Below are 51,469 nucleotides of genomic sequence, written 5' to 3'. Positions count from 1 at the left end.
TTATAACATCAAAAGCCGTCTTAGAAGGACAGGGCTTTAAACCCAGTTTTCGGCAATTAATGTAGAGCATAAGTTTACAGCCCTATTTTATTTGTTGAAGGCTAAATTATATGTAATTAAAATAACTACAAAAACAAAAAATACTAGAAGATTTACTATTAGTATAGAATGGTGGCTTAGTTATTTTTGTCACTACAACGACTTATTTCCAGTATTTTATGAATAAAAAGGCTGATTCTAAATACTCGCATCTTCCATCTCTGTTATTTGTCGCTGTAATTTTTAGTTTCAGTACCCTAGCGGCTAATACTCAACAAGTTGCCGCGCAACCCAAAGGGCAATTAATCCAACAGCAAATCCAACAGTTGAAACAATCAAAGCAACGCTGGATTCAAGTTAATCTTTCCAAGCAGAGATTAATTGCTTGGGAAGGAAGAAACCCTGTATATACAGTGCTGGTATCTACTGGCAAAAAAGCAACTCCGACATTGACTGGTGTTTTTAACGTGCAAACTAAGCTGAAGAAAACACGGATGCAGGGTGAAGGTTACAATATTCCTAACGTGCCCCATGTGATGTATTACGATCGCGGTTATGGTATTCATGGTGCTTATTGGCACCGAAAGTTTGGGACTCCGGTTAGTCGAGGTTGCGTAAATCTTGCCCCCAATCATGCAAAATGGTTATATGAGTGGTCTAGGGTAGGTACACCAATAATTGTGCAGCGATAAGCTGTATCATTAATTTCGTCTAAATATTTACGAACTAGCCGAAGTATTCTCAAATCATCCTCCAACCACGTTCTATTTTGTATTGATTTATTGCAAATACAAGATAGTTTCCGTAATTGCATACAGAGTTAAGGATGTATTTATTTGAATCCTAGATATTGCAACTCTTGATTTTACCTAGTAAAGCACGGCGCTATTTCCAGAGCAATACAGAAGTCTACCAAAATAATTATGACTACAAATTTAGAACTCTCTGCAACTCCTACTAGCGAACAAATTTCCCGCACTAAAGCAAAGATTGATGCTTATATTCAAAGTGTGGAAGCTAACCCCAATTTCCGTTCCGGTTCGACTCCTTACTACGGTTTTCACGAAGCTGGAAAAGCTATACACGGTACAGTGGTGATATTTCACGGCTTTAGTGGCAAACCGAAGCAAATGTCCAAACTTTCTGATTACTTATTTGCTAATGGTTTCAATTATTACCAAACAAATTTAGCTGGACATGCTCTGCAACCACCCAGCAAGTTTTGGTGTCAGGTTGACTTAAAACCGGAAATATACAAGCCTTTGCGAGAGAAAGTCCAAAAAGACAGCGTTTTATCTAACTATATTGCGAATTTTCCCACAGACCCCAATAAATTTCAACGTCCTTCACTTCAACTCCAAGCTAGTTTAGTCGCACGATTACTATTGATTGAACCGCGCTTGGTAGATATTGTCCCCGCAGTCGAGAGAGATAACGACCCTGATTTTTACCGTTATTTTGATTCCAATCATATGGAATATCTCACCCATGCACAGCAAAGATTGGCAGAACTCGACGATATGCCAGGACCCATTTATACCATTGGGTTATCCGTAGGAGCTGCGATCGCACTTGGTTTGGCAGCAGATAAACCTCAACGTATCTCGAAAGTTGTCAGCTATGCTCCATTATTAAAGCTTCATGAACCCATGATGGAGCGATATGTGAATTTAGCAGGTCCGTTGGATATACATGAAAAAAGCTGGAGTCCCGGTGAAAGTTTTCCCATTGGAGCGCTGACAGCAGCCGCAAAATATGGCGCTTTTGTGCGTGAATCTAAAAATGTGAAAGCATTGCAGCAGGTTCCGACTTTTATGGTGCTGACGGAAAATGAGGATGCTGCAAACATCCCTACAAATCAGAAGTTTTTCAATGATATTGGTGGAAATAAAAAGGGACATCGTTTTTACATGTATCCCGCTAGCGATTTAGTTCCCCATCCGCTTGCAGAGCCAGATGTAAAAAGCCAGGGGATGACTAATCGTTTTTGGCAAAGTTTATATCAGGAAACCTACAGATTTTTAACGACTGGTGAAATTAACCCCGGTAATATGAGTAATACGGAACAAGACCCCAAGTTACCCCTAGTTCCTCCCTTAAAATAGGGAATGCGATCGAGTCTGCATAATTATTGATCATTTTTGCTTGGCGTTAACCGAGATGATAAGTTTTTAAATTGTTCCCTGTTAGACTTCTTCTTAGTCTTGTTCAGAAATCAAATAAGAGTCCTATATACATTTTTGATTAGGAGGCGATCGAAACACTATTTTGATTGTCTATATGTTGAGTTTCGCATCAATAAGTATGCTCCACCCAACATCAAATATAGATGATGAAATTAAGAATTTTGGTATGCCTTAATAAAAGCTTTGACTGAATGCCCGCAAGCGTTCATCATAACTCCATTAATTGTACCACTTACACCAGAGCCAATAACTGGCACCACTGTTGCAACATTTAGTAATGTTCTTTCACCTGCCTTGGATATCAACTTAATTCCTAAAACTTTATTGATTTCTGCAAAAGTTTTACCGGGTATAGCCATTAATGCTCTTTGAATAGCTTTTTGAGCCGCTTGTGTTCCCAATTTATTCGCGAATTCTGATATTGTAACTCCTGCGGCAGCAGCTAAAACTAATGGTTTTGCGTAATTGTTAGTTACATCAATGCCATAAATTGTAAGCAACGTTGATGCTAACTTTACTTGCGAGTAAAGGGTAATTGCAACATCGCTAGGGATTCCAGCTAAACCGATAAGTCCGTTACCAATGCCATTACCAACCGACCAGAGTGTGGATTCATAAATAGCATGATCTGTCATTCGATCCCTATCACCAAACCAGCGTGAATCATTAAGAAAAGTTTTACCCCATTCATTGCCTCCCTTAATCGCACTATTAATAGTTTGACCGATAACAGGCATTTCTATAATCGAGTCGTAATCCATGAGCTTTTCACCTCATTTATTCAAAACTTTTGGCTTACAGCTTTAGGATTCCCATTTTTCTTTCTCCACTAACAAATCGGTAATCTTACTTAGATATAGATTTTTTTACTTAATGTTATATCCTCTAAAAAAGTGGGAATAATAACGTTAGTCAGAAAACAACTTTACTCTGTAATAGATACTACGGCATCTCTGATTATTACCATCAATTAATCTCAATACTTTTATGGAAACCCGACAGTACACGCAACCTTTAAAATATTGGATAGAACAAATACAAAAGATACAGATTAAGACCATCATGTTAATCTGTATTATTCTATGGACACCTTTTTTAACAATTGCGACTTTACAGGTTCAACATTCTTGTCATCCAATGATTCCATGGGCTGTAAAAATCCCAGCATCATGTAATCAAGAAATAGTAAAAAACATCTACAAGAAAGAGTATCAGCAAGCACAAAAAGCCCTAGCAGTATATAAACAGAGTCAACAGCCACATATATTGAGCAATAATCTGAGGAATCATCTCAGAAAAGTACAGATTTCAGTGATGGAATCATTTGGGTTTTAATTCAAAATTATTGGCATCTTTTCCAGATAGGATTCTAGCAAACCAAATTTTACACTGTCGATGATATTGAGGAACGAAAAATGCAAAACCAAGAAAATAATTTTACTGTTGATACACAAGAAGTAATAGAAAATGCAAATCAAAATCTAAAGTTTGCATCGAGTAATAAAGTAATTGTGGGAGCTATTTTGCTGATTTGTATTATTGGAACACTTCTCTTAATCAATGGGGGTAATGATTTGTGCTTGTTTAGTACTTGTGGTGATAGTCGCTTTCATACTACTACATTTACGAGTGATTTTTGGTCTTATGCAGGTGGTGCAGCAACCATACTAGTCTTGACTTCATTTTTAGGAATGTCAATTTTACCTGCGGTTGGAATATCGGCAGGTATATGGCTTCTCATATATACATCGCTTCACCTTTCTTAAATGAAAACTCAAATCTAAATATACAAATAAATGCTTAACTTAATTGAACTCAGGCAAGTAAGTAAAACATTCCACAAAAGTTTTTCTAAAAGTACGATTCTCCAAAATATCGACTTCACGATACATAAAGGGGAATTTGTCGTTTTGCGCGGTGAAAATGGTGCAGGTAAAAGTACATTATTAAATTTAATCTTGGGGTTAATTAAACCGAGCCAAGGTGAAGTAAAATTGATGGGACTTTCTCCACAAGATTCTACATCAAAATTACGTGTTGGAGTGGTTTTGCAAGAAACAACTATCCCCAAAAATATAAAAGTTAAAGAACTTATCCAATTAATGCAAAGTTATTATCCTCAAAAATGCTCAGTTGATGATATTTTAAAACAAGTCAAACTCGAAGATAAATCAGAAGATTGGGCAAGTAGTTTATCTGGTGGGCAAAAGCAACGTTTATATTTTGCTCTTGCATTAATCGGAAATCCCGAACTTCTCATTCTAGATGAACCCACAAGAAATTTAGATGATAAAAGTTATAAAGAATTTTGGGAACAGATAACAGCTTGTTATAAACAGGGAATTACCATTTTAATGGTGACAAATAATAATTCTGATTGGGAAAAACTCAATTATCTGGCAACACGCTACATTAACTTGCATAAAATCACTAACTCTCCTTTTGGTAGGCAATTGAGTGAAGAAATAAACCAGACGAATAGTAATCAGATATCGACACAAAATCAACAAAATAAAACTACTGAAAGAATATCTTACAATTCATCTCACTACGTATCAAAAATATTTAGAGAACAAATTTGGAGTGAAATTATTCAGCTATTACGTACACCAGCCTTTTTAGTAGGAATTGCCTTGTTCGCATCATTTGTTAGCTTTCTTCCATTTCATGGGGAAAATGCAAAGGAAGCGCTGGCATCATTTAGTGTATTAATATTGCTAACTATTTGTATTGATCGTCTTGGTAAGCGTATATCTGTTGAACGTGCGGAAGGTTGGTTAAAGCTACTTAGAGCTACTCCATTACCACCAGGAATTTATATAGCGGCAAAAGTTTTCACAACTTTGCTACTATCTGCCGTTACTCTCATATTAATTATGATATTGGGAGTTTGGCGATTAGACATTGAAGCAAACCTAGAACAGCTTTCACTTCTCTTTATCGGCTTGATTATAGGAGCAATTCCGTTTGCAGTTTTAGGATTAGCACTATCTTATTTAACTGAGCCAAAAAGTTATGATTCTATAGCTGGTTTGTCAATTCCTATTGGTTTAGCGACATGCGGGGCATTAAAATTAACAAAACCAAGTTTTTTCCCAGATATAGTTTTATTCTCCCCTTTTTATCATTATCGAGAATTAACATTATGGGCAGCAGGAATTGATTTTGACAAGCATCTTGTATTTCACATATTATGGTTGATTTGGGCTGGATGTGTCTTTGGATTACTAGCGATTTGGGCTTATCAACGTGATTCTGTGACTCAGTAGGAAAATACATTATCCTTGTCTACAAAAAGTAAATATGCATATCCATGTATGATTGATACTAGAGATGTTCGGGGTGATATCTCTAGTATTTTTATGCAGCATATAATTACCTCTTGTGGCAGTTTAACTACAGAATATGGAATAAATTGCTACTCATTTCTTCGCTTTAATGCCAGTGAGTAAGGTAGCAACCCAACTGGAGATAATTGTCAATGGCAGAAACATTGCTAGCGGTATAATCCACAATTCTTTACTTACTAGGGATAAAATTATGGCGAGGCTGCCGACGGTGGCAAGGCTAATTGTATAGATTGTCATACCTTGACGCATCCATCCTTCTTGACAGTTGAAAGTTGCTGCTGTGGGTATGAGTAACAAACCAAATACAATTGCACCAATCAACGGACTAATACTATTAGTAAATATCCACACACCTAAAGATAACAAAGCAATTCCAAAACAAGCACCCCACCAGTTAGATTGTTGAATTTCTGCTTCCGAAAGTGCTAAACGTCCAAATTTATTCAGACGCAGCAACAAAGTAAAAAATGGGTCGGCAATCCATGTGAAAATGACAAATAGGAGATAAACGATCGCCACAATAATGACTAAGGGTTTTAATCCGACTTGATGCAATCCTACTAACATGAATCGCACGGCAAAATATAAGCCGATCGCAAACACCCATCTGGTAATATGATTTAGGCGTGACGACCATAAGAAGTAGCGCAGTAAGATGCGATAAATGGGGTTTTTTGCCTTGAGTGCTTCTACTACTCCTTGACGTGCCCATTCCATATTCGGGTTGAGTCGCAGTGCTTCGCGAAAGTATGTCAAAGCTTTGTCGGGGGATTTCCCATGGGAAAGCAAAATCCAACCGCTACTGGCATAGGAAGAAGCGTCTTCTGGGGATAAAGAAATTGCATCTGCCACTGCTTGAATGGCTTCGTCTCCTTGCCCTAACTGCGATAGCGATAAAGCTCGATAATTCAAACATTCCACATGTTCGGAATCGATCGCTAATCCCTGAATTGCGGCATCAAGGGTATTTTGCCACTGTTTGCGATTGTAGTGACAGCGTGCCAATAAAGCAAAATAAGCAGCCTGGTAAGGGTTGAGACGAATCGCTGCATATACCGACTTTTCTGCTGCCTCCAACTGATTGCGATCGCATAAAATATAACCCAGTATGTAATGGGGAAATGGTAAATCTGGGGTTAGGGAAATTGCTGTTTCTGCTGCTTGAGTCGCTTCTTGGTAACGCTGTTGATAATTTAAACATAACCCTAACAGGGCATAGGCATAACCTTCATGGGGGGACTCCGCCAAAGCTTTACGGAGTTCCACCTCTGCCATCTCGTAACGAGATTGTTCTAATAGTAATGTTGCACGCTCGATGTTCACTGGGAAAGGAGTTAGGGAATGCTGATAGGGAAATGCTCAGAACTGAGTTGGGAATCAAGAATTAACTACAAACTACATTTTTAAATACTTCAAAATATCGTCATATAAGCCACCTTCATTGGCATACAGGGCATAATTACGGGCTGTGGTAAACCATTCTTTGGTTGATGGCTTAATACTGCCAGCAGCAGAAAGTAAATCTTTGGTTGAGAGGGGTTTGGGAATACCAATTTTCATCGCTTCTTGTAATTTGCGTTCCACTGCTAAATCAACCACTGCTTTTAAGTCGGCTCCGGAGAAATTCTCTGTCTTTTTACTGACATGTTCGTAGTCAATTTCCTCAAGTGGCTTGCCTTGACATAATAAACGCAAAGTGGCTGCTCTGGCTTTGGCATCTGGTGGTGGTACAAATAAGATTCTGTCAAATCTTCCCGGACGGCGAAAGGCTGTATCTAGATGCCAGGGAGCATTGGTAGCTGCCAAAATCAATACACCTTCATTCGAGCTTTTGACACCATCCAGTTCTGATAAAAACTGATTGATTACCATGCGACTCGAACTTTGTCGTAGGTCGGTACGATTAGCGGCAAGGGCATCTACTTCATCGAAAAATAAGACGCAGGGTTGATTGTAGCGGGCTTGCTCAAAGATTTCATGTAAATTACGTTCGCTATTCCCCAGCCACATGTCGAGGACATCGTTTATACCAACGGAAATAAAGCTGGAATTGATTTCGCCAGCAGTGGCACGGGCAAGATATGTTTTACCACATCCTGGAGGACCATAGAGTAAAATCCCACCCCCAATGGTTTTACCGTAAGCTTTGTAGAGTTCGGGTTGGTTGAGGGGATAGATGATTTTCAGACGAATTTCATCTTTGAGAGTATCCATTCCCCCGACATCTTGGAAGGAAATTTCCGGGCGTTCTAGGATATCTTCATCTAAGAAGGCGATGTCGTCTCTGAGAATCGATCTGATTTTACCGTTGACAACTTCGTTGCTGGTTTCCGTGTCGGTAATCCCCAGAAGTCCGGCAAAATCTGCATCTGCGATCGCCGGGTCAAGAGCGATCGCCTGGCGGTATTGGCTGACTGCTTGCTTAACTGCACCGGAATTTAATAATAATCGCGCATGTAATAGATATGCAAGCGGTGGACAATCGGAACGTTTCACAAAATCTTCAACAATCACTAAAGCTTGCGAATGCTTGCCCTGTTGATAAAATGCTTTTGCTAATCCTAGTTTTAATTCACTTTCTTCTGGCTTAAGCGCCAAAGCCTGACGGTATTCTTGCTCGGCTTCGTCAAACTGCCCCACACTCAAGAGCATTTCTGCCAAGTGTTGTCTGAGGGGAACATTATTTGGAGAAAATTTTAGTGCCTCGCGCAGTGCTTTTACCGTTTCCTGGCTGGTAGTCATATCATTTTCGACTTTGATTTTTTGGTTAAAAAAGAAATTCAAATGCAGTAGTGTCTATCATAAGCAATCAAAAATTGAGTTGATGAAAATGAAAGTAGCTCAAATACTTGCCCTGTGAAGTTTTGAGGCTATTCTCAAATGCCTATTTTTCATGACTGACTATCAAAAATGACTATAGGTAGGGATTTTTGGATGACTACACAACAACCAGATGCCCTATTCCTCCGCACTCGCAAACTGAGCCGGTATTTCCAGGGGAATTTGACCTAATAAACCTTTACGGAAATCAGTGAGCAATTGACAGGCAGTACGTTCTACGTCGCCGTTGTAACGATATTCAGCTAATGCATGGAGATATGCTTCACCTGTGTAGTCGCTGGGATCAAAATTGTAACGGGTTTTCAAGAGATTTTTGGGTAATAAATTCGCTGCCACGGCTTCGAGATAAGTAATAATATCTACAAATGCCGATGCAATTAATTGATTATCGTAGGAAGCATTCCCAATATCATCACAAATCGCTAATTTGACCGCAGCTTCTTGATCTTGCAATTTTAAAGGGATGACACCAGGTGCATCCAGTAATTCTAATTGATCGGAAATTCTCACCCAGCGCAAGGAACGAGTCACGCCGGGACGGGCTGCACTTTCGACTACACGTTTACCCAGTAAGCGATTAATTAAAGCCGATTTTCCCACGTTAGGGAATCCAATCACAACAGCACGGACAGGGCGTGGTAACATTCCCCGACTTTTGCGACGTTGATTTAATTCAACTCCTGCTGCCTGTGCGGCTTTGGCAACTGCGGCTACACCTTGTCCTTGCTGGGCATTGGTGTAATAGGGCACTTCATTATTCTCTTGAAACCAGTTTGTCCAAGTTTGCCGGACTTGGGGGGAAATCATATCTAGGCGGTTCAGCACGAGTATGCGGGATTTATTCCCAATCCAGTCGAATAATTGCGGGTGGTGTGTGGAGATGGGAATGCGCGCGTCGCGAACTTCGAGAACGACATCAACAAGTTTGAGTTGTTCTTTGAGTTGCTTTTCGGCTTTGGCGATATGTCCGGGATACCACTGGATAATATTTAATTTATAGTTTTGAGTTAGTCCCATTTTTTAAGTGCTGAGTGAATGAGTTAGAAGTTAAAAATTCTCCCTTATCTGACTTGTCTACCTTTTCTCCTCTGAATTTCTCGTTTCCTGATGTAATATAATTCGATTACCGTCGGGGTCGTAACTATATATTTCTTGTCCGTGGGATGCTGTGATAATTTTTCCTGGTGGTGGATAGCCTAAGTCAGTCAAATGGGCGATCGCATTTTTTAAGTCTTTAACCTCTAAGCACAAACTCATTTTACTCTGGGTCAGCGTTGCAAATTCTGGTTCATGTGTCGGTTTGGGTTGAAAGATGCCTAATTTCACACCGGGAAGTTGATATTCTGCATATACATTGGGAATATATTTTCTCGGTTCTTGGTTGAGGAAAGCGGTGTAAAAATTCACTAGTATTTCTAAGTTGGTGGCTGCGAGAGTCACTAGGGAATCTGTTACTTGTATTTGATTAGACATTAGATATTAGGAGGGTCAAAATTAAGCAAAGCTGGAAAAATCTAAATTTGGGGGAATATCTTGAATCCGCCCGGAACCAACAGCACGGATAGCTTCGCGTAATGAAACATCACCCGTATAAATCGCCCGTCCAACGATCGCAGCTGTGACTCCTTGAGGTTCCAGTGCTAGTAAACTGAGTAAGTCAGTGACAGAACTCACGCCCCCAGAGGCAATTACGGGTATAGAAATTGTATTGGCAAGTTCACGGAGTGCTTCTAAATTGGGTCCTGCCAGGGTTCCATCTCGGTGAATGTCGGTGTAAATTATTGCCGATGCCCCAAACTCTTGCATTTGGATGGCAAGTTGAGTAGCTTCGACTTCGGAGGTTTCCAGCCAACCGCGTGTAGCAACTTTGCCGTTACGGGCATCAATCCCCACGATAATTTGTGTGGGAAATTCTTGGCAGAGGCTTTGTACTAACTGGGGTTGTTCGACGGCAACGGTTCCTAAAATTGCCCAGCGCACCCCAATATCAAATAATTGTTTCACACTCTCGCGATCGCGTAATCCACCTCCGACTTCAACGGGGATTGATATCTCCTGCGTAATTGCGGCGATCGCTTCTAGATTAGCGGGTTTACCTACTTTTGCGCCATCTAAATCGACTAAATGTAGTCGAGTTGCACCTTCGTCTTGCCACTGTTTGGCAACTTCAACTGGATTTTCGTTAAATACTTGCGACTGTGCGTAGTCACCTTGATATAGTCGCACGCAGCGACCGGCAAGTAAATCAATTGCGGGGATAACTTCCATTTTTGCGTTCCTTATAAAATTACAATTCTCACTGCCCAGAGTTTTATACAGTGAGTATGCAGTTTGATTGTGTCGGGAGAAGTTTATTTTCTCACCAAACAAGTCGGATTAGGGTATGTTTGAGAAAGTTTGGACTGGTCAAAAAACCCTATACAGTGTGTCGCGTTGTTGATACGGACGTTGACAAGATGTAGTGATCGCTTTTTGGAAATCCTCTACTTCCATACAGGTGCCACCAATTGCACCTGCCATTGTCGTAATGTGTTCTTCCATCAACGTGCCACCGATATCATTACAACCCCACTTTAAAGCTTCAGTGGCTCCTGCAAGTCCCAGTTTTACCCAACTTGGTTGGTGATTGATAATATAATTTCCTAAATAAATTCGAGCTACTGCTGTTAGTAAAAGTGCGTCTTTTAACACAGGTTGGTCACGTCCAACACGACGACGCAAGGGTTTTGGCGCTTCCTTACCCACAAATGGTAGCAAAATAAACTCTGTTATTTTCGTGGGATAATTATTGGCGATCGCTTTTTGTTGCAGAAGTCGCAATTGTTCTAAATGTTCAATTTGTTGTTCGGGTGTTTCGATATGCCCCGATAGCATGGTGCTGGTGGTGGGTAATCCAAGTTTGTGTGCTGTTTCAATAATTTCTAACCAAGTATTCGCGTCAATTTTCTCTGGACACAGTACCTTTCTCACAGCATCATTTAAAACTTCAGCAGCAGTCCCCGGTATGGAACCAACACCAGCATTCTTGAGGGCGGTAATGACTTCGATGTAGGAAATATTATCCAGTCGAGCAATAAATTGGATTTCTTGGGGTGAAAAAGCATGTAGGTGTAACTGGGGAAACTCTTGTTTGATGGTTTCTACTAACTTAATGTAGTAATTTAAAGCCTTACCATCAATTTTGGCTTCCGGATTCAATCCACCCTGCATACAGATTTCTGTCGCCCCTCTTCTGACTGCATCAGTGGTTTTTTCACGAATTTGCGCCCAATCTAACCAATATGCACCGACTTCACCCTCATCTCGACGAAAAGCACAAAAGCTACAATGTTGCTCGCAGATATTGGTAAAATTAATATTGCGGTTAATCACATAAGTGACAGTGTTTCCCGCCTGTTGTTGACGTAGCTTGTCAGCAGTGTCGCGAATTCCGCTAATAATATTTGAGTCAGTTTGTTTCAGTAACGTTACCCCCTCTGCGGGAGACAAATCATACCCCTCACAGACGCGATCGAGAATAGCATCAACAGTTGCAGTAGCCACAGTTCTCCAACAGGATATAGGAATCAGAATTTAGGAGTCAGAATACAGAAATCAGAATATAGAAATCAAAATCCAAAAATCAGCATAAAATTAGTTGGCAGAAGTTCAGATTCCATTTCATGATACTAGAAGTTGCCATTCTTGATGTTAAACCTGGCATGGCTGGAGAATTTGCAGCTACCTTTAAAATAGCCTCAACCATCATTGCTTCGATGTCGGGATATATTTCTCACGAACTCCAACGTTGTATAGAAACGGAGAACCGTTATATCCTGTTGGTGCGCTGGCAAAAATTAGAAGATCATACTATTGGGTTTCGCCAATCATTAGAATATCAACAATGGCGATCGCTCTTACATCATTTCTATGAACCTTTCCCAACGGTGGAACACTATACCCCTATTGATGAAATCACTTCTCCTAATTTCTGATGCCTGGTTTTATTCCTGCCCCAACTTGAATCAAATCACCATCTCAAATTAAGTTGCGAAAAACCATTATCATTCATCATATAGATAGAATACAAACAAAATTTCCCATCGATGCCTATGAGACAACTTGTAAAGTAAATATTAAGTAACTTCTCAGTCGAGCGTAGCACACAAACTTGCTGCTACATCAAGATTTTATATTGATTCTTCAATTTACAAATAAATTAACAAATTAAAGTCTTTGACATTCAACCCAAATCAGACTTAGCATTTGATCTAACTTTCATACAAAAATCAACATCCTCCACCAAAAACCACTTCCTAGCACTGTTCCCTCAACAATTTTTTGAATGAGTATCATCGAACCAAATTCACTTCTCTCAGTGCCAACTGGTCCTTTACGGATTTCAAAATTTCCTCCCTCATCTGCATACCGAACCAGAAACACCGTTCTGTTCTCGCTTGTAATTCCCACCTACAAAGAGCGCGACAATATCCAAAAGATTGTGGAAACACTGAGCCAGTTACTCGATGAATCCATCCCCTACGATTATGAACTAATTATCGTTGATGATGATAGTCCCGATCGCACTTGGGAAGTTGCCCAATCCCTAATTCCTGCATATCCTCAATTACGGGTAATGCGTCGTCAAGGTGAACGGGGACTGTCATCGGCTGTAGTACGTGGTTGGCAAGCCGCAGAAGGAAAAATTTTAGGAGTGATTGATGGCGATTTACAGCATCCTCCGCAGGTTTTGTTGCAATTGTTACGTGCTGTTGAAGAAGGCGCTGATTTAGCCGTTGCTAGTCGTCATGTTGATGGCGGAGGTGTTAGCAGTTGGAGTTTTGTCAGGAGATTTTTGTCCCGTGGTGCCCAACTTTTGGGTTTAATGTTTCTACCCCATGTTTTAGGTAGAGTTTCTGACCCGATGAGCGGTTATTTTTTATTGAGAAGAGACAGTATTGTTGAAGCTAATCTTAACCCTGTTGGCTACAAAATTCTCTTAGAAGTTTTGGGGCGGGGTAATATTGATGAAATTGTCGAAGTTGGATATGTGTTTAGCGAAAGACTAGAGGGTGAAAGTAAGGTGACATGGAGGCACTATGTCGATTATCTACATCATTTGCTGCGCCTACGCTTAACAACTGGAGATTTAGGACGCTTCCACCAAAGATTCAATTTTCCCATCGCCAGATTTTTACGCTTTGGTGCGGTGGGTTTTAGCGGGTTGTTTGTGGACTTAGCAGTATTTCACATTCTGCGGCAAATCATTGGTTTGGGATTAACTCGCAGTACAATACTTTCGGCGGAAGTCGCGATAATTAACAATTTTTTATGGAACGATGTTTGGACGTTTCGGGATATTTCGCGTTGGCAAAAAGGTGGCAAGGCTCGTTTTCGCCGATTTTTGAAATTTAACGTTATTTGTCTCACTGGGGTAATTTTACAAGCATTGATTGTCAACTTACTATTTAATGTTTTGGGAGTAAACCAGTATATCGCCAAATTAATTGCGATCGCATTTGTTGTTCTCTGGAACTTTTGGGTTAATCTCAAACTCAGTTGGCGTGTAACAGATGTAAATAAATAAGGGAAAAGGAAAAATAATGCTTTCCCCTAATCGGCTTATGCAGTTAAAAATACCTAAAGTTCAAGAGTCACAACATCAAGATTTTCTGTTATTACTTTTATGGTTTACTGTTGCTCTCATTTTACGTTTCATCAATCTCGGCGCTAAACCACCTTGGACTGATGAATTTTCCACACTAGTTTTCAGTTTAGGTAACAGTTTTTTAGGTGTGCCACTCGACCAAGCTATTAATGTTGATGTATTATTAGAACCTTTAAAACCACGTGTAAATACTAGTATACAAGACGTATTCAAGCATTTATTTACAGAAAGCAATCACCCACCAATTTATTTTATACTTACCCATTTTTGGTTACGATTATTTCCGACTGATGATGGATTAGTATCAGTTTGGGGAGCGAGAGCTTTGGCTGCAATCTTAGGAGGCGTAACAGTTCCCGCTACCTATGCCTTGAGTTGGCTGGTGATAAAATCCCGTTTAGTTAGTCATCTGGCTGCGATAATCATGGCAACCTCACCCTACGGGATTTTTTTAGCGCAGGAAACTAGACATTACACATTAGCAATATTGTGGGTAATTGCCTCGTTGGCTTGTTTTTTAATTAGTACACAACATCTCAAAAATAATACTAAATTATCTTTTAAAGTTGTTTTGATTTGGGTAATTGTCAATGCTTTGGGAATCGCAACACATTACTTTTTTGTGCTGACTTTATCTGCCCAAGTTATTGTCTTAATTTATCTTTTTATTCGTGAATTCAGAAAAGAGGAAAATGGGGAAAATCAAAATATCCTCACATCTTCCTGGTATCGCATTCTCGTAGCAATTACGGCTACAGTAGTCGCTGGCGCAGTTTGGATTCCAATATTTTTACAAAATAGTTATGGTGGTAAATTAACAGAATGGATACAAGGGGAACGTAGTGGTTTAGCTTGGCTGAGTCCAATTTTTCAAGCTTTAGCAGCTTGGATTACGATGATTTCTTTACTACCTGTCGAATCACCACAAATCCCAATCATCATTGCTTCTGGACTAGTCATGTTGGCTTTTTTTATTTGGATTACACCAATATTATTGCGCGGTTTGAATTTCCGACTGCAAGAGCCAAAAAATCAGTTTCTCACACATATTCTACTCAATTTTATTATTGCTTCTCTAGCAATATTTTTTATTCTCACCTATTTTTTTGGCATCGATTTAACGCGAGGGGCACGTTATAATTTTGTCTATTTCCCTTCAGTAATTGTCTTAATCGCTTCCAGTTTAGCTATTTGTTGGCAAACAGCTAAAATCAAAATTTGGCGATGGCAAATATCTGGGAAGAAGGCAGTGGCGATAGTTTGCTTAATGTCACTAACAAGTGCTATTACAGTTGTGAATAATTTAGGGTATCAAAAGTATTATCGACCAGATTTATTTGTCGAATTAATTCAAAAAACATCACAAGTACCAGTTTTAATTGCCACTACTCAAAAAACCCACGTTCATATTGGTGAAATGATGGGTGTTGCTAGAGAATTTAAAATTAGAGAAGCAAGAAAAAAGACAAACAAAGAAGCAATTAATCATGTCCCGACTAAATTTGTTTTAGCCCACCAAGATGACAATCCTGAAACTTCGACAGTCGCTTTACGAAAAATACTAGAAAAACAATCAAATGCCTTTGATTTGTGGTTAGTGAACTTCTATGCAGATAAACCAGAAGAACTAGATACTTGCGTCCAAGAAAAACCCATATTGCCAGCAATTAATGGTTATGAATACAAACTATTTCATTGCCAATAAATTGTATTCCAATTTCTAAACGCGGTTACACAACTTACACAACCTCAATCTCATCTAACCTATTAATTACCACATCTGCACCCCCGACATGATCCACCTTACCTACCCAAGTAATGCCAATACACCCAGCAGCACCAGCATTCTTGCCCATTGTCATATCACCAACCGAATCCCCAACCATCAAAGTGACAGATGGCTCCATACCCAATCTTTTGCAAGCCTCTAAAAACAACTTGGGATTAGGTTTACTCACTTCCCCGTCAACACCCATCTCTAATTCTATATAATCAGAAAGATGATGCGATCGCACAAAATTTTGCACATCACTAGTAGTCGCAGCCGAAAGAATACCCAACTTCAAACCTGCTGCGGATAAATTTTTCAATAACTGCAAACAACCAGTAAACAACGGTGAAGGAATATCTCTAACATACTTATCAGCTTCATCTAATGTTTGCCGGGCAATTTGCCGTGATTCAAACCAACTTTTCCCCGTTTCTGCGATGTATGCTGCTGCGGCTACCTCAGTTTCCCAGCGACTAGCTACAGCCATCAGCCCCGCAGGATCAATACTACCACCATTGACTCCAAATGCCATCAACAAAGGTTCCCCCACCCCTGGAACCTGCGCGTCTATCATCCTGGCTCCTCGCTGCGCCAAACTACGCAAATAGCTATCCGAGTCTTCTAATGTACCGTTTTTATCAAATAAAATTGCTTCGATATTATTAAATATCTTATTTCTACACTGGATAGTAACCACATGCAACTCCCGAAAATTCAAGTTTAATTTTTATCTATTTTTATCTATTGGCATCCCGTAATTCATAAATCTCCGCATCTCTGAAGTTTGGTAGATACCCTGAATAAATAACCAATTACTAATCACCCATCGCAACTTTCATCTCTTGGTACTCAAAATTTTTAGCACCAGTCAAAATTGCCCCATCCCATCTAGTATCACAAATATCAACACCAAATAAATTTGCCCCCATTAAATTGGCACCAGATAAATTTGTTTCACACAGAATCGCTTTGTGGAAATTACAACCCATCAAATTTGCACCACATAAATCCGCTTCTCGGAGGCTAGCACCTGTAAAATTAGCAAAATATGCTTCGCTGTGATGTAATTTCGCCGCATTCAAATTCGCTTGCAATAAATTAGCTCCATTGAGATTTGCAGCATACAAATTCGCACCCATCAAACCTGTATGATTGAGGTTGGCTTTAGCAAGTTTTGCTCCTTGTAAATTCGCCAAAAATAATTTTGCCTTCGATAAATTAGCCAATTTTAAATTAGCCGATCGCAAATCTGCTTTGTAAAGATTCGCACCTGATAAATTCGCACCACGTAAACTTGCCCCTGACAAATTCGCAGATTGTAAGTTGGCTCCGCAAATCCACGCACGATTGAGATTTGCTAAGTTAAGATTTGCATTTCGTAAACTAGCTTTATGTAGGTTTACTTCGTATAAAATAGAACTCAAAAGCTGGCAGTTGTCAAGGTCAGATTCAGCTAAGTCGGCACCGCGCAAATCAGCCTCACTCAAATTAGAACCACGTAAATCTAGATGCTGCAAGTTAGCACCCCGTAAGTCAGCACAACGCATGTCAGTATTGCGGAGGTCGAGTTTACTACCTGCCCCATCTTCAGGGGAGTTACACCTACCAATTACGGTAAGAGCTGTCTGAATATCGGTGCGAACTCTTGTTTGCTTATTTTCAGTCTCTAATTGCAGATGACGAACAACAGCATTTTCACGGACAAATGCTGTTAATATTTGCATCACAGTCCAGTTTTGCTGGGAAGATTCGCGGGCAACTCCTTCTAATACGTAAATAGCACCCGTGCGTGTCGCCACATTTTCGTGCCCTAGCTGGGTAATTGCATTCATAAATCGCTCTGTAGCTAAACGCTCTTGAGCTATTTGCGTATTCTTCACATTAATTTCATTGCTTTTTTCAATTGCGATCGCATTTCTACGTATCGCTTCTGTTCGTTTGCTGGCATAGTAGGCATTGAGCATGACAGCAAACCCCAAAAAGCAGGTTGCACTAGTTGTCAAGGCTTGGTTGGCGACTTCCACCTTTTGTAATGCCGATAACTGCCTATTTCTAGTAAAAAGCAGGAAAAACAACCCTGGTGAGACAGTAAAAATTGCAGCGATGGCAACTAGCTTACTCTTGAAAGCGTCTGTCTTATTCGCAGACATAATAGAAGTATTCCTCAAAACACAGCATTCCTACGTAGACAATTGGGAAAAAGCGTATAGCATTTATTTCAAAATTTCAATATCTGCCAATTTGCTTTACTAACAATGCTATTGTTCAATCTTACGAGACAAAGCATTGTCATAGTTCGATATGGATACCGAATTAATACCAAAAAAACCGTAGCAACACCTGATGAGGATATTAAAAAACACAGAATTCAGAACATATCCACAAATTTATTAACCCGGAGGCTAAGAAAAAAATTATTTTTTCCCCAAGGATAAATCTGAGGTTTCTGATATTACTCGTTACAGAGCTTCAGAAAAGCATTTTCTCTTCTGAATACTGAACTATAACTTTTTTCTGAGTGAATTAATAATACTTCAGTATTGAAATTACTAACACTACTTATTTAAGATTACTTCTCCGAGAATAGTATTGTAAAGATTTACATCCCTGAGATTTGCGCCATCTAAGTTTGTACCGTGTAAATTTGCACCACGTAAATTTGCCAGATATAAATTCGCTTGATATAGATTTGCCTCTTCCAGATTCGTATCTACTAAATTTGCAGCACCTAAAATTGCTTGCGACAAGTTCGCTTGCTTCAAATTAGCACCTGTCAGATTGGCTGCACTCAATACAGCACCGCATAAATTAGCTTGAATTAAACTAGCACCAGCCAAGTTGCTTCGGTATAAACTGACTCGCTGCAAATTTCCATGATCTAAATTTACTCCCCGAATATCAACCTCACTCAAATCGAGAATTTCCTTGTCTGCATCCTGTTTCGCATCTCTTCTGGCAATTACTGTGAGTGCGGCTTGAACATCTACACTAATATTTGCGCTAATATTTGCAGTATGACTTAGACTTTTATTTAATAATTCCGAACTTTCAAAATTTGGCTGATTCTGAATATTTGCTTGACTCCGAACAAAATTAGCAAGAAATTGCATTCCTTGCCAATGATTTTCTGGATAAGTTCTCAGAATTTCCTCTAACTCGTAAATTGCCAGTAAACGAGTTTTTAAGTCCTGTGCCGCCAGGGATTTAATTGAATTTTTAAAAGTCTGTCTCTGCATCATTCTTAGATTTTTTTACTTCAGTTTGATTTATCTTTTTCTCCGCCAACCCACTGGCGAATCACAGTTTGTAAAAACTTTACCAAAATCTCGTAGATGCATACTTAGGCGTGGATTCGAGACTAATAATTATCATTTATGACATCAATATTGCTTCCGTAAGTGCAAAAAAATTATATGAGAATAAAATTATATTAAAAAAAATTAAAGCTTGTCAAAATCTTCCGGATTTTAATTTATCAAACTTTGTCGAAAAGGTAAATATCTACAAGTTAGATATAAGTTATCAGTCGGAAATATGATTAGGCTAGATATTATTCTACCAGTAATTGAGTGTTAAGACTTATCATGATATCAAATGCATCAAAAACAACAACTAAACAAAAAAATATAGTTTTATTGGGTGGTGGTCATAGTCATGCTATTTTACTGCGATCGCTTGCCAATAAACCATTACCAAATGTTAATTTCAGCTTAATCACAGAAAATAGAGATACTCCCTATTCAGGAATGCTACCGGGACATATTGCTGGATTTTATACTCATGATGAATGCCATATCAACTTGGAAAAATTAACTAATTTTGCTGGGGCTAAATTATATATTGATGAAGTAATTAATTTAGATTTGGAGAATAATAAAGTCATTTCTACTCACCTTCCAGAGATAGAGTTTGATATTTTATCAATTGATATTGGTAGCACACCTACAACAATTACAGTTCCTGGTGCTACAGAGTATGCAATACGAGCGAAACCTGTATCGATATTACTGAGGGAATGGGATAAATTTTGTCGTGAAATTATCCATTATTCTCCACCAATTCGTATTGCTATTGTCGGAGGAGGTGCTGGTGGAGTTGAATTAGCTTTAGCAATGCGGGCAAAATTAAATAATCTCAATTTGCATGAAAATCAAGAAATTGAAATACATTTATTTCATCGCGATCAAGAATTAATGCCAAGTTATCATTTGTTCATGCGCCAGTTATTAACAGAGGTTTTATTACAACAGGGAATTAAATTACATTTAAAAGAAACTGTTTGTAAGATTGAAAAATCAGAGAAACTTTATTTAAATTGTGAATCAGGCTTAACTTGGGAAGGCGATCGCATTTTTTGGGTAACGCAGGCATCAGCACCACAGTGGTTAAAGACAACTGGTTTAAAGACAGATAAAAATGGCTTTATTTTAGTTAATGAACAATTACAATCTTTATCGCATCCCCACATATTTGCGACAGGGGACATTGCGACAATGGTTAATTATCCTCGCCCCAAAGCTGGTGTATTTGCGGTTCGTCAAGGAAAACCATTATTTGCTAATTTGCGACGGTATGTATTAGGTAAACCTCTAAAACCTTATATTCCCCAAGCAAAATACTTAAGTTTAATTGGCACTGGAGACGGAAAAGCAATTGCAAATCGTGGTAATTTAACTTTGCCACCAAGCCGTTTATTATGGTTGTGGAAAGATTGGTTAGATAGAAGATTTATGCAGCAATTTCAATAATTGTGATGGAAATTAAATACTTGTCTTCTCGCGCATCCAAGTAATAAAAAATCGATTGTTTAATGATTTGATAATTTTTCCCCTTGTCGTTTCTGGATGTGAATGTAATAAAGGAATGGGGGAATTCCCAGAAGCGGTTATAAGCATGAATTAGAGGTGTAACTATATATGTCTTTACGTAACAAATCTACCGATTGGCAAGTGGGAAATCATGAGGCTTATATGCCTGTTTATTATAAAGGTGCGATCGCTGGATTTTTCAAAAGAGAATTTTCTGAATCCATCACTAAACATCTGAACGAAGATGAACTATTAAAAAAAGCATTAACAACTGCTTGTACCGATTTAATTCGTCAATCTGGTGGTGATATTCATCAAGTAAAAACACTGATTAATGAATACTTGAAAATGTGCGATCGCCCCAAATACGGAACCCTCGCAGTGGCTGCCTTACTCCAAGAGCGACAACAAGAGCTAGATTTAGGCGATCGGGAGTTTACTAAGTTTTGTGACACTTTTAAATTGTCCCCTGTAGAGTTGAATAACATCTATGCTGGTGAACATATTGACGATAGTTTAATCGCGCCAATTTCCCGCATATTAGGTCTGCCTAAAGACGAATTAATCAAAGTCCGCGATGGATGTGAATAAAAACAATAACCTGCGGTGTTGTATTCTTACCTAAACAACAGCCTTGAGAAAAATCTTGGAAAATTTTTTGCTTTTAGGTCAATTATTCTACTAACTTTGGCATTAATTTTTGTTAAGATTGGACACGATGCGAGAAATCGCCCTACTTAACTAAATCATTACCTTGGAGATATTGAATGCTGCGACTCGAACATATCAGCAAAATTTACCCGACTGGTGAAGTCCTCAAGGATGTAAATTGGGAAGTGAAAGCGGGCGATCGCATCGGCTTAGTCGGTGTTAATGGTGCAGGAAAGTCTACCCAGCTAAAGATAATTGCTGGCGAAATCGAACCGACTTCTGGTGAAATTATCCGTCCTACGAGCCTACACATCGCCTATCTGAACCAAGAGTTTGAAGTTGATCCTAGCCGCACAGTGAGCGAGGAATTTTGGACGGTATTCAAGGAAGCAAACTCCGTCCAACTAGCCTTAGCACAAGTTCAGCGCGATATGGAAAAGGCATCGCCCGAGGAACTCGATAAATTAATCCATAAATTAGATAAATTACAACGCCAGTTTGAAGCGCTAGATGGATATGGTTTAGATGCGCGCATTGGCAAGATTTTACCCGAAATGGGTTTTCAAATTGAAGATGGAGAACGTTTAGTCAGTGCATTTAGCGGTGGCTGGCAAATGCGAATGGGTTTAGGTAAAATTTTGTTACAGGAACCCGATTTGTTGCTGTTAGACGAGCCTACTAACCACCTTGATTTAGAGACAATTGAGTGGTTGGAAGAATATTTGAAAAAGCTGATGACACCGATGGTAATAGTTTCCCATGACCGGGAATTTCTCGATCGCCTGTGTACACAGATTGTCGAGACTGAACGTGGTGTTTCTAGCACTTACCTTGGTAATTATTCTGCTTACCTACAACAAAAAGCTGAAAATCAAGCTGCACAATTAAATGCATTTGAACGTCAGCAAAAGGAACTCGAAAAGCAACAAGCTTTTGTGGAGAAATTTCGTGCTAGTGCCACTCGCAGCACCCAAGCGAAAAGCCGCGAAAAACAACTAGATAAAATTGAACGTGTTGAAGCACCAACAGGTTCTGTGAAAACTTTACGCTTTCAATTTCCCCCAGCCCCTCGTAGTGGACGTGAGGTTGTGGAAATCAAGAATTTGACCCATGTATATGACGACAAAATTCTATTTTTAGGCGCGAATCTATTAGTTGAACGTGGCGATCGCATTGCATTTGTGGCTCCCAATGGTGCGGGTAAATCGACACTGCTACGCTTGATTACCGGCATGGAACAACCATCGGAAGGTATTGCCAAGCTGGGAGAACATAACGTGATTCCTGGCTATTTTGAGCAGAATCAAGCTGAAGCCTTGGATTTGAACAAAAGTGTCATGGAAACTATTCATGATGAAGTTCCAGACTGGAATAATGAACAAGTTCGCACACTTTTAGGTAAGTTCTTATTCAGTGGTGATACGGTTTTCAAAAATGTTTCGGCATTGAGTGGTGGCGAAAAAGCACGTTTAGCACTAGCAAAAATGCTCCTACGTCCGGCAAATTTATTAATCTTAGATGAGCCGACAAACCACTTAGATATTCCCGCAAAAGAAATGCTGGAAGAAGCGCTCCAAAACTATGATGGTAGCGTCATTGTCGTCTCCCACGACCGTTATTTTATCTCCCAAATAGCCAATAAAATAGTTGAAATTCGTGACGGTGATTTTCGTGTTTATTTAGGCGATTATCACTACTATCTCAGTAAATTAGAAGAGGAAAAAGAAGCGGCAAAAATAGCAGACATTGAAGCGGAAAAAGCTGCCAAAAAAGCTACCAAGGCGGCAAAAGCCAAAGAGAAAGCGAAGAAGTAATTATTTATATAGCTGAATTTCCCTAACTTGCGGATTACTGCATAACAGGTTTTCGATTCAGCTTTAGTAAAAAAGTTAGTAGAGCCAAAAATTAATTAAGGGATGCAGAAGGGGAAACAAAAATGTTTCCCCTTTTCCCCCGATTATCTAAACCTAAACCATGCCACCAGCAGCTTGAAAACGAGCGCGAGCGCGTTTATATGCTTGATTTGCTTGGAATTGTGCTTGTTTATCATCAGCAGAAACTTGTCCTAAACGAGTTTCCGCTTCGTTGTATGCAGCGCGTGCTTCTTCGAGGTTAATCGTATCACCACGTTCCGCAGCATTGACGAGAATCGTCACTTCATTTTCTTCAACTTCGGCAAAACCACCCTGTAGGGCGATCGTAATCCAAGGTTGGTTTTTGCTAGGACGTACGCGCATTACACCAGTATCCAATGCTGAAAGCAATGGCGCGTGTCCACTCAGGATACCAAGTTGTCCAGTAGTGCTAGGAAGAATGACTTCCTCAGCAGCTGCATCCCAGACTGTTTTATCTGGGGAAAGTACGCGAACAGTTAATGTCATATCTTGTCTGTTGTTAATGGTTATTGGTTAATCGCTAATCGTTAATGGTTAATTGTTATCTATTCGGTATTAGTTATTGATTATTGGCTACTTCTGTCAACTTACCATTAACCACCAACCACCTAACTATTAACTATTAACCACTAACTATTAACTATCAACAATTAACTAATTAGCCTTTCATTTTTTCAGCTTTAGCGATCGCTTCGTTGATATCGCCAACCAAGTAGAATGCTTGTTCAGGTAAATCATCCAACTCACCCGACAAAATCATCTTGAAGCCTTTAATGGTATCTTCAAGCTTCACATACTTACCAGGAGAACCTGTAAATACTTCTGCAACGAAGAAAGGCTGCGACAAGAATCGCTCAACTTTACGTGCGCGCGCCACAACCAAACGGTCATCTTCAGACAACTCATCCAAACCGAGAATTGCAATAATGTCTTGTAATTCTTTATACCGTTGCAGTGTCGCTTGTACAGCACGAGCAGTATCGTAGTGATCCTTACCAACAATGTCGGGTTGCAACATTGTCGAGGTCGAACCCAATGGGTCTACCGCCGGATAAATACCTTTAGAAGCCAAGCCACGAGACAATACAGTTGTACCATCCAAGTGGGCAAATGTGGTCGCAGGTGCGGGGTCAGTCAAGTCATCCGCAGGTACATATACAGCTTGAATCGAAGTAATCGAACCTTCGTTGGTGGAAGTAATCCGTTCTTGCAAAGCACCTACGTCAGTACCCAAAGTTGGCTGATATCCTACCGCAGAAGGCATACGACCTAAAAGTGCGGATACTTCCGAACCAGCTTGGACGAAACGGAAAATGTTATCGACGAACAGCAATACGTCTTGCTTGTTAACGTCGCGGAAATATTCAGCCATTGTCAAACCAGACAAGCCAACACGCATCCGCGCACCGGGTGGTTCGTTCATCTGACCGTACACTAGCGCAATCTTCGACTCGTTGAGGTTGTCTTTGTTGATTACACCAGATTCCATCATTTCATTGTAGAGGTCATTTCCTTCGCGGGTACGTTCGCCCACACCTGCGAATACTGACACACCACCATGTTGAGTGGCAATGTTGTTAATCAACTCCATCATGATTACGGTCTTGCCTACACCAGCACCACCGAACAGACCGATTTTTCCACCACGGCGGTAGGGAGTTAAAAGGTCAACCACTTTAATCCCAGTTTCAAACACCGAGGGTTTGGTTTCCAATTCGGTGAATTTGGGTGCTGGACGGTGAATGGGGAGAGTTTCGGTATTGTTTACTGGACCTCTGTTGTCTACAGGTTCGCCAAGAACGTTGAAAATCCGTCCTAGGGTTGCCTTACCAACAGGTACGCTAATTGGCGCACCTTGGTCTAAAGCTTCCATTCCGCGTACTAAGCCATCGGTCGAGCTCATAGCAACAGCTCGTACCTGATTGTCGCCCAGCAACTGCTGCACTTCGCAAGTTACGGAGACATCTTGTCCCGCTTCATTCTTGCCTGTAATTTTCAAAGCGTTGTAGATTCGAGGCATTTTGCCGTCGGGGAATTTTACGTCTACAACTGGACCAATGACTTGGGTAATGTAACCGATGTTCGTTTTGTTTGCAGTGGTGACCATGCTGGGGTCCTATTGATTGAAGCTATTTTTCAGATAGGGTCTTATTTAGGCTTGAGTTCAAGCTATATTCATCTTCCAGAGTAGCACTGAACGGCATCACTCTTGGGGATAAATTGATTCTTAAGAAGAACAGCTTTTATTGAAAGCTGCGATATTATATATGTCCCTTTCGGGAATAAGCAACTAAACGGACTTTTTAGTACAAATACACTCAGCAAAAAGTGTGCGTATTAATACGAGAACAATGCAAATATTACTGAGGTTAGTTTTTCCCTGAGGGGATTTAGTAGGTTGGTATTTCCCTCCAAAACCTCAGCATTGTATTCATTGTCAAATTATGTATATTTTTAAAAATCGAACTTAAAAATCGAACTTAAAAATCGGGCTTAAAAATCAGACTAATGGTCTGAATGTATTTCGATTCAGAAATTTATTGATGATTGGTAATTTAGGTTCTATTGGTGAGAGAAATGAGATTTCTCAGCAAACAAGTCGGATTATGGCTTCAATCCCAGAAAACAGGTTTGCTTTGGTCTGCTAATTTAGTTTATAAATAGTTTATAAATAACCTCTTAATAGCAGGCAATTTTAGATATGTTTGAGCTTATTAGCCCTAATAAATCAAATATTAGGTGAGATGGTACTTTTGCAAATTTACCAATGATAATTGTAGAAATAGATGCTCATGACTAGGTAGCAGATATAAAAAAATGCCCTCGCTGTTAATAACTCGCAGTTAAGAACAATGAGAGCAGTGCCATGCCATTTCACTTTAATATGTGATACACATGCGGCTTGTCCAATTTCCTAAAAGCATTTCTTAAATTTCAGTTTTAATGTTAATACGTAGCTTTTTGTTAGTCCTTGTGCAGAAATCTTGAACACAAATCAAAAGCTGTAAAAGTTACGAAAACCACAATTGCCGAGGGTTCAAGAATAGAAGTTACACAAAAGTGTGATTATCCTGTACTTATAGTTTTATTAAGTGGATTTGATTTAACGGAGTTGAGCAACTTCGATTACTTAGGTTGGTTTAAAATGGTTATAGCCGAAAGAACAAAACAGTTAATCTGTCCTCGAAGCTTGTTTGTCAAACCCATATTTTGTATCTGGCTATGAATTACTTATCAGCGCGGCAATATTTTTTTCAAGAGATTCAACAGCCTGATAGGTATATTGACTTAGCAAAGGCAGCGCTATTCATTGCACAAGAAGAATATCCTCATCTCGATCCCGAAGAGTATTTAAACGCATTGGATACGATGGCATGTGAATTACAAGAACGCTTACCAAGCGATCGCTATCCGATGAAAGTGATTCAGATTATTAACCAGTACCTCTACGAAGATTTGGGCTTTACTGGCAATACTGATGATTATTATGACCCACGCAATAGTTTTTTGAATGATGTGATCGATCGCCGCACGGGGATTCCTATTACTTTAGCTATGGTGTATTTGGAAATTGCCCGTCGGATTGATTTTCCTATGTTGGGTATTGGAATGCCGGGACATTTTCTGATTCGTCCAGATGTGGCGGAAATGGAGATTTTTGTTGATGCTTTTCATGCTGGTGAAGTTATGTTTGCTCAAGATTGTGAGGAAAGATTGAGCCAAATATATCAACAACCAGTGACATTGCAGCCTGAATATTTACCTACAGTTAGTAAAACTCAGGTTTTAGTACGGATGCTGTCAAATCTGAAGTATATTTATTTGAACCAGCAGGAGCTGGAGAAAGCCTTAGCTGCGGTTGAGCGAATTTTACTGCTGACTCCCGATGCAATTATCGAAATTCGCGATCGCGGTTTATTATCTTATCAGTTAGGGCGTTTTTATCAAGCCGAAACAGATTTACAACGATATCTCGCCGAATCACCCACAGCTAGGGATATTAAGGTGATTACACAGTTACTCAATCAACTGAAGGGAAGTAGGGAATAAAGTGGACGTAACTGGATTCGAACCAGTGACCCCGTCGATGTCAACGACGTACTCTAACCAACTGAGCTATACGTCCAAGCCTTATCTATCATAGCACAAGTGCCTGAAAAAAATCTACTATTTTGAAGAACAAAGCAGAAGGCAACTTGGTATGACTTCTGTCCTGGTAGTTTGAGGATGATGAGATTGCTACCAAATATTCCGATTCTCATGGATTATAAGTTTGTCTTCTTCTGAAAATAGAGAAGCTCTTCCATCAGAGGTTATGTATAAAGTAAACCTTAAGACCAAAGAAACCCGGTTTCTGGGATTTAACTATTGAGCATCATCTGAATTTATTGATGAGAAACCGGGTGTCTCCCTGTGCGACTATCCTGAGTATTTACTTTATAAATGTTCCCTAAGATGGTTCAATAATTGCGACTCTAAAAAATTGATCAAGAATTATTGGAAATCCGCATGAATGGCAATAAATCTTGGAGGATTGTCTCGTGATAGTGTTCTTGTGGATAATGTCCAACATTATTTAGTCGCACTATTTCCCCATTTGGTATTTCTTTGGTAAATTTTTCTGCCATTTCTACTGGTAACCAAGGGTCGATTGTTCCCCATTGAATTAATACAGGTTTTTGCCATGCTGGGAAACCAGTTTCAATTTCATTCATGGCTTGTTCAAGTTGTAAATTGCGAATTGTGGCAAGTAAAGCACGTCCTGAAGATGAGGATTTTAAAAATGGTTTGCGATAAATATCCAAATCTTTATCTTCAATTCGATAACGCGAACCCCCTTCTAAAGTTCTATCAACTAATAGCGGGTCTTGGGTAATCATTTCTCCCGCTAAAGGTAGACCCATTTGTTTAATTTTCCAGGGTACTTTTGCCGTCGTAGAAATTGGTGTATTTAAGATAGAAATATTTGCTATTTGTTCGGGATGACGCAAAGCATATTGTAATCCCACCGAACCGAGATAACCTTGCACAACTAACGAAAATTTTTCAATTTCTAATGCTTGAATAAACCCTTCTAAAGCATGAATAAAAGTATCTGGTTTGTAGGCAAACTCGTATTTTTCCGGTTTAGACGAAAAACCATAACCAATCCAGTCAGGCGCGATCGCTCGGTTTCCTTGTTGTGATAAAGCAGGTAAAATATTTCGCCAACTATAGCTTTGTGATACTAACCCATGCAGTAAAACTACTGGTAATAAATCACTGCGCCCGATCGGTTCAGATTCGCGATAAAACCAATCTAAAGAGTCAATTTTGATATTTTTTTCGAGAACTGCCACTACAATTTGTTATTGATTAATTGTTAATTAGAAACAATCATCTCACGAATTGCGATCGCAGTTGCAGGGGCAAGTAAAACGCCGTTGCGGTAATGTCCGGTGGCAAGCAGAATATTACTAAATCCTGGTAATTTTTCAATGATTGGGGCAGGACGATTTTCGGGACGGGGACGCAAACCCAACCAAGTGCGGGTAATTGTGGCATGGGCGAGTTGGGGGCAGTAGGATATTGCTTGCTGTTTTACTGTTTCTAATAATTCTGCATCTGGGGGTAAGGGATTTCCGATTTCGTTGGGAAATTCTACCGTCGCCCCTACCCAATAATCGGTAATGGGTACAATCCCCGCACCACAAGGAACTATGTGTACGTCATTACTCGTTAATACTGGTTGAAAGTCTGGGTTGCCTAAAGCATGTCCGACATGAAAATGTATCGCTTGTCCGAGTACGGGACGAATATCGACTTTTTGCTGTAATTGTTCTGTGAGGGGAGTGGAACCAAGTCCAGCCGCAATAATAGTCTTATCTGCGGTAATTTTGCCATTGTCAGTTTCAATTTCTATCTTTTCTCCCTGGGAATCTGCGGAGACACTGTGAACTGAACTGATTCCCAATACTTCTATCCCAAATTTAAAACTAACACCATTGAAAATTGCGGCATCCACCAAAGCCAATGTTAGCGTTATCGGGTCTAATTGCCGGTCTTGAGGGGAGTATACCGCACCGACGAATTTTTCAATATTTACTTGTGGACAAGCTTGTTGGAGTTGACTTTTGTCCCACACTTCCAACTGCCAACCTTGAGCCAGACGAGTTGCTGCCAGGTTTTCCCAACCAGTTAAATCATCCCCAGCCAAACATAAACTCAGAATTCCTTGACGGTTGAAAGGTATTTTCCGTCCCGATACTGCTTCTAACTTGGGAATCCATTCTTCATAAGCGGCAATACTCGCCTGTCGCATCCGCCAAGCCTTACCTTTGAGCTTGTGGCTGATAATGCCCATTAATACCCCTAAAGCTGCCCCTGTTGAAGCTTGTGCTGGGGGCTTTTGGTCAATTACAGTCACCTGTAACCCTTTGATTTGACTCAGTTCGTATGCGATCGCAGCTCCAACAATACCGCATCCAATCACAACTACATGCATAATTTTTGGGGAAATGGGTACTGGGCATGAAACATAGAGATAATATTAACTCGCAATGCCCCATGCCTAATCCCCCATGCCTCAATTAATTACCCTTCTTCAGCAGAACTACTGCTTTCAGGTAACAATTGCAGGAATTTGTCAAAGTCAGAATAAGCGGCAGCAAAATTACTTGCGGCAACTACCTGATTACCAGAAGTCGCTGCTTGATCAATTTTAACCAAATGGTCAAATAAATCCCGGGCAATTTTGCGGGCAGCTGGTTGGTCGTTGGGTAAGAGATTGGGAATAATATAGGTCATGTCCAAACGAGCTTCCGCCATTGGTCCATGTATAAAATTACCAACCTTAATCCATTCTTTTTTACCGATTAACTGTCCAAGTTCGGCAGCACGCTCACGTACTGTAACGATATCAGTCTTGTATTCATTAATCTTTTGCACTTGTGCTTGGGTATAAGTTGGAGGTGGTGTTGATATTGCCGGACCTCCACAACTCATCAAGAATGTTGCCAAAAATACCAGAATCAAGGAAATAAGAGTCCGTTGACGTGCCATAAACAGAGCTTATTTGTTAGCCAATTAACAGTGTCATTGTGACATAATCCCGTACCAAATCGATGATTTAAGCACTAAACAATAAAATTGAGTATAATTACTCAACTAGTTTTTCAGAATAATTCTAAAAATACATTCAAACAACAAATCTATACATTGACTTCTGAGGAAGAAGCTTCTCGATTTTGGCTAATTTTTACCTCTTCAGATGATTTACTCATGATTCTTATTGTTGATTGTACATAATAAATATGTGCTATTAGTTACTATAGATATGTTCATTTTTGTTACTAATCACCATCGCAGCGATAAAGTTGATAGGGAATGCCAATGCGATAATATTGCTGAATATCTTGCTTACAGATATTTTGAGATGCAAGTATGATTTGTGCGGGAAAATCGCGCTGGCGTAAACCGGAAGCAATCAACCACAAATTTAAGCGTGGTATTTCTAAGTCTTGGGTTTGGGCTGAAGCTGATTGTAATTGTTGTGGCGATCGCTTGATTGAGATATTATTGGTAATATCTTTTAAAACTTCTTCAAAATTATTTTTTTTACTAAAAAAGGCGAATTCTGTAGGTTGTGAGGCAACGTTATATTTGGCATTATTTTTTGCTTGCAGTTGTTGCAAAGCTAATGTAAAACTTAATCCGAGGGCTATATCTTGATAATTACTATATCCAACTACAATTGTCGTGGGTATAGAGGGTTCTTGATTTAGATTTTTTGCGACTAATCCCGGTTGAAAAGGTTTTTGAAAAACTAAATTGAATAGTAGGAAGAGACAACTAATGGTTCCAAAAAATAAAACTACAAAAATGGGATATTTAATTAATTTAAATTGAAGAAAATTCAGTTTTAAAATCTTAGATATGATAATTAAATTTTGAGATAAAGGAAGTTTAAAATTAGATAAGTATTTTTTTTGTTTTTTCCGAATAACTCTCTTATCTCTATTATCTTGAACTATTAAACTTGCAGCTAGTAAAGCACAAAAGCTAGGGTAGTAAATAAAGTTATAACGAGGGACAACAGTAATGTCTTTTTGCAGTAAATAAATAATAGCTAAAAACTCGAAAATTACCCAAACAGTAAAGCTACATAAAATAAATGCTGAAAATTTAGTTTTTTCTGCAATTAAAAGTCTTTTAACTCCTTGGATAAATTTTCTCCCAATCCAAATTCCGGCAAAAATCATCAAAAATGCAGAAAAGGCAGCATTAATTATTGGTTGCTTTTCTACAGGTAAGGAAATAACCATCAACACCCAATTGATAACTGTTTGATATAAAGGTGCAATATGTTGAGGAGCATGTAACCAATCAGTATCGGAACTCTGGGAATGATTGAGTAAAATTGCCAACCAAGGCAGAAAACTAATAGCAATTAATAATATTGATAACAACAGAGCCAAGCAAACTTGTGGAAAAAGCCGAATATTCCGCCTTTGCCAAACTAAAAATAAAATTAGCGTACCCACTTGGGCAATCAGGGCAAGAATACAAAAATAATGAACATAAAGAGCAATGCTATTGATAATTACCCAGTAACACCATACCCAAACTTGGATTTTATCAGCTTGAAAAATATCTTTTTGAATTTGTATTAATCCGATTAGTGCCAAACTAATCAGCAGCATCGGTAAAGTATAGTGACGTGCCTCTTGGGAAAGATATACCGCAAACGGAGAAACAGTCATACAGGCAGCCGCAGCTAATCCAGCTTTGGGTGAAAAAGCAATTCGATTGAGCCAATAAATCACGAAAATCCCAACAATACCAAATAATACAGGAAGCGATCGCACTCCGAACACCCAGTTTATCCCCCAAGATTGCAACCACCCCAACCACACATACATCCCACAGAAAAATAAGGGCGGGTGGGTTGACTGAGCAGCAATATTTTCGGCAATCTGACTACAACTAATTCCCGGCTGATAAGTGAAAATATCTGTTATTTTTGTTAAAGGTAATATTTGATCAAGTGGTAAATCCTGATAACTTTTACCTAAACTAAAAATGCTGGTAATTATCTCATCCATCCACAACGGCTTCAAATCTAAATTTCCCAACCGCAGGATTGCACCAAGTATTATGACTCCACTTAAAATTAAATAATGGAAATGTTTATTGGACATGTAGGAGAACAAGGAGAAAAGGGAAAAATTATTGAATAGCAAATTTTGAATTCAGCAATCACGAAATTACTAATAACCATTAACCAGAATCTTCTATGTCCGACGCTAATCTTACCAATACAGTGCCGCAAAACTATCTCCAAATTGAAGTAGATGGAAAAATAAAAGCGTCTTTGCTCAGAAGTCAAGCAATTGTAAATATCCGTAACAGTTTACGATTGGGACAGCAACAAATGGCAGATTGGAAAAGTGGAAAATTAGCAGTTTCGGCGGTTCCTGGTGCTGGGAAATCCACAGGGATGGCGGCGGCAGCAGCAATTGCGATCGCACGTCAATACGAAGATAATGCTAACACCCTTCGCAATACTCGCCGTCAATTAGTTGTTGTCACCTTTACCCGTTCGGCGGCGGCAAATATTAAAGCCAAAATTCGCAAATATTTACGCGATGATTTATCTTTACCCCAAACTGGATTTGTCGTTCAAACTCTACACGGATTAGCGTTAAATATCGCCAGTCGTCATCCGGAATTATCAGGATTGCAATTAGATGAAGTGACTTTAATCACTGCAAATCAAAGTCATCGTTTGTTGCGGAATGCTGTTGAGCAATGGATTGCTTACCATCCTGGACGTTATATGCGTTTACTGGAAGGTGTCCAATTTGATGGAGAAGAGACAGAGAGATTACGGAGGCAATCGGTATTGCGAACGGAAGTATTGCCAGATTTAGCCACAACCGTAATTCATGAAGCCAAAAGTTCCGGTTTATCACCCGAAGACCTGCGGGAATATAGCAAACATATCAACGACGAATATAAAATTCTCAATATCGCCGCCGGATTATACGAACAGTATCAGGAATTAATGCGATCGCGCGATTTTATCGACTATGATGACATGATATTAGCGGCATTGCGGGTATTGAATGACCCCTATGCAAGGCGGATTGAGCAAAATCAGGTATTCGCCGTTTTTGAAGATGAAGCCCAAGATTCCAGCCCATTACAAACACAGCTTTTGGAGATTTTGGCGACGGATGCGGAGGTGGAAACAGGGGTAGAAAACACAACCACAGGCAGATATACGCCCCCATCCGTTAATCTAATTCGGGTTGGCGACCCCAATCAAGCCATAAATTCCACCTTTACCCCGGCAGACCCGATCTATTTTCGGGAATTTTGCGAAGAATGTCACGGAATTGGACGACTTGCCACAATGGATCGTGCAGGACGCAGTACCCCAATTGTGATTCAAGCCGCGAATTTTATGTTGAATTGGGTGAATAGTTTGTATGCAGGGGAAAGGGTAAAAGAAAACACAGGGACACGGGGACGAGGAGAGGGGAAGAATTCTTCAGTTTCCAGTTCTTCCTTCCCGACACCTTTTCGTCAACAAATGATTCATACTGTTGATCCGAATGATCCGCAACCGGATGCAAATCCCCCCCACATCGGACTGGGACTGGAATTATATACTCCTCGCGATATTCACCATAGCGTCGAATTACTGCAACAGCGTGTAGTAGAACTATTTGCACCTAACCCCAGTAATACCCGTGCTGCCATCCTCGTGCGCGAAAATCGCCAAGGTAGATGGTTAGCGGCAGCCCTTGCTAATGTTTGTAAAGAAAATCAAATTATTTTGTACGATGCCGGAGAACGCGATCGCCATTCCCACGTACCTGCGGAAATTTTAGCATTACTACAATTCTGCGATCGCCCCCATTCTCCTGACTACCTGAAAGCGAGTTTGGAGGTGATGGTGCAACGTCAATTAATCCCAACTCAAGATTTGAATGCCCTTGCGGCTCAACCGGAGGATTTTCTTTACCCCACACCCCTGGCGACACCCCAAACTGAGCCTGTACTCAGGGCGGCTCGCTTATGCCGAAGTTTACTCAAGGCAAAGCTGGAATTGCCTTTGTATCAATTAATTTCTTTTCTGGCTTTAGCTTTAAATTATGACCAAGCCGAACTTGCTACAGCCGATAAACTTTCGGAACGGGTAAATTTACAAATTGCCGGGAATAGTTCCATGGGTTCAATGCTAGGTGTACTCAGCGAAATTGTCACCTCTGAGCGTTTTGAAGCAGTAGAAACTGAAGATGTCGAAGCTCGTTATACCCGTGGTGGGCAGTTGACTATCATTACTATGCACAAAGCCAAGGGTTTAGATTGGGACTACGTATTTATACCCTTTTTACATGAAAATTTAATTCCCGGTAAGTTTTGGGTACCGCCACAAAGTCAATTTTTAGGCAATTTTACTTTATCAGAAGTTGCTCGCGCTCAAATTCGGGTAGCACTTCACCACGGCAAAGAAAATATTCCTAGTATTACAGAGGCTTGGGAACAGGCAAAGTATTTAAAAATAGCGGAAGAATACAGATTGCTCTATGTTGCCATGACAAGGGCAAAACGGATGTTGTGGATGTCTGCTGCCAAAAAAGCACCTTTCACTTGGAGTAAGCCGGAGAATTTGCAAGAACAAAATCCTTGTCCAGTGTTTCCTGCTTTAAAACGGCAATTTCCTGAATGTGTAGTTGATTTAGCTGTAGCACCCAAATAATGGGATACTGAAATTACCAGATAGCGATCGCAATTTTTAGACAATTAATTAATCAGGAAAAGCTAAACCAGTTCTGGGGTCGCGGATATATAATCCGAGAGTGAGCGATCGTATCACCTCATCCCAAACAGGTATTAATTGTTCCGCTTGATCTGCCCAATAGTCAAATGTAATCAAGCATTGAATATTTGACCCCAAACCAATGCAAGTCCGCGAAAAAGCTTCCCGTGGCTCTGTTTGAGTATCAATAAACTTAATCTCCATCCACATAATTCGCGCAGTTTGCCGCTTGACGGTAATAACTTCTCCCCTTTCAATAATGTTGCGACTGTCATCTGCCATAATTTTCTTCAAAGTCGTTTTCAGGGGAAACAAACTCCAGTCATTAGGTGGCAAATGATTGTAGGATACCTCCAGCGCACAATCATCATCGGGTGGTTTTTTGTCGAGAAACTTAAATGATTTGTCCTGTGGTTCACAAATCCATTTTTGGGGGACATGGCAGCGCACAGCCCCCCTACCAGCAACAAAAATCTTATAGCCTTCAGAACCTTGCCAATGATGATCTGGTTTCAGTTCAAGTGTCTCTTTAATCCACTGGAGATTGCTTTTCTTTCGCTTTGCCATATTGCTTTCTCTGGTGATGAGTACCTACTTTGTTGATGCTATCAAGCTATTAAGTTGTTATCTTTTAATTTTATAACTCCTTGCTTAACTACGTTGTAAAAACTCAATCTTAGGTAATAACGGATCAGAAACAATACCAATGCCAACAAAACCCCAACGCTTCATTAAACCGGATATTTGACTACCAGAAATTGATTCCACACCCAGTTTATTTGCTAAATCACCTGCATGAGTATTCAAATAACTCATCGCGTCAAAATCTTCGTTAAATAATAATAAATAGCTTTTTTCCTGTTCATTGGGACGTGCAGCTAAATATTTCCCATCAGTTTTAGAACGAATTAAATAATAGATTTCTGTCATAATTCTTTCAACATCAATATTAGGGAAGTGGGCAAGTAATGTGTAACTTAGCACTCGCCACTTTCCACTCCTAAGGAATCATGTAAAAATAAGTAGTGCAAGCGTCTCGCTTGCTATTTTCCAAAAGCGAGCTTTCCGTCCCCGGAGTTTTCCATGAAGAACATCTCCCCGGAAACTCCTCTCCACACTACTTATTCAATTTATTTTGACACAAATACTAACTAATTCAAATCTTCAAGTTTAATTCTGGGGTCGGCAGCTTTGAGCATTAAATCAGCAACTAAGTTACCAAATATTAGTAATACCGCACCCATGACCAAGCTTGCCATTAATAAATACAAATCTTGATTGTTGAGTGCTTGTAAAGTTAATCTACCTAAACCGGGCCAGTTAAAGAAAAACTCGGCAATAAAGGCACCATTGAGTAAACTTGCCAATTCAAACCCTAGAAGAGTGATTAGTGGGTTGATGGCATTGCGAAGGGCATGAACGTAAATAACGCGGTTTTCTGGTAAACCCTTGGCGCGGGCTGTTTGGATGTAGTCTTGGCGCAATACATCTAGTAATTCACCGCGTGTAATCCTCTGTAAGCCAGCAAAACTAGTAATACTGAGGGCAATAGTTGGTAAAAGCATATGCCAAAGCACATCCAGAATTTTACCAAACCAATTCAATTCATCGTGGTTGATGCCTGTCATCCCACCGACGGGGAACAAGGGAGCAGTGACTTGGGCGAAAATTAGCAGCAGTAATGCCGTGACAAAACTCGGAAAACCTTGTCCCGCGTAGCTAATAACCTGGAGAATTCTGTCAGTGGCACGATTTTGTTTGACGGCAGCGATAATACCGAGAGGAATTGCGATCGCCCATGTCACAATTAAGGAAGAAAGTGCTAACACTAGGGTGGCAGGCACCCGTTCTGATAACAGCGATGAGACTGAACGTTGATAGACAAAACTCTGTCCAAAGTCTCCTTTTGTCAAAATTCGCTGTAACCACAAGAAGAATTGCTCAAACCAAGACTTATCCAAACCGAACTGACGCTTCAATTCCTCAATTCGCTCCGGCGAAATTTTCGGATTTTGTTTTAATGTATCGAGATAATCGCCAGGGGCTAATTGAATAATGATAAATGATAATGCCGAAGCTAAAAATAAAGTTAATAAGGCTTGCAATACACGCTTAATTACGTAAATAAACGTCTCACTAGTTACGAGTCGAATCAGCCAATCTCGCCCTGATACAAAAGAAACTCTAGTTGCTGTCATTTTTTAATAGTTTGCTTGTTGCTTGTTGGTTAGTTTGGTTATTGGGTAATAGTTACTACTGAATGTAGTTGTTTAACAATGTCTTTACTGTCACCCAGTACGTAGTCACAATCAAACACCAATAAAGAGAGTGTGCTGCCCTCCCGCCAGGAGCTAACTACACTCTCTTCGGGTTTGATATTTTATTCAACCTACCTACTGCATCTAGTAACCATTCACAAAATTAATACTCAACTAACGAGATAATCGGCACATCAGGTAAGTGTCTGCGCCCTTCTAAATCTCGTAGCTCGATGATAAACCCAAATCCTACCAGTTCGCAGCCAATTTTTTGTAACAATTTTGCAGTCGCACCTGCGGTTCCACCTGTGGCAATCAAATCATCGACGATTAAGACACGACTTCCTTGTGTTAAGGCATCCTGATGGATTTCTAAGCAATCAGTGCCATATTCCAACTGGTATTCTACTGAGTGAACCGCAGCAGGTAATTTCCCTGGTTTACGAACAGGAATAAAACCAGCCTCCAATTGATAAGCTAGAGGAGTGCCGAAAATAAAACCTCGTGATTCCATGCCGACTACATAATCAACCGTCAAATTTGCCTCAATACATTTTTGTTGTAGCAAATTAATTGTGTAGCGCAAGCCATCGCGATCGCGTAGTAATGTTGTAATATCCCGAAACATAATTCCAGGTTTGGGAAAATCAGGAATATCACGTATTAAAGATTTTAAATCCATAGATGAATAATAGTGTAGAAGGTGAGAATGGTGGCGTAAAAGAGGAAGAGTGAGCCAGTCAGAGAGGTAAAAATAATCAATATTTCTCCATCCCCCTGTTTCTGATTCCCTTTTGCACTCAAATACCCCAGAATCGTACACTATAATGTCATAGTTCCTTTCTGTGTAGACAAAGAGGACGCGAGATTACTTGTTAACTAATTAAGCGTAAACCAACACTGATTTCAGTATAAATACGCTTGCAAAGCAGTGTTTCAGCAATCCTGTGGATTGACGATTGGAATAATCTACACCAAGCTAAGGATGTAACTACGCAATTAGCAAGCAGGCAAAATTATTGTCTGCAAGTTAGTGTCTCAAAAATAAAAAATCCATGCAAAATCTTGATTTCCGTATACGGAAACGATTGAGGCAAATGAGTAACTAAATGTATATATTAGACAATCGCTATGAAATTTCGGCAAAATCAACAGTGAAAAAAAACTTTTTCTGGGAATCTTTAGTCTCTAGTAGTCTGTAAATTTAATGTTGGAGGGTAATTTTTTTGCGTGTCCCCGCGTTTCTGAATTTCCCCATCATAAATTATCTTTCATTGCAATTTTGACAGAGTAATCCTAATCCTCTAAATCCTAATTTCTATCTGTTGCAGCCTTTTTACGGTACTTATAATGAATGTTTCTGCCAGTTTAACCTCATATAACGATAGTTCAACTCCGCGATCGCTACCAATGATTCTGGATACTTTGCCCAATCCGGTGATTGAGGGAGAAGATTGTCCTCGTCGCACTCGCGTACAAATAGACCTACTACTATTGGCGATCGAAGCACTAGAATTAGGTGGTTCGGAAGCTATTTTGGCATTTGCCCAAGAATTAGAACTCAAAAGCATTATTAAAGATAGAGTTAATCTCTGGCGGATGCGTAGCAGTAATCCAATTCGGAGAGCGTATATACGTCGCCCCTTAAGTATTATGGAAGCTAAAGCCTTAGTGGTAATTGCTTGCTACATTGCTCGACGCTTAACAGTTACTATCCGTCAATTGCTCATCATCTACCAACAGATGAGTGATAAACAAATTCCTCTCGAACAAAATCTGAGGCTCTCAAATTATCTCGAAAGGTTCCGTGCCCATTTTAAAAGCCGGATGAATCCTCGCCGCTCAGGTGTAATCGCCATCACCTCAGAGGAGAAATTAGACGAATTAGCAATTCATTTATTGGGACAATTATTATTCTGTACAGGCACTTCCGGGATGCAGAGGTTCTGGATTAGCTTGTTTGATGGCGAAGTCAATTAATATCCCCGTAAAGTATCTGGCAGGCTTGATTTTAGAGGTTTACATGAATATTCAAAGAAAATATAGTTTACCAAATTGCACCTTACTTTTAGAAGGTTTAAGTGACGCTAGCAGGACAGCACATTATCAAGAAATGCGTCCTGAGTTATCAATATTAGTCAATGCCGAATGTTATTTATCCGGTTTACAACAACCCTTATCGGGTGGACGAGAATTTTTTGAAAGCTTGGTACGTACAGTTAATGCCTATGCCCAAGAGTTTTTGAGCAATGTACCTAATCCACTCTTAAAACATCAAGATTCGGAAATCGTCCAGCTATACAAAATTGATAGCAATCGCCACAAACTGATTGTCAGCTCCGAAGTCCCTGCTCAATCTGCGGAATATAGCGCATCTGGGGCGACAATACCAGTCGAATTTGAATTAAATACAGTCCAACTCTTTGATTTAGTCGAAGCTGTAGACCAATTTTTTGCCGACAGCCAAACATTACCAGAAGTTACTCTCGCCCTGCAATCGGTTTCCCGAAACGACGCTGGCGCAAATCAAGCTTTAATTAAACAAGCAGTTCCAGCTAGTCTGGGATTATCAAGTTTAGCCGCCGCCGCCTTTGTATTTAGCTTAATTCCCGCGCCACAACCGAAAACACCAGAGCTACAGTCTCAACAAGAAACAAATCCAGCTACAAGCAACCCGACATCATCCGCTTCGGCAAATCCTGTAGCTGCTACCCCTATAGATGTAGCGAATAACACTGCAACACCAACACCAGCCCCAACGCCAACAACCACAGCAGTAGCATCTCCAACCGCCAGTGACATTGAAGCACTGATTAAAACTGTTCCCGAAATTACCGATCCATCCCAACTACGGGCACTAAATCGTCAGGTATATAATCAAGTCAATCCAGCTTGGACAAATCGTAATACTTTAGAAAATGATGCGGTTTATCGAGTTGGAGTCGCTACTGATGGTGCAATTCTTGGCTATAAAGCAGTTAATCAATCCTCAAACGGCGAAATTAGTAAACTACCTCTACCAAATCTGCTGTACAATCCGGCAACTAGACCTCCAATTACCAACGAGGCGATCGCTCAATTTCGGGTAGTATTTAGAAAGAGTGGCGCACTCGAAGTGAGTCCCTGGCGAGGTTATGCCAAAACCCCACAGGTTATCGGCGAAAAAATTCAAGACCCCACTCAACTTAAGGATTTAAATCAAAAGTTATACGATCAAGTTCGCGCCAATTGGGGTGGTACTCCCACATTTTCCAGTGACTTAAAATATCGAGTCGCAGTCAACAAAGATGGCAAAATTGCCGATTATGAACCCCTAAATCGCGGTGCTTTCGATTTCTATCGAGAAACACCCCTACCAAAAATGTTTAACGATATCTATGGTTCTAATGTGGCTGCCCCAAATCAGAAAGAAGCATTAGCACATTATCAAGTTATCTTCAAGCCCAGTGGCAAGTTAGAAATTCAACCTTGGCAGGGATATAAATAGTTAATTTAGAGTTAATTTAGAGTTAATTTAGAATTAATTGCGACTGAATTTGAGAAAAATGAGCGGTGGGGAGAATTAGTAATGCTACCCTTGGAGCATAAACAAGCTACGTAATTATTAACCACTTTTGGGGGTTTAATTCCCCTGCAACTAACAAGCAGCATATTTTGTGTCGGGGTCAAATCCCCGTTACAAAACATAATTGCGTTAGCGAAGCTCTTCCTAGGAAGCATTGCGTGCGAATTGCGAATTGTTTTAAACACCCCATCCCCCTATCTCCCCATCTTTGCGTCTATTTAATCGCAATTCTTGAGGCAAGCTGATATTACTTGATAACCCTCCCCATATAACTGCCCCATAATTGTGCAGCTTGGGCACTACTACCAGATGTCGGCTTATTGTCGTCATTTCCCAACCAGACACCTGTCACCATCCGCCGACTGGGGACATAGCCAATATACCAGAGGTCAACATTTTTATCAGTTGTACCTGTTTTTCCAGCTTCACCAAAACCGATCGCCGCTCCTCTGCCTGTACCACTTGTAACTACACCGCGCAGCATACGAGTCATTGTTTGGGCGATATCTTTACGGAGGACACGCTTGTTGGCTTCCCGATCTTGATCAAATGAATAGATCACCCTACAGGTTTTGAGGTCATTACGATCGCGACAGATACTGGTATCCAAAATTCGGCTGATGGCGTGGGGTCGATTCCATACACCCTCATTCCCAATCGCGCCAAACGCCCCCGTCATCTCCATGACATTGACAACACTTTGACCTAATACTAATCCCGGTACAGGGTCAAGAGGCGATCGCACACCCATTTTTTTGGCTTCTGCAACCACTTTATCTAAACCAACTTCCTGCGCCACCCGCAAAGCAATCGGATTTTCTGACAAAGCTAGCCCTGTTGCCAGGCTGAAACTTGTGCCAGCACCCGCACGACAGGGTTTATAGAGAAACCCTTGCCAGCGTAGGGGCGCGCAGGAATAAGACTTTTCCGGCGAAATCCCCTTTTCGATTGCCGCAGTATAGGCGAATACCTTGAAGGTAGAACCTGGTTGACGTTTTGCTTGGACGGCACGGTTAAATTGGCTGGTGCGAAAGTCTGTACCACCCACCATTGCTAAAACGCCACCTGTACTCGAATCCAGAGTCAGCACTGCACCCTGTGAATATTGCAAGTTTCTCCCATTTTGAGCGATGGAATTTCGCAATGCTGCTTCCGCTTGGTTTTGCATTGATGGATCAAGTTGTGTCTCAATCAAAAAATTACCTTCTCTGGCTAAGTCGCTTCCCAACAAAGATTCGAGTTCTTGAAAGACATAACTATAAAAATAGGGGGCGATGATTTTTGATTGTTTTTCACAAACTTTGGGACTAATATCTACAGGCGATCGCCTCGCTTGGTTATAGTCGTCAGTTTTGATTTTGCCCATCTCTAGCATTCGTCGCAGCACCCGATTGCGGTACTCGATTGTTTGCAACTTATTCTGACTAGTACCACAATAATCAAACCCATTCGGCGCAGGCAAAATTGCCACTAATGTGGCTGCTTCTGCTAAGGTTAATTCCTTCGCGGATTTATCAAAATAAAATTTACCCGCATCCTCAAAACCATAAGCGTCTTGTCCGAGAAAAACTCGGTTGAGATAGGTAAGCAAAATATCATTTTTGCTATAAAAAGTTTCTAATTTCAGCGCCACCACCGCTTCGCGGAATTTTCTTCCTAATGAATCCTGCGCCCCCACATAATTGCGGAACAAACTGCGGGCAACCTGCTGTGTGACTGTACTGGCTCCCTGTTGTACATCTCCACTACGGGTGTTAATTAATACGGCTCTAGCTACCCCTAATGGATCAACGCCGGGATGCCAATAATAACGGCTATCTTCCGATGCCACAACTGCATTTGCCAGGTAGGGACCAAAGTCTTCTAAGCGTTTCATATCAATGTGGGCGGTGGTTCGCGGTTCGCTCAGAGGTGTGACACCATCACGGGCGTAGACAAGTACAGGAGCGCGTGTGGCTCCAGGTAGTGGTCTTACCGAAAACTTCAGCCATTCAACGCCAATAGTTACAGCAATTAGCCCGGCGATCGCACCAACTCCATAGCCAGTCCAGGTTGCTGCATTTACATACCAAGGTGGTGGGTCTACATATTGCAAGCGTACTGATGCTGCCAGTTCTGGCGGTCCCAAGGTGAGGATATCGCCATGACGCAACTCTAGGGAAGTAACCCGGCGCTTACCTCGGTAAATGCCATTCGTGGAATTTTCATCTTTGATACTAAAAACAGGATGTCGCTGGCTGGAATCCCGCGATAGGGACAAATGGATTTGGCTGACAACCGGATTGCGGACAACAATATCGGAGGATTTGGAACTGCGACCGAGAATATAGCGATCGCCCAACAACGGATATACTTCCGCACTTTGCGCCCCCGCATCTTGAACCCAGAGTTCTGGGACTCTGGCATTTGGCTTCAACGCTAGCTTGGAAAAATCGACCCGCGCTTGAATTGTCTGAACTGCTTGTGTCAATTGACCAAGCAAAGTTTGCGGTTTTTGGGGTGGTTGGGGGGAACTCATTGGCTATTCACACCACGGTTTTTACTGAAGAATTGGGCGAGTGACGAAACTCTGGGGGAGTCCCTATGGGTAGCTTGCTTCTGTTAAGAGTAGGCGATGCTGCGATTCCACTATTGTAGCGACCTCGTTCCCCACTAAACATATACATGCTTGGGTGAACTATTTCCCCAACAAGGTTCCCAGACAACGCTCTCAAACAATGCGATCGCTGTTTTTTCTACCCTGTGGCAACGTCTTTCCGACTGGAAAGGCGCTCTACGCCTGTTGCAGACACAAAATTGTCATTTTCTCCGCTGCAATTTTTTGATTAAGCACTATATCATCAATTACTGTTCTTAAGCTCATATCTTAAATCTGGCATGAATTCAGCACATGGGAACGGTTTTTACCAATAACCAACCATCTCAGATGGACGTTAGCAATATCAAATAGTTTCCAATTCAATGGCAGACTCAAAGTCATCATACATATTAACTAATGTTGAACAGTCAATTATTTTACATTTTTCGCGATCGCAAACATACCCCCAAAAAAACTATATGCAGCCGATAAAATTCTCTCTATTTACCACAGCGTCTAACTTATGCGGTTGGGTAAACCAAGAAATTAATTTTAATTTTGTATGGGGTAAACTACTAATTATTGAAAAAGTGATGTAAATTTTACTTAGCTCTACTACCTCAATATCGAATTATTAAAATCAGAAGGCGTATTTTTGTAAAAAATACATCTGCATTTGGGAAGATTTCCTAAATGTTATTGTTTGATTTAATGGGCGGAGTATTCTGTCAAGGTGTTGAGGTTAAGTAATATGAAGGGAAAATTTCTAACCCTAGTTGGTACAGCACTAAGTTTGGCGTTAAGTTGCAGTGTTGCCAACGCCCAGTCAAGCAAATTCCCTGAATTGCAAGCACAAAACAGCAGTACATCTGCCCCAGATAAAAAGCTTGCCCCAGATGTGATGGAAATTCTATGCAAAAATTTCCCTCTTAATAGTCGCTGTCAAAGTGACGCAGATGCGAAAACTCCATCCACTCCATCTGAAGGCACAACTGAAACAACTCCTGAAAGCACAACTACTACCCCTGATAGTGGGACTCAAGTAACTCCTCCTGCGGATTCAGGAACAACAGACGGAGGTTCGACTACACCCGCACCATTACCTGGTAGTACAGTGCCAGATAACACAAATCCTTCTGGAACTTCCACCCCTGATTCCAATATTCCTAGTGATAGCGGAACACCTGTAGCTCCTCCTGCTGATGGGACAAATAATCAGGAAGCAGCGCCTTTACCAACTCTCCCTGAAAATCCAGGTAGTAATAATGATGCTGGTTCTGGTAGCAGCACAGAACCATTGAAAACACCAACTTCTGAGACTCCTAGCAGCACAGAGCCATTGAAACAGACAATACCTGCTTCCCCAGACAAAATGAATGTCCCTAGCACTATTTCTCCTGAACAAACTCCTGGTTCTGGTTTGGAACCAACACCTTCAACAGGTGTGAACAATTAATCAACAACTTTGAGATGAAGTTGATCAAACTTACCTAAGATAAGAGCAAGATGATAAATAACCGGGATTCCTTTGGAATCCCGGTTTATTTTTGTCTTTGCCAGCAAATGAGGCAATAAAGCACAACAAACATTTAGGCTGTTAACTAGTACAGTACGGCGTAAATAGGGCAAACCTTAATTTGAAGGAAAAAGCTTATATATCAACATTTTGAGCATTCTGCTTTCTGCCTTCTTAACTTCTGCCTTTTGTCTCCTGCCTTCTTACTTCTGCCTTCTTGTACTAGGCTGTTAAATTACAGCATCAATCCTTTTTGTTACAATTAACGCGATCGCCGATTAGAAGTTGGACTTTTTTGAAAACTACCAATTAATAAGCAAGCAATACCAATATTAATAAATACATCCGCAAAATTAAATACTGGAAAATTAATCAGCCGAAAATCCAGAAAATCGACAACATAACCCAGCACAAATCTATCAATCCCATTGCCCATTGCTCCACCAAGAATAAAGCCATAACCTAGTCGTTCCCAAATGCTTAACTCCGGAGCGAATAAAGCTAAACCCACCAAACCTAAACTAACAAATAATGATAACCACTTGAGGGAGTCTACTTGACCATCTAAAATACTAAAGGCTGCTCCATAATTACGAACATAGGTAAAGTGGAACACTCCTTCGATTAATGGTTTTGTTTGTCTGAGTTGGAAAGATTGCAAAACCCAATATTTGGTAATTTGATCTAAGAAAAAAGCGATTAAGGCTGCAATCCAAAATTGGCGGTTTTTTATTTGCATGAATCTAGGAAAAGGGAATGGATAACTCGGAGATGGGGAGAAATCGAAGTAGGGGCAAGAATATTTGATTGTGTTTGTTCTTGCATTTTTCTCCCTGACTTTGCACCTCTGAATCTAATAAAACATTAAATGCCGCAATATAAACGCCACGACGGTGACTGCACAAATGACAATAAACTGTCCTGGTAGTGTATACCAGGAATGTTTTAAGATTGCTTGGAGCAAAGACTGTGTTTCTGTACCTTTCCACTGTAAAAAATAGCCCAGAGCTAGATAGATAATTCCACACAGGTGAACAGTTAATAAGCCGCAAAGACAACTAAAAGCAAGTGTTTCCAGTTTTGGTCTAGCTTTAAATGCCAAAAGTCCGCAAATCCAAGCCCCCGGAATGAAGCCAAGCAAATAACCAAATTGCAATAACTTCACATAGCCAATCCCACCACCATCTGAAAATACAGGCAGCAGGGTTAAACCCATGACTAAATAAGCAATTTGCGATAGCGCACCTGCATTTTTGCCTCCCAAACATCCGACTAACAAGACACCGCCAATTTGATAACTGACACCTAATGAAAAAGTCTGAATTCCGTACTTACTCCAACTCCAGGGTAGGGTGGTGACAGATGCGTCGAGGAAGGTTCCGCCCATAGTCAGCAGTAAGCCAATCATAGACCATAAAAGTTCATTGGATGCGGCTAGCATGTATCAGGTATTTGTCTAGAAGTTTCTCATGTAAAAGTGAAAAATAAGATTTTACTCTTACTATTCATACTTTGACCAATTATACTTCGACAAAATTTAACATTAAAATTGATACAAATCATTATTTCATCGTTATTTTTTGCAGCAAGATTGGCTCCCAGTCATCCTCTTTTATTTGCTTGGTTCAGCCCCATATCTTAAAAATATCATTCTCAAAATAAATGGCTCTATCGTTCTCCTGATACAAAAACCCTATGTTCTATTTTTAAAGCAAAAGCTGGAAACCCCAAAACCCTCGCCATTCAATCACTCAGACAAATATATAGCGTTGTTTTAATACCCAAAAACAGAAAATAAGCGGTAGAACTGAAATACATGAGAGTCAAGACACAGAAAAAATTATCATTAACTTGTGTATTGTCACCTGTCTGAATAGAATTAAAACTCAAAAAACAGTGTAAATACTTAGTAAATAAGTGTTTTAAAATACTGGGCATAGGTTGTTGGATGGATAGTTCCCAGGTAATTGCAAACAACCGAGACTGAGTTGAAAAGCAGAAAAACTTCGACCATAAAATAAATTATGTGAATTAGTTAATTAGGCGATATTTCCTTAGTATTTAAGATTTAGATTGTTCCTCCTAGCGATCGCATCTCAGTAATCGTAATTAAGAATTCAGTAGCCCAGCAAAATATAAAGATTTTCTATGATTACCCCAAAATATACATATTTGACCTGTCTCCTTTAACCTTCTCTTTACCCTAGTGCGATATATTGTGATGGCTATATATTGACATTTCCCAGAATACCTTCATATGCACTTGCGTAACTGTGTAAGTAACATTCCCCGTTCCTGGCGAGCATTCCCTGCATTGGCATTGAGTTTGAGCTTAGTAGCTTGCGGTGGAGAACAAGCTGCCAATACTCCTGGTGGGGAAACATCGCCCGGTGCGGCAAAGGAAGCAACTGCTTCGACTTCCGGAAAACTAGACCTTGGTGGTAATGTGTCCGTTACAGGTGCGGGTGCATCTTTCCCCGCACCTCTTTATGCAACATGGTTCCAATCTTTGAACAAAAAATATCCCAACTTGCAAGTTAACTACCAATCAGTTGGTAGTGGCGCAGGTGTGGAGCAGTTTACCAAAGGAACTGTTGACTTCGGCGCTAGCGACGTAGCAATGAAAGATGATGAGATGGCTAAAGTGCCAGCTGATAAGGGTGTGCTGTTGTTACCTGTGAGCGCTGGTAGTATCGTGTTAGCTTACAACTTGCCGGATGTCCCAGAAATGAAGTTGTCACGAACAGTCTACACAGATATTTTACTAGGCAAAATTAAATCTTGGGATGACCCAGCGATCGCAAAACTGAATCCCGATGCGAAACTTCCAAAACAACCAATTACCTTCGTCTATCGTTCTGATGGTAGCGGAACCACAGGTGTATTTACCAAGCACATGAGCGCCATTAGCCCGGAATGGAAAACAAAAGTTGGCGAAGGTAAAACTGTCAACTGGCCTGTGGGTGTTGGTGCTAAAGGAAATGAAGGTGTAACCGCGCAAATTACCCAAACACAAGGGTCAATTGGTTACATTGAGTATGGTTATGCCAAGCAAAACAATATCAAGTTTGCAACCCTTGAAAACAAGGCGGGTAAATTTGTTGTCAGTAACGAGATATCAGCATCAAAAACTTTAGAAGCAGTTCAACTACCAGAAAACCTGCGGGCATTCATTGCCGATCCAGATGGTGATGAATCTTATCCAATTGTTTCCTATACCTGGATATTAGCTTATAAGAAGTATCCTGATGCAGTCAAAGCCAAAGCAATGGAAGCAATGATTGAATATGCCTTGACAGAAGGTCAGAAGCAAGCACCAGAACTGGGTTATGTACCTCTTCCTGCCAATGTAGTTCAAAAAGTTGCCGCCGCCGCCGACCAAATCAGCCCCGACTACAAAATTGCTGTGGGTGATGGTGCAGGTGGTGCTAACGCTAGTAAGTAGTAATTAGTGCATAGTCTAGGAGATATCTAATTTGTAAGTAATTATAGATATCTCAAGATTGGCTAATAAAATAACCAATCATTTAGATAACCAAATAATTGTTTTTGTTTGCTCCTACACACATTTATTGTTGATAGATAGAGTTATTCATGAATACACTCGCTGAGAACGATCGCTCCAAAAGTCAAACGCGATCGCCACTGGAAAAAAACCTCGATGTTGCTTTTATTTGGCTGACAAGAATTTGTGCCCTGGCGATCGCAGGTGTTTTACTATGGATAACGTTTCAGGTGGCAGTTCAAGCATTACCCGCCATCCAAGAGTTTGGTCTCGGCTTTTTAGGGCAAAGCACTTGGAATCCTGTAAACAACGAGTACGGAGTGCTACCGCAGATTTACGGAACTTTAGTCAGTGCATTTCTCGGTCTTCTAATTTCTATCCCGATTGGTGTAGGTACAGCAGTTTTATTGAGTGAAAAATTACTACCAAAACCAGTAGAAACAGTCTTAGTTTTTTTGGTGGAACTACTGGCTGCGATACCCAGTGTTGTCTATGGAGTTTGGGGCATCTTTGTTTTAATTCCCATACTCACAAACATCGGCAAATGGCTCAACGCTACACTTGGCTTTATTCCGCTTTTTTCTACAGCCCCAACCGGACCCGGAATGATGCCTGCGGGGATAATTTTGGCAATTATGACTTTGCCAGTAATCACAGCTATTTCCCGTGATGCCTTAATATCCGTACCTCCTAGCCTACGACAAGCCGCAGTTGGATTAGGTTGTACCCGATGGGAAACCATTTGGCAAGTTTTGGTTCCAGCAGCATTTTCAGGTATTGTCAGTGCCATCATGTTGGCACTAGGTCGTGCGATGGGCGAGACAATGGCTGTAACCATGCTAATCGGCAACTCGAATAACATAAGTGCTTCGCTTTTTGCACCAGCTAATACAATTTCCTCGCTGTTGGCAAACCAATTTGCCGAAGCCAGTGGCTTACAAGTTGGAGCCTTAATGTACGCAGCATTAGTTTTATTTGTTTTAACTCTCATTGTTAATGTCTTGGCAGACTTAATCGTCACACGAGTCCAACGAATTTAGTATTTGACGACTTCATTTGTGGGTTTTTCATCTGGTGTCTTTTCTGTTTTTTTAAAAATATGGCTTCCAGTATTTCCAACCAGTCGAACAACGGTTACACTTATGGTAGTTTAACGCGATCGCAATCACCTCGAACATTGCTCAGTACGGTAATGGTTGGTATTGCTTTCCTATGTGGGATACTATCATTATTGCCATTAATAGCTGTACTTTCTTACGTACTAATCCAAGGTTTTAGTAGCTTAAGACCAAGCTTGTTTACCGAGTTACCACCACCCCCACTAGTACAGGGTGGTGGTTTTGGTAACGCGATTGTTGGCACATTATTAATGGTAGGTATCGGAGCATTAATTAGTGTTCCGATTGGTGTATTAGCAGCAATTTATTTAACGGAATTTAGTTCTGGTAAATTATCGCGGTGGATTCGGTTTGCAACTAATGTTCTTAGCGGTGTGCCTTCGATTATTGCAGGTGTATTCGCCTACGGGATTGTAGTTGCCACTACTGGTGGATATTCCGCCGTCGCTGGTGGTTTTGCACTCTCAATTTTGATGCTGCCGATTATTATCCGCACCACTGACGAATCTCTGCAACTAGTATCTCAAGACTTACGCCAAGCCGCAGTTGGAATTGGTTGCACTAAATTTCAAACTGTTGCTTCCGTAGTATTACCAACCGCACTACCAGCAATTGTCACTGGTACAACCTTGGCGATCGCTCGTGCATCTGGTGAAACCGCACCTTTATTATTTACAGCCTTATTCTCACAATATTGGACTAATAGTCCCTTTGTACCGACAGCTTCGCTAGCAGTTTTAGTGTTTAACTTTGCTATTTCACCCTTTAAAAATTGGCAATCCCTTGCCTGGGCTGCATCTTTAATTTTGGTGTTAATGGTTTTAGTCACAAGTATTATTGCGCGTTTGGCAACAAATCGCAAAACTTATTGAGTAACACAATTCACTTTGGATTTTGGATTTGAGATTTTGCATTAAAAATTCTCACTAAAAAATTCTTTTACAAATCCGAAACACTACTAACTTCGATTTGGTACAAAGCAAAATTTCGCAACACCCAAGTCAAATTCACTATTTTATGGCTACAAACATTCGCACTGCTAATGATACCCAAACTGTTCTCAGAACAGAAGGATTAAATGTCTACTACGGTAAATTTTTGGCAGTTAGTAATATCTGGTTGGATATTCCCAAAAATCAAGCTACAGCCTTTATTGGTCCCTCTGGTTGTGGTAAAAGTACATTGTTACGTTGCTATAATCGCCTTAACGATTTAATTGACAGTTTTCGAGCCGAAGGTAAGGTGGTTTACCACGGTCAAAACCTCTACGCACCAGAAGTAGACCCAGTAGAGGTGAGAAGACGGATAGGCATGGTTTTCCAGCGCCCCAACCCATTTCCTAAATCTATCTACGACAACATTGCCTTTGGAGCCAAAATCAATGGTTATAAAGGTGATATGAATCAACTTGTAGAAGATAGTCTCAAAAAAGCTGCATTGTGGGACGAAGTCAAAGATAAACTCAAGCAAAGTGGTTTGTCGCTTTCTGGTGGACAACAACAAAGATTATGTATTGCGCGTGCGATCGCAGTTCAACCTGATGTTATCTTAATGGATGAACCTTGTTCTGCACTTGACCCCATTTCTACATTGCGCGTAGAAGAACTTATTCACCAATTAAAAGAGCAATACACAATTATTATCGTCACCCACAACATGCAGCAAGCATCACGAGTGGCTGATAGAACAGCTTTTTTCAACGTTCAAACTTCTGAAAAAGGCGGACGTACAGGATACTTAGTAGAATGCGATCTGACTGAAAAGATTTTCCAAGACCCTCAACAAGAAGCAACCAAGGAATACATTAGCGGTAAATTTGGTTAATTTAAACACCAAGCTTTTAAAAAAAGAAAGTTCGCCAAAACAAATTTGTTTTGGCGATTTGTTTTGATGAATATACACGTTAATACAAAAACAAAGGCTTCTCTAAAT

General features: G+C 40.3%; 43 protein-coding genes and 1 tRNA gene. 20 read left to right on the top strand and 24 right to left on the bottom strand.

The genetic code is table 11. From position 1 onward, the window contains the following. Positions 1-218: 218 nt before the first annotated feature. Positions 219-731, top strand: a complete 513-nt coding sequence (locus VB733_RS22290; RefSeq protein WP_323342246.1) for a L,D-transpeptidase — start codon at positions 219-221, stop codon at positions 729-731. Between the two features lie 231 nt (positions 732-962). Beyond that, the gene (locus VB733_RS22285; RefSeq protein ID WP_323342245.1) at positions 963-2,144 is read left to right on the top strand and encodes an alpha/beta fold hydrolase; all 1,182 of its coding nucleotides are present in this window, start codon (positions 963-965) and stop codon (positions 2,142-2,144) included. Between the two features lie 233 nt (positions 2,145-2,377). Here VB733_RS22285 and VB733_RS22280 read toward each other — a convergent pair whose 3' ends face one another. Beyond that, the gene (locus tag VB733_RS22280) at positions 2,378-2,986 is read right to left on the bottom strand and encodes a hypothetical protein (protein ID WP_323342244.1); all 609 of its coding nucleotides are present in this window, start codon (positions 2,984-2,986) and stop codon (positions 2,378-2,380) included. Between the two features lie 654 nt (positions 2,987-3,640). On the opposite strand from VB733_RS22280, the gene VB733_RS22275 reads away from it, so the two are divergent. Together VB733_RS22275 and VB733_RS22270 are read left to right on the top strand one after the other, a co-directional pair. Next, positions 3,641-3,991, top strand: a complete 351-nt coding sequence (locus tag VB733_RS22275) for a hypothetical protein (RefSeq protein WP_323342242.1) — start codon at positions 3,641-3,643, stop codon at positions 3,989-3,991. Positions 3,992-4,021: 30 nt separating this feature from the next. Next, complete coding sequence (locus tag VB733_RS22270; protein ID WP_323342241.1) at positions 4,022-5,494, top strand: ABC transporter ATP-binding protein/permease; 1,473 nt, start codon at positions 4,022-4,024, stop codon at positions 5,492-5,494. A 153-nt stretch (positions 5,495-5,647) separates the two neighbouring features. On the opposite strand, the gene VB733_RS22265 is transcribed toward VB733_RS22270, so the two are convergent. The 6 genes from VB733_RS22265 to cofH form a co-directional block, all read right to left on the bottom strand. Beyond that, positions 5,648-6,898, bottom strand: a complete 1,251-nt coding sequence (locus VB733_RS22265) for a tetratricopeptide repeat protein (RefSeq protein ID WP_323342240.1) — start codon at positions 6,896-6,898, stop codon at positions 5,648-5,650. A 72-nt stretch (positions 6,899-6,970) separates the two neighbouring features. Further along, positions 6,971-8,317, bottom strand: coding sequence for an ATP-binding protein (locus VB733_RS22260; protein ID WP_323342239.1), 1,347 nt, complete (start codon positions 8,315-8,317; stop codon positions 6,971-6,973). Positions 8,318-8,533: 216 nt separating this feature from the next. Next, a complete protein-coding gene (ylqF, locus tag VB733_RS22255; RefSeq protein WP_323342238.1) occupies positions 8,534-9,433 on the bottom strand; it encodes a ribosome biogenesis GTPase YlqF in 900 nt (299 codons plus the stop codon). 57 nt (positions 9,434-9,490) lie between these two features. Beyond that, positions 9,491-9,889 carry a VOC family protein gene (locus VB733_RS22250; RefSeq protein WP_323342237.1) on the bottom strand — a complete coding sequence of 133 codons (399 nt, stop codon included), beginning with the start codon at positions 9,887-9,889 and terminating at the stop codon, positions 9,491-9,493. A gap of 21 nt (positions 9,890-9,910) precedes the next feature. Continuing rightward, positions 9,911-10,684, bottom strand: coding sequence for a 1-(5-phosphoribosyl)-5-[(5-phosphoribosylamino)methylideneamino]imidazole-4-carboxamide isomerase (gene hisA, locus VB733_RS22245; protein WP_323342236.1), 774 nt, complete (start codon positions 10,682-10,684; stop codon positions 9,911-9,913). Between the two features lie 138 nt (positions 10,685-10,822). After that, positions 10,823-11,959, bottom strand: coding sequence for a 7,8-didemethyl-8-hydroxy-5-deazariboflavin synthase subunit CofH (gene cofH, locus VB733_RS22240; RefSeq protein ID WP_323342235.1), 1,137 nt, complete (start codon positions 11,957-11,959; stop codon positions 10,823-10,825). 119 nt (positions 11,960-12,078) lie between these two features. On the opposite strand from cofH, the gene VB733_RS22235 reads away from it, so the two are divergent. From VB733_RS22235 to VB733_RS22225, 3 genes are all read left to right on the top strand, one after another. Then, positions 12,079-12,390: an antibiotic biosynthesis monooxygenase gene (locus VB733_RS22235; protein WP_323342234.1), complete on the top strand. Its 312-nt coding sequence runs from the start codon at positions 12,079-12,081 to the stop codon at positions 12,388-12,390. Positions 12,391-12,740: 350 nt separating this feature from the next. Next, positions 12,741-13,982, top strand: a complete 1,242-nt coding sequence (locus tag VB733_RS22230; protein WP_323342233.1) for a glycosyltransferase — start codon at positions 12,741-12,743, stop codon at positions 13,980-13,982. Positions 13,983-14,019: 37 nt separating this feature from the next. Further along, positions 14,020-15,768: a glycosyltransferase gene (locus VB733_RS22225; RefSeq protein ID WP_323342249.1), complete on the top strand. Its 1,749-nt coding sequence runs from the start codon at positions 14,020-14,022 to the stop codon at positions 15,766-15,768. Positions 15,769-15,802: 34 nt separating this feature from the next. Here VB733_RS22225 and VB733_RS22220 read toward each other — a convergent pair whose 3' ends face one another. The 3 genes from VB733_RS22220 to VB733_RS22210 all read right to left on the bottom strand — a co-directional run bounded on the left by VB733_RS22220 (position 15,803) and on the right by VB733_RS22210 (position 19,073). Continuing rightward, positions 15,803-16,531 carry an HAD family hydrolase gene (locus tag VB733_RS22220; RefSeq protein ID WP_323342232.1) on the bottom strand — a complete coding sequence of 243 codons (729 nt, stop codon included), beginning with the start codon at positions 16,529-16,531 and terminating at the stop codon, positions 15,803-15,805. 118 nt (positions 16,532-16,649) lie between these two features. Further along, on the bottom strand, positions 16,650-17,984 hold the full coding sequence (locus VB733_RS22215; protein ID WP_323342231.1) for a pentapeptide repeat-containing protein: 1,335 nt from the start codon (positions 17,982-17,984) through the stop codon (positions 16,650-16,652). 405 nt (positions 17,985-18,389) lie between these two features. Further along, on the bottom strand, positions 18,390-19,073 hold the full coding sequence (locus VB733_RS22210; protein ID WP_323342230.1) for a pentapeptide repeat-containing protein: 684 nt from the start codon (positions 19,071-19,073) through the stop codon (positions 18,390-18,392). A 345-nt stretch (positions 19,074-19,418) separates the two neighbouring features. Between VB733_RS22210 and VB733_RS22205 the strand changes: the two genes are divergently transcribed. The 3 genes from VB733_RS22205 (at position 19,419) to VB733_RS22195 (ending at position 23,107) form a co-directional block, all read left to right on the top strand. Beyond that, positions 19,419-20,582 (top strand): FAD-dependent oxidoreductase, encoded by a 1,164-nt coding sequence (locus tag VB733_RS22205; RefSeq protein ID WP_323342229.1) that lies wholly within the window; start codon positions 19,419-19,421, stop codon positions 20,580-20,582. A gap of 168 nt (positions 20,583-20,750) precedes the next feature. After that, a complete protein-coding gene (locus tag VB733_RS22200; protein WP_323342228.1) occupies positions 20,751-21,233 on the top strand; it encodes a hypothetical protein in 483 nt (160 codons plus the stop codon). Positions 21,234-21,409: 176 nt separating this feature from the next. Then, the gene (locus tag VB733_RS22195; RefSeq protein WP_323342227.1) at positions 21,410-23,107 is read left to right on the top strand and encodes an ABC-F family ATP-binding cassette domain-containing protein; all 1,698 of its coding nucleotides are present in this window, start codon (positions 21,410-21,412) and stop codon (positions 23,105-23,107) included. A gap of 153 nt (positions 23,108-23,260) precedes the next feature. Here VB733_RS22195 and atpC read toward each other — a convergent pair whose 3' ends face one another. Together atpC and atpD are read right to left on the bottom strand one after the other, a co-directional pair. Beyond that, positions 23,261-23,674: an ATP synthase F1 subunit epsilon gene (gene atpC, locus VB733_RS22190; RefSeq protein WP_323342226.1), complete on the bottom strand. Its 414-nt coding sequence runs from the start codon at positions 23,672-23,674 to the stop codon at positions 23,261-23,263. A gap of 172 nt (positions 23,675-23,846) precedes the next feature. Further along, positions 23,847-25,295, bottom strand: coding sequence for a F0F1 ATP synthase subunit beta (gene atpD, locus VB733_RS22185; protein WP_096615118.1), 1,449 nt, complete (start codon positions 25,293-25,295; stop codon positions 23,847-23,849). A 1,115-nt stretch (positions 25,296-26,410) separates the two neighbouring features. On the opposite strand from atpD, the gene VB733_RS22180 reads away from it, so the two are divergent. Next, positions 26,411-27,238, top strand: coding sequence for a SirB1 family protein (locus tag VB733_RS22180; protein ID WP_323342225.1), 828 nt, complete (start codon positions 26,411-26,413; stop codon positions 27,236-27,238). 2 nt (positions 27,239-27,240) lie between these two features. Here the strand turns inward: VB733_RS22180 and VB733_RS22175 are convergent. From VB733_RS22175 to VB733_RS22155, 5 genes are all read right to left on the bottom strand, one after another. Next, positions 27,241-27,314, bottom strand: a tRNA-Val gene (locus VB733_RS22175). A gap of 361 nt (positions 27,315-27,675) precedes the next feature. Then, positions 27,676-28,527 carry an alpha/beta fold hydrolase gene (locus VB733_RS22170; RefSeq protein WP_323342224.1) on the bottom strand — a complete coding sequence of 284 codons (852 nt, stop codon included), beginning with the start codon at positions 28,525-28,527 and terminating at the stop codon, positions 27,676-27,678. Between the two features lie 23 nt (positions 28,528-28,550). Then, entirely contained in the window at positions 28,551-29,672 is a 1,122-nt protein-coding gene (locus tag VB733_RS22165) for an FAD-dependent oxidoreductase (protein ID WP_323342223.1), read from the bottom strand. Between the two features lie 89 nt (positions 29,673-29,761). Further along, complete coding sequence (psbQ, locus tag VB733_RS22160; protein WP_323342222.1) at positions 29,762-30,229, bottom strand: photosystem II protein PsbQ; 468 nt, start codon at positions 30,227-30,229, stop codon at positions 29,762-29,764. 290 nt (positions 30,230-30,519) lie between these two features. After that, positions 30,520-32,367, bottom strand: a complete 1,848-nt coding sequence (locus VB733_RS22155; RefSeq protein ID WP_323342221.1) for a glycosyltransferase family 39 protein — start codon at positions 32,365-32,367, stop codon at positions 30,520-30,522. A gap of 95 nt (positions 32,368-32,462) precedes the next feature. Here VB733_RS22155 and VB733_RS22150 point away from each other — a divergent pair, with 95 nt between their 5' ends. Then, the gene (locus VB733_RS22150; protein ID WP_323342220.1) at positions 32,463-34,937 is read left to right on the top strand and encodes an ATP-dependent helicase; all 2,475 of its coding nucleotides are present in this window, start codon (positions 32,463-32,465) and stop codon (positions 34,935-34,937) included. Positions 34,938-34,985: 48 nt separating this feature from the next. Here VB733_RS22150 and VB733_RS22145 read toward each other — a convergent pair whose 3' ends face one another. From VB733_RS22145 to VB733_RS22130, 4 genes are all read right to left on the bottom strand, one after another. Then, positions 34,986-35,564, bottom strand: coding sequence for a hypothetical protein (locus VB733_RS22145; protein ID WP_323342219.1), 579 nt, complete (start codon positions 35,562-35,564; stop codon positions 34,986-34,988). Positions 35,565-35,648: 84 nt separating this feature from the next. After that, on the bottom strand, positions 35,649-35,930 hold the full coding sequence (locus tag VB733_RS22140) for a hypothetical protein (RefSeq protein ID WP_323342248.1): 282 nt from the start codon (positions 35,928-35,930) through the stop codon (positions 35,649-35,651). Between the two features lie 218 nt (positions 35,931-36,148). Next, positions 36,149-37,195 carry an ABC transporter permease gene (locus VB733_RS22135; protein WP_323342218.1) on the bottom strand — a complete coding sequence of 349 codons (1,047 nt, stop codon included), beginning with the start codon at positions 37,193-37,195 and terminating at the stop codon, positions 36,149-36,151. 223 nt (positions 37,196-37,418) lie between these two features. After that, complete coding sequence (locus tag VB733_RS22130; protein ID WP_323342217.1) at positions 37,419-37,937, bottom strand: adenine phosphoribosyltransferase; 519 nt, start codon at positions 37,935-37,937, stop codon at positions 37,419-37,421. A gap of 668 nt (positions 37,938-38,605) precedes the next feature. Here VB733_RS22130 and VB733_RS22125 point away from each other — a divergent pair. Further along, positions 38,606-39,235, top strand: coding sequence for a DUF3038 domain-containing protein (locus VB733_RS22125; protein ID WP_323342216.1), 630 nt, complete (start codon positions 38,606-38,608; stop codon positions 39,233-39,235). A gap of 43 nt (positions 39,236-39,278) precedes the next feature. Next, positions 39,279-40,742, top strand: coding sequence for a DUF4335 domain-containing protein (locus VB733_RS22120; RefSeq protein WP_323342247.1), 1,464 nt, complete (start codon positions 39,279-39,281; stop codon positions 40,740-40,742). Between the two features lie 325 nt (positions 40,743-41,067). Here VB733_RS22120 and VB733_RS22115 read toward each other — a convergent pair whose 3' ends face one another. Next, a complete protein-coding gene (locus VB733_RS22115) occupies positions 41,068-43,338 on the bottom strand; it encodes a transglycosylase domain-containing protein (protein WP_323342215.1) in 2,271 nt (756 codons plus the stop codon). 443 nt (positions 43,339-43,781) lie between these two features. Here VB733_RS22115 and VB733_RS22110 point away from each other — a divergent pair, with 443 nt between their 5' ends. Together VB733_RS22110 and VB733_RS22105 are read left to right on the top strand one after the other, a co-directional pair. Then, a complete protein-coding gene (locus VB733_RS22110) occupies positions 43,782-43,997 on the top strand; it encodes a hypothetical protein (protein ID WP_323342214.1) in 216 nt (71 codons plus the stop codon). Positions 43,998-44,149: 152 nt separating this feature from the next. Next, positions 44,150-44,854: a hypothetical protein gene (locus VB733_RS22105; protein ID WP_323342213.1), complete on the top strand. Its 705-nt coding sequence runs from the start codon at positions 44,150-44,152 to the stop codon at positions 44,852-44,854. Between the two features lie 322 nt (positions 44,855-45,176). Here VB733_RS22105 and lspA read toward each other — a convergent pair whose 3' ends face one another. Beyond that, positions 45,177-45,653 carry a signal peptidase II gene (lspA, locus tag VB733_RS22100; RefSeq protein ID WP_323342212.1) on the bottom strand — a complete coding sequence of 159 codons (477 nt, stop codon included), beginning with the start codon at positions 45,651-45,653 and terminating at the stop codon, positions 45,177-45,179. A 114-nt stretch (positions 45,654-45,767) separates the two neighbouring features. Beyond that, on the bottom strand, positions 45,768-46,355 hold the full coding sequence (locus VB733_RS22095) for a biotin transporter BioY (RefSeq protein ID WP_323342211.1): 588 nt from the start codon (positions 46,353-46,355) through the stop codon (positions 45,768-45,770). A gap of 816 nt (positions 46,356-47,171) precedes the next feature. Between VB733_RS22095 and pstS the strand changes: the two genes are divergently transcribed. The 4 genes from pstS to pstB all read left to right on the top strand — a co-directional run bounded on the left by pstS (position 47,172) and on the right by pstB (position 51,361). Next, entirely contained in the window at positions 47,172-48,359 is a 1,188-nt protein-coding gene (gene pstS / locus VB733_RS22090; protein ID WP_323342210.1) for a phosphate ABC transporter substrate-binding protein PstS, read from the top strand. Between the two features lie 149 nt (positions 48,360-48,508). Further along, positions 48,509-49,459, top strand: coding sequence for a phosphate ABC transporter permease subunit PstC (pstC, locus tag VB733_RS22085; protein ID WP_323342209.1), 951 nt, complete (start codon positions 48,509-48,511; stop codon positions 49,457-49,459). Between the two features lie 59 nt (positions 49,460-49,518). Further along, a complete protein-coding gene (gene pstA / locus VB733_RS22080; protein WP_323342208.1) occupies positions 49,519-50,409 on the top strand; it encodes a phosphate ABC transporter permease PstA in 891 nt (296 codons plus the stop codon). A 145-nt stretch (positions 50,410-50,554) separates the two neighbouring features. Further along, the gene (gene pstB, locus VB733_RS22075) at positions 50,555-51,361 is read left to right on the top strand and encodes a phosphate ABC transporter ATP-binding protein PstB (protein WP_096615099.1); all 807 of its coding nucleotides are present in this window, start codon (positions 50,555-50,557) and stop codon (positions 51,359-51,361) included. Positions 51,362-51,469 lie beyond the last annotated feature (108 nt).

The organism is Calothrix sp. UHCC 0171 (assembly GCF_034931845.1).
Classification (GTDB): Bacteria; Cyanobacteriota; Cyanobacteriia; order Cyanobacteriales; family Nostocaceae; genus Brunnivagina.
This window is presented reverse-complemented; position numbering and strand designations above follow the sequence as displayed.

Coding starts and splice junctions, on each gene's coding strand:
- VB733_RS22205 (WP_323342229.1), top strand. CDS start 19,419: ATGATATCAAATGCATCAAAAACAACAACTAAACAAAAAAATATAGTT.
- VB733_RS22165 (WP_323342223.1), bottom strand. CDS start 29,672: ATGCATGTAGTTGTGATTGGATGCGGTATTGTTGGAGCTGCGATCGCA.
- VB733_RS22110 (WP_323342214.1), top strand. CDS start 43,782: ATGGCAGACTCAAAGTCATCATACATATTAACTAATGTTGAACAGTCA.
- atpD (WP_096615118.1), bottom strand. CDS start 25,295: ATGGTCACCACTGCAAACAAAACGAACATCGGTTACATTACCCAAGTC.
- VB733_RS22105 (WP_323342213.1), top strand. CDS start 44,150: ATGAAGGGAAAATTTCTAACCCTAGTTGGTACAGCACTAAGTTTGGCG.
- pstS (WP_323342210.1), top strand. CDS start 47,172: ATGCACTTGCGTAACTGTGTAAGTAACATTCCCCGTTCCTGGCGAGCA.
- VB733_RS22215 (WP_323342231.1), bottom strand. CDS start 17,984: ATGTCTGCGAATAAGACAGACGCTTTCAAGAGTAAGCTAGTTGCCATC.
- VB733_RS22210 (WP_323342230.1), bottom strand. CDS start 19,073: ATGATGCAGAGACAGACTTTTAAAAATTCAATTAAATCCCTGGCGGCA.
- pstB (WP_096615099.1), top strand. CDS start 50,555: ATGGCTACAAACATTCGCACTGCTAATGATACCCAAACTGTTCTCAGA.
- VB733_RS22270 (WP_323342241.1), top strand. CDS start 4,022: ATGCTTAACTTAATTGAACTCAGGCAAGTAAGTAAAACATTCCACAAA.
- VB733_RS22275 (WP_323342242.1), top strand. CDS start 3,641: ATGCAAAACCAAGAAAATAATTTTACTGTTGATACACAAGAAGTAATA.
- VB733_RS22285 (WP_323342245.1), top strand. CDS start 963: ATGACTACAAATTTAGAACTCTCTGCAACTCCTACTAGCGAACAAATT.
- VB733_RS22120 (WP_323342247.1), top strand. CDS start 39,279: ATGAATATTCAAAGAAAATATAGTTTACCAAATTGCACCTTACTTTTA.
- VB733_RS22130 (WP_323342217.1), bottom strand. CDS start 37,937: ATGGATTTAAAATCTTTAATACGTGATATTCCTGATTTTCCCAAACCT.
- VB733_RS22280 (WP_323342244.1), bottom strand. CDS start 2,986: ATGGATTACGACTCGATTATAGAAATGCCTGTTATCGGTCAAACTATT.
- pstC (WP_323342209.1), top strand. CDS start 48,509: ATGAATACACTCGCTGAGAACGATCGCTCCAAAAGTCAAACGCGATCG.
- VB733_RS22135 (WP_323342218.1), bottom strand. CDS start 37,195: ATGACAGCAACTAGAGTTTCTTTTGTATCAGGGCGAGATTGGCTGATT.
- pstA (WP_323342208.1), top strand. CDS start 49,519: ATGGCTTCCAGTATTTCCAACCAGTCGAACAACGGTTACACTTATGGT.
- psbQ (WP_323342222.1), bottom strand. CDS start 30,229: ATGGCACGTCAACGGACTCTTATTTCCTTGATTCTGGTATTTTTGGCA.
- lspA (WP_323342212.1), bottom strand. CDS start 45,653: ATGCAAATAAAAAACCGCCAATTTTGGATTGCAGCCTTAATCGCTTTT.
- VB733_RS22250 (WP_323342237.1), bottom strand. CDS start 9,889: ATGTCTAATCAAATACAAGTAACAGATTCCCTAGTGACTCTCGCAGCC.
- VB733_RS22095 (WP_323342211.1), bottom strand. CDS start 46,355: ATGCTAGCCGCATCCAATGAACTTTTATGGTCTATGATTGGCTTACTG.
- VB733_RS22145 (WP_323342219.1), bottom strand. CDS start 35,564: ATGGCAAAGCGAAAGAAAAGCAATCTCCAGTGGATTAAAGAGACACTT.
- VB733_RS22230 (WP_323342233.1), top strand. CDS start 12,741: ATGAGTATCATCGAACCAAATTCACTTCTCTCAGTGCCAACTGGTCCT.
- VB733_RS22290 (WP_323342246.1), top strand. CDS start 219: ATGAATAAAAAGGCTGATTCTAAATACTCGCATCTTCCATCTCTGTTA.
- VB733_RS22125 (WP_323342216.1), top strand. CDS start 38,606: ATGAATGTTTCTGCCAGTTTAACCTCATATAACGATAGTTCAACTCCG.
- VB733_RS22150 (WP_323342220.1), top strand. CDS start 32,463: ATGTCCGACGCTAATCTTACCAATACAGTGCCGCAAAACTATCTCCAA.
- VB733_RS22235 (WP_323342234.1), top strand. CDS start 12,079: ATGATACTAGAAGTTGCCATTCTTGATGTTAAACCTGGCATGGCTGGA.
- hisA (WP_323342236.1), bottom strand. CDS start 10,684: ATGGAAGTTATCCCCGCAATTGATTTACTTGCCGGTCGCTGCGTGCGA.
- VB733_RS22155 (WP_323342221.1), bottom strand. CDS start 32,367: ATGTCCAATAAACATTTCCATTATTTAATTTTAAGTGGAGTCATAATA.
- atpC (WP_323342226.1), bottom strand. CDS start 23,674: ATGACATTAACTGTTCGCGTACTTTCCCCAGATAAAACAGTCTGGGAT.
- VB733_RS22195 (WP_323342227.1), top strand. CDS start 21,410: ATGCTGCGACTCGAACATATCAGCAAAATTTACCCGACTGGTGAAGTC.
- VB733_RS22115 (WP_323342215.1), bottom strand. CDS start 43,338: ATGAGTTCCCCCCAACCACCCCAAAAACCGCAAACTTTGCTTGGTCAA.
- ylqF (WP_323342238.1), bottom strand. CDS start 9,433: ATGGGACTAACTCAAAACTATAAATTAAATATTATCCAGTGGTATCCC.
- VB733_RS22225 (WP_323342249.1), top strand. CDS start 14,020: ATGCAGTTAAAAATACCTAAAGTTCAAGAGTCACAACATCAAGATTTT.
- VB733_RS22180 (WP_323342225.1), top strand. CDS start 26,411: ATGAATTACTTATCAGCGCGGCAATATTTTTTTCAAGAGATTCAACAG.
- VB733_RS22260 (WP_323342239.1), bottom strand. CDS start 8,317: ATGACTACCAGCCAGGAAACGGTAAAAGCACTGCGCGAGGCACTAAAA.
- VB733_RS22200 (WP_323342228.1), top strand. CDS start 20,751: ATGTCTTTACGTAACAAATCTACCGATTGGCAAGTGGGAAATCATGAG.